Below are 57,671 nucleotides of genomic sequence, written 5' to 3'. Positions count from 1 at the left end.
AATCAAAATTATTCGCTTATCATGACAAAAAAATCTTAAAACTCAAGTTATTTTTTGCAATAGGCGTGATTTTTAGCAGAATTTTTTCCAAAAAATAAAAGATTACAAAAATTAACAATTAGGGTATAATGCACCGAATTTGGGCATAGCTTTATTCTCAAAAATAATCACGTCACAAAACAGCATGGGGGAAAAATGGCTGACCAATACACAACCCAACCAACCGCCGATACAGGCTGGTTTCCAAAATGGCAACCTTATAAAGGCGACCTAGACCAGCACCCTGTCGGTATTCACGAGTATTTGCCTGTGGATAAAAGTATTTTGCTTGGTTTACAGCACGCTTTTGCTATGTTTGGGGCGACTGTGTTAGCCCCTTTGTTAATGGGTTTTGATGCGAATTTAGCGATTTTAATGGCGGGGATTAGCACGATTGGCTTTTTCTTTTTGACAGGCGGGCGTGTGCCGAGTTATTTGGGCTCAAGTTTTGCGTTTATCGCCCCTGTGATTACCGCAACGGCGTATGCAGGATCGGGTTTTAATGTCAATTTATCGGTGGCGTTGGGCGGTATTGTGGCGTGTGGGGCGATTTATGCCATGATTGGATTATTGGTGATGAAAACAGGCGTGGCGTGGATTGAAAAGTTGATGCCACCGATTGTCACTGGGGCGATTGTGATGATTATTGGTTTAAATCTTGCACCTGTCACGATTAAGGGCGTATCAGGCAATCAATTTGACAGTTGGGTGGCGTTATTGACCGTGTTGTGTATTAGTGGCGTGGCGGTGTTCGCTCGTGGCATGCTCCGCCGTTTGTTGTTGCTAGTGGGGTTGGTGTTGGCGTATTTGGTGTATTTTGTGTTAACCAATGTCATGGGTTTAGGAACGCCCATTGATTTTGCTCCTGTTGCTAATGCACCGCTCTTTGGTTTGCCAAAATTTTATACACCAACTTTTGAGATGAATGCGATTGTTTTAATTGCCCCTGTGGCATTTATTTTGGTAGCGGAAAATTTGGGACATATTAAAGCGGTAGAAGCGATGACAGGGCAAAAAGTGTCGCCGTATATGGGGCGGGCGTTTTTTGCAGACGGTGCGTGCACCATGATGTCAGCAGGCGTGGGCGGAACAGGTGTTACCACCTATGCGGAAAATATCGGTGTCATGGCGGTAACAAAAGTGTATTCTACCACCATTTTTGTGGTGGCAGGGTTGGTCGCAGTTTTATTGGGTTTATCGCCAAAATTTGGGGCGATTATTCATAGCATTCCGCCTGCGTTGCTCGGTGGGGCGTCCATTGTGGTTTTTGGCTTGATTACCATTGCAGGGGCAAAAATTTGGATTGATGATAACATTGATTTTAGCAAAAATTCCAATCTAATCATTGGTGCAGTAACATTGATTATGGGGGCAGGGGACTTTAGTTTGCATATCGGTCAGTTTAATTTGGGTGGAATTGGCACGGCAACATTGACGGCAATTGTATTAAATTTGGTGTTAAATCGGCAAAAATAATCAAAAATTTTTGGTAAATTGTGAAAAAAAAGTTGGGTACAAATATACACCCAACTTTTTTTACAAAACTTTTAACTTACTTTCGCTATTTTTTTTGTGCAAAAATATAGCGAGCCACAACCAAGCAAACACCATCAACGAGCCACCAATCGGCGTAATCGCCCCAAGCCAACGGGGCATTCCTAACGCCATAAGATACAGTGACCCTGTAAAAATCAGGCTACCGATTTGCATGGTTAAAGCGATGTTTTTAATGGCGTATTTTTGCCGAATTAAAATAGATACCGCAAGTAGTCCTAACGCTTGATAAAATAAATAATCTGTGCCTGTGTGCCACCAAGCGAGCTGTTCAGCAGTCAGCGTTTTTTTTAAGCCGTGAGCCCCGAACGCTCCACAACCGATAGCCGTTGCCATATTGATACAGGCGATACTTGTCCAGTTTATTTTTTTCATTCTTTTTCCGAATTAATCCAACTGCAAATGCGTATTTGCCAACATGGCTTCTTTGATTTTATCCATGGCATTTTTCTCAATCTGACGCACTCGCTCTGCCGAAATGTTATACGCCGCCGCCAAGTCGTGTAGCGTGGCTTTTTGCTCATTTAACCAACGCTGTTGCACGATATCCCGAGAGCGGTCATCCAACGCTTCCATAGCTTCCGCCAACGCCGTATTGTTGCTTTCTTCCCAGTCGGCATCTTCCACCACATCGGCAGGATTAACGCCGTCTTCCAAGAAATATTGCGGTGCATAACGCCCGTCATCGTCATCATCGCTTTGGGCTTCAAAGGAGGCATCATACGATGTTAAACGGCTCTCCATTTCCAACACTTGTTTAACGGTAACATTCAAATCTTTGGCAATCGCTTCAGCTTCTTCTAAGGTCAGTTGATTGTTGGTTTTTTTTAACGACCGCAAATTAAAAAACAGTTTACGATGCGCCTTGGTCGTGGCAACTTTGACAATCCGCCAATTACGAATGACAAATTCATGAATTTCCGCCTTAATCCAATGCACGGCAAACGACACCAACCGCACGCCTTTATTGGGGTCAAAACGCTTTACCGCCTTCATCAAACCCACATTGCCTTCTTGGATTAAATCGCCCTGTGGCAAGCCATAACCCGAGTAACTGCGAGCGATGTGAATGACAAAACGTAAATGCGACATAACGAGTAACCGAGCTGCTTCCACATCGCCTTCATCATAATAACGGTGTGCCAAGTCTTGCTCTTGCTCAGGCGTTAAAATCGGAATTTGATGCACGGCATTGATATACGCACCCAAGTTCACACCGGGGGCGGTCAAAGCGGTCGGCATAGTAGCAATTAAGGCATTGGTATTTTTGACTTTCTTTGGTTTTCGGGGCGGACGTTCGCCAAATTCGTCTGTGTATTCATCGTCAAACTCATCCATCAACGCATCGGCATCATCTTGGCTAAAACCCTTATCCAATTGCTCTAGTTTTTCCAAATCAAAATCATCATTGCCAAACTCATCAAAATCAGGCTCAAGCTCCAATCCGTCATCGTCAAGTTCATCATCAAACTCATCCGTCAGATGGTCTGCGGTGTCAATTTTCGTGGGATTGGCTGTTTTTTTGCGACTCATAAAAAACCTACGATGATAAAGCGGTAAAAAGAATTGTTATCAAAAATAACTGACAAAACTCGTATAAAAATACGCCTATTATAAACCGAACTTTGATAAAAACCACAACAATTATACTGTAAATTTGTAACATTTATTGCTTATTTTAATTTAATAAAATATTTATTTATTTTTAATAATCAAAAAATGAAACATTTCGCTTTGAGTGTTGTTTTCGTTTATTGCTGCAGAATGACAATCAAGCCCTGCGTGTTGGCAAAATGCTTGGATATCATTGGTGCTATTGGGGTCAGTGGCAGTCAGATATACGCCGTTGCCGATTTCAGTCGTTCTTAACGCCATTTTGAGCTTTAACAAGGGCATGGGGCAGGCAAGATTTTTACCATTGACATAATTTTCAATGTATAAATTTTCATTATAAGTTTTTGATAATAGGGTAAGAAAAACTTGCCAATCGTGTTGAAAATCGGTTTGTTCTGTTAAATGTTGCGAAATGGTGAAATTCATTTTTTACTCTTTTGTTAAATTTTAACTTAAATTTCATTTAAAAATTACAAATCAATGCAATTTTGATAAACAGCCTTAAGCAAATTATGCTATGCTAGTTTTGCCTTATTTTACTTGATTTTGGGAAAAATAAAAAACCATGTTACCAATCTTATCCAAAAATCTGCCAAAAAAAATGCCAAAAAAACCAAATCGTCAATCGTTGTTAAAAATAAGTTTAGCATCAAGTTTAACCCCAATTTTAGCCTTGTTGCTTGGATTTAGTATGCCAGTTTTTGCCCATGATAATCATTTTTATCAATCAAATTTAAATAATCATTTAACCAATAATTCAAAAAATAATTTAAATAATAATTTACAAAGCATAAATTTGCCCACGATTAGCGATGGTGGTTTGATTGATAGTCAACAAAGTTTGATGCTTGGCGAATGGGCATTACGACAGTTGAACGGCTCTGCTCCTTTGTTACAAGATTATTGGTTACAGCAACAGTTGGAACAGGTGGTTTGGCAATTAAATGCCTTTGCCCGTGCCGATGCACCGCTTGCGTTGGTGTTGATTAACGATAGACAAATCAATGCTTTTGCCGTGCCAGCGGGGTTGATTGGGCTAAATATTGGCTTGATTGACAAAGCCCAAAGTCTTGACGAAGTGGTGAGCGTGATTGCCCACGAAATCGCTCACGTCAGCCAACGCCATTACCAACACCGCAGTGATGAAAAGGGGAAACAAATGTTAATCCAAATGGGCGGATTATTGGCGAGTATCGTAGCGGCAAAATCAGGCGAAGGCAACGCAGGCATGGCGGTAATGATGGGTTCGCAAGCGATGTCAGCCAATGCAGGGGCATCATTTAGCCGTAGCCAAGAGCGTGAAGCAGACCGAGTGGGGATGCAAATCATGTCGCAAGCAGGCTATGATGTCAATGCCATGCCCCAATTTTTTGCCACGTTAAACCAACAAAATCCTGTCAAAGCCAATGCCTTGATTCCAAGTTTTGTCATGAGCCATCCACTCACCGCTGAACGGCTCAGCGAAACCACCAACCGAGCCAGAAGTTATCCAAATCAAGCACTTAGCAACAGCCCAACCCATTTATACCGCAAACAATTATTTGAACAAATCCAATGGTGGGGACGGTATCAAGCCAAATTAACCAATAAAAACGAACTCACCCAAGCCAGTCGCACCAGCGATGGGGCAAAACTTGCCCTTGCCATGTTGCTCACGGACGAACACCAATACCAAGAAGCCCAAATCACGCTCAAACCCTTGCAAGCGTCCATTCAAGATAACAGCAATCCGTTAGCGGTTATCGTATCGGCAAAACTAGATGATGCCCAAGGACAAACCACCCAAGCCATTGAAAAACTCAATAATTTGTCAAATTTACTGCCTGAACGCCGAGATATCAAGCTATATTTAGCTGATTTACACCTGAAAAACAACCAAGTACAAGGGGCGAAAGCGATAATCTCATTACTGCAACCTTTGGCAAAAAAATACCCAAGAGATGTGATAATTTGGCAAAAACTACAACAAGCCAGTCAAATTTTATCCAAAAATACGCAAAACGATGAAAAAATCATACACCAAATCAACGTGTTACGTTACCGTGCCAACGCACAATTTTGGCAAAATCAACTGGAAGATGCCATTACTTCGTTGGAACAAGCGAAAAACTTAGCCCAAACTTTACCGAAAAATACCACCATTTTGGCAAATATTCGTGAGCAAAATGAACAAATTCAGTCGGTTCATGCCTTTAAAATTGATTAATAAACGAATTAGTTTTCCGCATTAATCTCGGCATTCGTAGGGTTATTTGGCTCAAATCGTAACCAATCGGCGAGTTTTAAGCGTAACTCATCAATACCTTGTTTATTTTGGGCAGAAAACAACTGTACGCTAACAGGTAATTTTAGTTTTGCTAATTGATTTCGTACTTGTTGCAAGCTATTTTTTGATGCTCCGTACTTGAGCTTATCCGATTTTGTTAACAAAACGTGTACAGGCAAATCCCCATCTTTTGCCCAATGAAGCATTTGTTCATCAAAAAATTTTAGCGGATGCCGAATATCGCTTAATAGCACCAATCCTGTTAAACTTTTACGAGAAACCAAGTATTTTTCCAACTCTTTTTGCCATTCTTGTTTCATACTTTCAGGTACGGCGGCGTAGCCATAGCCAGGTAAATCTACCAACCTTTGTTCGGTATTTCCCATGTGAAAAAAGTTAATCATTTGGGTACGCCCCGGTGTTTTGGACGAGCGAGCCAGTTGGCGTTGGTTGGTAATGGCATTGATACACGACGATTTTCCCGCATTGGAACGCCCTGCGAACGCCACTTCTAGCCCTGTATCGGCAGGGCACAGCTTAAAGGTTGGGGCAGATAGCAAAAATTCAGTCTGTTGTAACCAACGTTGGCAATCATCAGTGGTTGGAGCGTTAGTTGGATTTTGGTCGGCAAAAGTTGGTTGGTTCGTTGCTTGGTTCATGGGCTTTCACAATCTAAATTTAAAAAAATTAACCGTTTATTTTAACAGAAAAACCCCACCGACTGCGGATTTTTTGTTAAGTTTTGTCAAAAATAGGCTGAAAAATTTTAACCATTTTTGCTGAGAAAAAACAAAAAAATTGCATTTTTTGCAAGATTTTTCATTTATTTGCCAGTAAAATTGTGGCATAATACGCATCATATCAATGATGCAATTGGGGTTTTAGCGGGATTGATTGTGCAGGACTTTGTGAAAAGTTTAAAAAAATCAAACAAAACTGTCAAAATCTTGTTATAATAGCACAATTATAACCTATTTTTTTGTGTTTAACGATGGTGTATCTGAAATAAAATTGGCAAAATGTTGTATTGCAAATTTTAAAGATTGCCAGCAATCTTTTTTGTAGGAAGATGACCGATGAAGAAAATTATCACTGCCGCCAGCCTTTTGATTGCCAGCGTAAGCGGTTCTGCGGCTGTTGCTGTGCCAAAATACGATATTGAAAAAGGTAAAGTGATTGCCGAAACGGTGTGTGCTGCGTGTCATGGGGCGAATGGTGTAAGTGCCGTGCCTGCACAACCAAACTTGGGCGGTCAAAGTGTAAAGTATCTGTATAAGCAATTAGTTGCGTTCAAAAATGGCGACCGTGCCAATGCCATTATGAAGGCTTACGCATCGCAACTTAGCGACCAAGATATGGCGAATGTGGCGGGTTATTTTGCCAGTCAGCCACGCTGGAGCGTCGGTTATGCCAATCCTGCAACCGCAGAAAAAGCTCAAAAATTATACTTTGGTGGTGACAGCAAACGTGGTGTAATCCCGTGTTCTGGCTGTCATGGTGGCAAAGGTAATGGTAATCAATGGGCGGCGTTCCCACGTTTGGGCGGTCAGCATCCTGAATATATTGCAACGCAGTTAAAGCTGTTCCGTGCGGCGGGTCGTGAAGATGAAGGCTTGATGCCAGAGCAGATGCGTACCAATGATGCTGCCAAAAAAGGCGAAAAAGGCATGATGCAAGTAGTCGCTGCTAAGCTGTCTGATAATGATATTAAAATTTTGTCAGATTTTATTGGGGCGTTGCACTAATTGTAGGGTGATTGATATTGATAAAAAAGCCAAATTGTATGATTTGGCTTTTTTATTGCGTGGTTATTTCAGTCACTAATCCTTATTAAAATTTTGGGGCTGAACTAGATTAAGTTCAAATTTCACACCATCTTCTCAACACTCTAAGCTGATTACAGGCGAGCCATAGTTAAAACGAAACTCACATTCTTTAATAAAAAGATGAAAGTTTTTCTTATCAATGCCGTTGTATTTTCTCAGCATTCTCTTGGCTTGCGACCAGAAGTTTTCAATGCCATTAATGTGATTTAAGTGATTTTGTTTATCTATAAACTCTTGGCACGCCAAAATGGAAACTAGTGAGCCACGTTACTTTGCGTTCTGCTAAGGCAGGGATTTTAACAGGCGTGTTGTTGGCATTTGCACGGATTTCAGGCAAAACCGCCCCATTATTATTTACTGCCATGAATAACCAATATTTTAGTTTAGATATGAACGCACCGATGGCAAATTTACCCAATGCCATTTATCAATTAGCATCGCAACCCTATGAAAATATGCAACAATTAGCGTGGGCAGGGGCGTTGTTAATCACCTTGGCGGTGCTTGGGTTAAATATGTTGGCAAGATTGTTAAGTGGTAAAGAATCACGTAGTTAATCAAAAATATACATTTATTTAAATATTTTTAAAAAAGGTTATCCTATGCAAGACAAACTAAAAAGTAAAACCCAAGTCAACCAATTTGATTTTTATTATGGTAAATTTCATGCCCTAAAAAACATTCATCTTAATATTTATGATAAAAAAGTAACCGCCTTTATCGGACCGTCAGGCTGTGGCAAATCCACGCTGTTACGCACGTTTAACCGTATGTACGAGCTCTATCCTAATATGCACGCTCATTCCAATGTCAATCTATGATAATGTAGCGTTTGGCGTGCGGTTATACGAAAAATTAAGCAAAAGCGAACTAGACGAACGTGTGGAATGGGCATTAAAAAAATCAGCCCTGTGGACAGAAGTCAAAGACAAACTCAAGAAATCAGGGCTACCGCTGTTAGGCGGACAACAGCAATGCTTGTGTATCGCTCGTGCGGTCGCCACTCGCCCTGAAGTGTTGTTGTTAGATGAACTGACATCGGCACTTGACCCCATTTCTACTGGGGCGATTGAAGCGTTAATTGCGGATTTAAAACAGGATTATACCATTGTGATTGTCACTCACAATATGCAACAAGCGATGCGAGTTTCGGATTATACGGCGTATATGTATTTGGGCGAAATGATAGAAATGGACAAAACCGAATAAATCTTTAACAATCCCAAAAATCCACAAACCAAAGGCTATATCAGTGGGCATTTTGGTTAACATAACCATGTTGTTTTTACAAAAACTGCCAATCGGTGGTTTTTTATTTTGAAAAAATTACTAAACTTGTGTAAAATTCATTTTTAATTTATTTTTACCAACTTTATCCCACATTTTGAAACATTAAACGGTATGCCCACCACCATTCGCCGATTGCCCTATATGGCATACGAAGACCAACAACAAATCACCCGCCTATGCGTGCGGTGTGGTTTATTGTTGATGCAATATGGGGCGGAGTCTACCGTGGTGGTGGATTTGTGTAAACGACTTGGGGCGACACTCGGCGTGGCGAGCGTGGAATGTAGCCTTGCGTTTAACGGTATTACCATTACCACGATTTATAATAATCGCTGTATCACGACCTTGCGAGCGTCCACGACTCATGTGATTAATGTTAATATGATTATCCAAATTCAGCGTATTGTGTTAGATTTGGAGCGAATGCCCACTGCCAATGGTTTGATTGACGGTGTTAGTCCACTAGAACACGCCATTCAACGCTTTGATAATTTAGATAAACGCACTTATCCGTTTTGGCTAGTGGCGATGATGGTGGGGCTGTCGTGTGCGTGTTTTGCTCATTTGGCAGGTGGTGATTTGGTGGTCGTGGCAATGACGTATTTGTCGGCAATGGTTGGGCAATTAGTCCGCTATTTTTTAACAAAACACCATTTTAATCCCTTTGTGGTGGCAGGGACGACCGCTTTTTGTGCGTCTATCTTGAGTAGTATGGCACTGCTTGCCCATCTGGGCAATGACCCACACATTGCCATTGCGTCCAGCGTGTTATTACTTGTACCAAGTTTTCCTTTGATTAATTCGTTGTCTGATATGTTAAAAGGTTATATGAATATTGGGATTGGGCGTTTTATGTTTGTGGTGATTTTGACCTTATCATCAGGCGTGGGCATTAGTTTGGCATTGATTTTATTACAAATTCATGAGTGGGGCATCGCCTAATGATTGTTATGATTGATGTTGGTAGCTTGGCGGAAGCGGTATTTTTTGCATCGCTCATGACGCTTGGTTGGAGCATGATGGTTAATGTACCAAAAGAACATTTGTGGAAGTGCGTGCTGATAACGGTAGTGGGCTTTGGTTTAAGAAATATTTGGTTACAATTGGGGGCAAATTTAATCGTCAGCACTTTTATAACCGCAATGGTAACGGGTTTTTTGTCGGTGTATTTGGCAAAACGTTATCTAATCACCCCAAAAACCGTCCTTGTCCCTGCACTTTTGTGTATGATGCCCGGTGTGCCTGCGTACAAAGCAATGTTAAGTTTGGTTGAGCTTGGTTACGCAGGCTATAATCAGCCATTATTCGCCCAAATGATGGATTATGCGTTAAAGGCATTTTTCGTCGCCTTTGCATTGGTATTTGGCTTGTCGCTACCGTCCACCATTATCTATCGTAAAGAGCCGATTGTTTAAAAAATCGTTCGTGGTAAGCTTGTCAAGCTATAACGGTTTTTTAACATATCACTTAACTCATGGCGAACGGAACACCTTATTTTATTATTTAGATTAATCTAATTCAATCTTTGTCCCAACTTTAGAAAAATTCATCACGAATTGACTTTTAAAACGTCTCACATTATTTTCAAAGGTCAAATAATCACGAGTAAAACGGTGATAATCTTCCATATTTTTGGCATGAACCAACAATAAAAAATCAAAATCTCCTGAAATTTCGTAACAACTCATCACATTTGGCAAACGGTTCATCAACCGTTCAAAACCGTCTTGCAACGCCGTATTTTGCTTTTCCATTTCAATCAAGACAAATGTCGTCAAGCCAAAACCCAACTCCACAGGGTTAATAATCGCTACTTGTTTGGTAATCACGCCTGTATCCATCATGAACTGAATACGGCGTTGACAGGTGGCAACTGACGCATGGACTTGCTCGGAGATATTTTTGAGCGGTAGGGTCGCATCTTCTTGTAAAATATTTAAAATACGCTTATCAATATCATCAATTTCGTGTTGCATAACAGACCTATCATAGAGCTTAAAATCACTTTGTGCAAAAAAAGCATTTTTTTATAAAAAAAGAATGTGCTAATTTAGCATAATTTGTTAAAAAATGAAATATTTTTTCAAAAAAACCTTTTATAATATCGCAATATTTTTTGAAAAATGATTTGAAAAAACGGATTGTGGGTCACCATTGATATGCAAAATTTAACCGCTCAACCCAAACTTAACCCAACCGCGAGCTTTACCAATCTTTTGCAAAATAACAAAATTTTATCAGGTATTACGTTAGCATTGTTGTCCAATGTGCTGTTTGTGGTGCTGTATCTGTACAGTCATTGGCTATTGCCGTTGACAGGCACGCAGGTGTTTTTGTGGCGAATGGTAGCGATGTGGTTTGGTCTGCTCGCAATTATGCTGATGAGCGGTAGTTTTGCCAAATTACGCCGATTTTGGCAAGGTTTGACCACGTTAAAACAAAAGTTGCTGTTGGTGTTGCCCACGCCGATTTTGGCAAGTCAGTTGTGGTTATTTATGTGGGCACCTGTGAATGGGCAGGCGGTGAATGTAGCGATTGGTTATTTTTTATTCCCGCTTGCGATGGTTGTGGCGGGCTTATCGTATTCGGTGAACGGTTAAACCGCCTAAAAAGCATAGCGATTGTTCTAGCAGTGCGAGGGGTGGTGTTGCAGGTGTATTTGGCAGGTTCAGTGTCGTGGGCGACCGCGTGGGTTTGTTTAACTTATCCGATTTATTATACCGTTCGTCGTTGGCAGGGCGTGCCTGCGTTGTTGGGTTTATTTGTGGATTTGACGATAATTGCTCCGATTGCGTTGGCGGTGTTGTGCTGGCAAGGCGATAGTTTTGCGGTGATGAGTGGCTCATTGTCTATGGTGGCGTTGGTTGTAGGGCTTGGGGTGATTAGTGCGGTGGCGATGCAGAGTAATTTGCAGGCGAGTTCGCTGTTGCCTGTGAATTTGTTCGGGATGCTCAGTTATCTTGAGCCTGCGTTGATGTTTGTGCTGTCTATTGTGGTATTAAATGAAGTGGTGAGTACAGAAAAAATGCTGAGTTTTGGGTTGATTTGGGCGGGGATTTTGATGATGATTGGGCAGTAGGTTTGGCAAAACAAACGGTTGAAAAAGTGATTGTTGGTTGGGGGAAATGTGCTATTTTATTATAAATGTCTTGTGATAGGATACATAGAAGATTGGTTTGGTTAAGATTTTTAATTCTATTTTGACAGTTTTATATTTATAGATAATGTGTTATTTATATCTTAATTAAAAAATATATAGGTTGTTTTTGAGGAGAAGAAAATGGTTGCTGGTACAGAGTTAAAAATAACCCCTGAAGGGATTTTTATTACTACTGAAAATAAATTTGAGGTGAAAGCAGATAAACATATTTTTAAAGAAGGTGGCAGTGTTAATATTAATATTCCTAAGTTACCGATTATCCAATTAGGTGATTTTGGAGAAGGATTTATTTTAACCGAAAAAAGTACACAAAGTAAAATAACAAATCAGAGACTTTGGGTAAAAAGAGAAGATGGAGCTATTCAAGAGTTTCAAACAGATGACAAAGGTGAAACCAAACAAATTAAAGCTGTCTAATTAAACTTGACCACTACAGTCATTCTAAAACCTCTTTAACGGCTTCGAGTAGTTTTTTATTCTTTTTACTGCGTGAGCCATAAAACCGTGCCGAAAATACGGTGATAATTTCGAGTACGTCTTGGGCGAGTTCTTCTTCAAAAGATAGGTTTTTGCCTTGATTGATAATGATGATTTCCACGTTTCTTGCTTCACATAGGGCGAAGACAAGTTCTGCTCCAAAGCGTAATAAGCGGTCTTTGTGGGTAAGCACCAGTCGCCCTATTTGATTTTCAAGTATGCCGTCAAGTAATTGTTTTAATCCTTTTTTGTGGTAGTTCATGCCACTGCCTAAGTCGTTAATGATTTCATACGTCCAACCTTGTTTGGCACAGTACATTTCTAAGACTTGGATTTGACGGTGTAGGTCTTCTTTTTGGTCGTGGCTTGATACACGAGTATAAGCAATGGTTCTACGGTCTTTATCACCTATGCCGTGTAGTAAGTTAGGATTGATTCTGCTGATGTCGTAACGTCTATGCCCTTTTGGGGTGCGTTCTGCCACAAGCACGCCTGTTTCATCCCATCTGCGTAAGGTTGAGATAGAAACGCCTAACTGTTCGGATGCTTGATTGATAGTTATTAATCTGTTTATAATAGGTATTATTGCATAGATTTAGGTAGATTTCAATAAACAGTTATTAGCCCCGCTTGAATCCCTTCAAGACACCGCATTGCAAATAAATAACGGTCGTCAAAACTCGGCTTGCCCCATTCGGTATCGTGATAATGCTGATAGAGCGTGTCAAATGGTGGCTTGGTAATGCACCATGCACAGCGGATCGGGTGGGGATTTGGGTTTGGTATCATTTTTTATTTTTGTTAAAAGCTTAGTTGTATCAAAGGCGATATTTTAGCAGTTTTTCATCAACTCGCAAATTTTTGACAAAGTTTTAACAAAAAACCACCAAACTTTTGATAAGATTGGCGGTTGGTGATAATAAATTTTAAAAATAGCCTAAGCGGTTAAATCAATATTTTTGGTTTCTTTCATTGTCATCAACGCAAACAGCGACAAAATTGCATTGGCAAACATATAAATGCCCACGCCCATCATGCCAAAACGATTGTTAATCTCAATAGCGACTAAAGTTGCAATCGATGCACCGACAATTGCCGCTAAATTGTAGGATAATGACGCACCAGAATAGCGAACTTCTGTTGGGAATAATTCAGGCAGTAACGCCGCCATCGGACCAAAAGTCATACCCATAAACGCCATCCCAACCACCAAGAACGCCAACACGCTCACTGGCGTGCCATTTGTCAAAAATAATGGCAAGCATAAGCCAAAAATCATGATGCCGATGGTAACAAAGGTTAGCCATTTTTTGCGACCGATTTTATCAGCGATGATGCCAGACACGCTCGTGAATAAACCAAACACAATCGCACTTAACAACAAAAATCCTGTAAATGTATTCGGTTCAATACCAAGCCCCATCGGGTGTCCGTCTGGGGAAAGTTTCGCAGGGCTTTTTGAATACACTTGCACAAAGGCGGTCATGATATAAAATAGCACATAGGTCGCTGCCATGACGAACGTCCCTTGCAAAATCGGTCGCCAATATTCAGTTAAAACCTTGAACACAGGAGCATTGACCTTTTTACCTTCGGCTTCGGCGGTGCGGTACACATGGCTTTCGTGCAAAGTCATACGCACATACAGTCCCACCCCAACAAGTATCATTGAAATTAAAAATGGAATCCGCCATGCCCATTCCACCAACGCATCCTTGCCAAGCAAATAACTTAATACAAAGAATACGGCATTTGCTAAAAATAGCCCAATTGGTGCACCAAGTTGTGGAAACGTACCATACCACGCACGTTTGCCTTCAGGAGCGTTTTCGGTAGCGACCAACGCCGCACCGCCCCATTCACCACCAAGTCCGATGCCTTGACCGATGCGTAAAATACACAAAAGTAGGGGAGCTACTACGCCAATCTGGGCATAAGTTGGCAAAATTCCAATGGCAACGGTGGATAAGCCCATGGTCAAAAGTGACGCAACTAAGGTTTTTTTGCGTCCTAATTTATCACCAAAATGCCCAAACAACGCCGAACCGACAGGGCGAGCGATAAACGCCAACGCCAAAGTCGATAGCGAAAATAGGGTAGCGGCAGCAGGGTCAGATTTATCAAAAAACTGAGTATTAAATACCAAAACCGCAGCGGCAGCATAGATATAATAGTCATAAAACTCGATAGCAGTGCCAATCATCGATGCCATCGCGACTTTTTTGGGGTCATTGCGTAAAGGGATAGTTTGGGTCATGTTGCTTCCAATCATCTGAAATTATAAAAAGTTAGGATTTATGTGTATAATATAAATTATTGGAATGAATTAGAAAAGCAGAAGAATAGGAATAATTTTTATACAAATAATAAAAATTAGTTATAAAAATTTATAAAAAGAAAATAATTAGCGATATTTAAGAATGAGTTTAAAGCATGATTTTAAATATGGTCTTGAAACCGCATCGGTTTTGCTAACATGACACGGTTGCGCCCTGTGGTTTTGGCTTGGTACATGGCATCATCAGCACGGTTAATCAGCTTTTCAAATGCCATGGGTAATTCTAAACTTGGTGATGTTTGTTGGCGTAAATAGCTCAAAAAATGCGGTTTTTGCGGATTATCAACGCTTTCGCCGAGCCGATACATTGAGCCAACGCCAAGGCTTGCCGTTACTACAAGCTCATGTTGTCCTTGATTGGCTTTCACATGGGCGTTATCAGTTAACTTAACAGGATTGTTAGCAATCGCATGGCGGATTTTTTCGGCAAAAACTTGGGTTTCGTGTTGTTCACTATTGGGCAAAATGACCACAAACTCTTCACCGCCGAGCCGTCCTAATACTGCTCTTTTTGGCAAAATCGGCTTGACTGCTTGCACCGCATGGATAAGTACTTTATCGCCAATGGGATGCCCATAAGTGTCATTCACATTTTTAAATTTATCCAAATCAAAGTAAATCACACTCACCGCTTGCCAATCTCGGTATGTCCACAGATGATTAAAAAACGCATATACACTTCTGCGGTTGTATGCTCCTGTTAACGCATCTATTTCCGAGAGATGATAAATGGATTGCTCTTGTTTTTCTAAAACTCGCAATACTTGGGCGACTGCTAACACGGTTAAGGTTACTTTTGGTACCGCAAGATACAAATAGCTTAACTGCCAAATTTGCGTGCCATAGAGATTATCTGCTGGATAAAAACTTGGTACAGCGTGAAAATATTGAAAATGTTGATTAATCAAAAAAAACAGCAATACCGCCACGCATAACAGATAGGCGGTCAAAATAAACCGCCAACGCAACAAAAACAGCCCAAGCACCATACTGCCCAAAAACATAATGCCGACTGCGCTGGTATTTTCCCCAATTGCTAAGGTAAATAATAGTCCATAAAATAGGTACATCAGCACATATGAGCCTTGCACCCAAAACCAACGAGCCGTATTTTCAGGGATATTTAACACACCTGCAATCGCCAAAATTGATAAGCTAAACAAAGCTAATGCGAACATGGCGAGCGATAACATCACGTCATCCTCCACCACATTGCCAACGCCTGCAATATTTAGACGCTCAGACGATAGCATAAACGCATACCAACTGCCGTGTAATGCTAATTCAAGCATGGTTAACAAGATAAATAAGATAAACTTATCCGTTTCGGTAGCTTTTAGATTGTATTGGCCGACTTGATATTTATTAGGTAATAAATTAAACACCGTTGCCAAACGTCGCCAAAACCCTAAAGGCGTAGTAGTAGTATCGGAATAGCTAAGGTGTGTTTGACTGGCTAAGTTTGACATGATGTAACAGAATTATTAAAAAATTTTAACGTCAAATTATAATCATTTTTTAGTAAAAATACACCCATAAATGACCCTTTAAAAGATAAACGCATGAAAAAAGCAGACAAAAGTCTGCTTTAACACTGATACAACTTGTTAAAAATTAACCATTTAATACACGGCGAGCAGTGATATAACGTCCTGCCCAATATTTTGAATTTAAGCTAGTGATTTCTACAGTTTTGCCTGTTGAGGGTGAATGGATAAATTTGCCATCGCCCACATACATACCCACATGACTGATACGGCTGCCGCTATGGGCAAAAAACACCATATCGCCTACTTGTAACGCATCACGGCTAACTTGTTTGCCCACTGTTGCCATATCACGAGAAGTGCGTGGTAGGCTGATACCTGCATTTTTGAACACATATTGCATAAAGCCACTGCAATCAAATCCGCTTGGTGTTGTACCACCGAACCGATATGGTGTACCGATAAGGGTTTTGGCTTTACTAAGCAAGCCATCCGCTGTGTTTGAAGTTTGGCTTTGTAGCGTGGTGATTTTTTCTAACAAATTGTCCACCCCATCATTTGCTGTGGCGGTGGTTGGTAGGCTAAACATTACACAAGGAACAAGGGTTACCATAGCTTTTTGGATAAAATTCATGGCTAAAAACTCATATTCAAGTTTTTATGCGTATATTTGTTATGTTTTTGCAAATGTTGCTAAAAAACATACGCATAAAAATTTATCAATTAAACATATACAAAAGTGGCTTTTGGGTTACATAACCAACCAATTTGGTTACATAATGATAAAAGTGTGGCTATGATAACAGGAAATATTTTAAAATTTGGATATCTTTTTGGCTTAAAATGTTAACAAATATTACAATGTTAACAAGATCGGTAGAAGAAAGTTTACAGAAAGTACACAGAAAAATTACGGTAACAAAAAAATCTTAAAACCAAAATAATGTCGATAAATTACAAAATTATCCTAGAAAAAACATCAAATTTTTGGCAAAATTTTTGATTTAAAATTGTTTATTTTTTAACCAAATTATTGACTTGGGTTAAATTGAACAATTTTTATAAAGTTTTTATGTTTTTTATATAAAGCTGTTAGCGATTTATCTGTAATATTGTGAATGTTTATGTCAAAAAATATGTCAAAGAAAGCTTTTTATCCATCATTTTATTTGATATTGTATGTTGCGATTTTTTCATCTTGTTTGTGGACAAAGGCAAGTTTTGCATTAATCAGTGAAAATATACCAAATTATCAATTAGTTACTAAAAAGCTCGATAAAGATTTGTTACAACGCAGTCATTTGGATTTTGTCAATAAAAATTCGGTAACTTACCATTATGAACAAGTTCAAATCGGCGAACGTGCTTATCGGCTTGGCGTGTTTGAGCATTCGCCTGTCGGTAATTTGCGGTATTTGGTGGTACATGACTCGGAAGATGCCAGTTTTGACAGTGGGTTGCAAACTTTAGTGAATCACGGTGGACGCATGGTGGTGCTAGAAAATGCAGAACAACGAGGGCTATTTGACCAAATTTCACAAAAGAATACCGAAATTGACCCCAATCGGATTTTTGGTTATCAAGATAGCAAAACCTTAGAAGCACAATCTAGTTACTTATTTTCACAATATATTTTAGAAAAATTAAATTTAAATCGTGATAGTATCGTGTTGGCATTGCATAATAATAGCCGTTATGGGCGATTTGGCATGAATAATTTGGCAGAGCTGGGCGATATGACGGTAAATTGTCGCCATGATGCAGAGCAAAAAAATCTGTTTTGGTTTACCCAAAGTAATACGAAGAATTTTGATAAAAATCAGCTAGTTAACAATTTGTGTGCAGCGCAACAATTTAACGTGGTAACCGAAAATGTTGGTGAAGTGAGCGATAAATCGTTGTCAAATTTTAGCCATTTTTATGGAATTGATTATATCAATATTGAAATAAAAATGGCTAAAAATGGCAATGCCAAGAGCGAATATGACGCAAAAATGGCTCAAATCCGCTATATTAATGCTTTGTTAAAACAATTAAAAACGCTCAAGCAACCTTAACCAAAACGGCGTTTTAACCCTGTCATTTGTAAAATACGGGTAGCGATTTCTTCAATGGACATGGTAGAAACATCAATATTGGGAATGCCTTGCGAAATGTAAATGCCTTGAATGGCTTGTAATTCTTGTTGGCATTGGTGATAGCTGGCATAGCGACTGCCTGCTTTGCGTTCTTGGCGGATTTTTACCAAACGGTCGGTATCAATCACCAAGCCAAATAGCTTGTCTTTGTAGGGTTGCAGGGCTTTTGGTAACGTGTTTTCGTATAAGTCATCTTCGGTTAACGGATAGTTTGCGGCCCGAATACCAAATTGTAACGCCAAATATAGCGATGTCGGCGTTTTGCCCGAACGTGATACCCCAATCAAAATAATGTCCGCCACCGAGTAATGGTTGGTTCTTGCCCCGTCATCATTATCAAGGGCAAAATGTACTGCGTCAATCCGCTCTTTATAAATTTCTGAGTCTACATCACCGTGAGCATTTACCGTATGTGGAGCAGGGGATACACCTAATTCATCAGAAATTTTACCGATTAAACCTTCATAAATATCCAAATTAAACGCTTCGGCTTGGTTAATGCGTTCACGGATTTTATCATCAACAATCGTGTCAAATACCAATGGCTTTACCCCATCTTTTTGGTAGGCTTGGTTAATGTGTTCGACCGCATTGTCGGCTTTTTCCATGCTGTCCACGTACGGAATAACGTACACCTGAAATGGCACGTTGGGAAAACGGGTTAACATTGAGCGTCCAATGGTCTCGGAGGTAATTGCCGTGCCGTCAGACACATAAAACACCGTACGTAAATTATCGCCATTTTCATTCAGAGCATTTTTGTTTTGCATGGTGGCTTTGATAGTATCCATAAGATATCCTTGCTAAAAGTGTGCCTTTTTATTATACCTAATTTAGCGGTAAAATTGGACAAATTTGCAAAAATAATCGCAAACTTAACAAATTTTTTTTGTGAAAAGGACTTTTTTAGTGTAAAATATATGGCATAATTTTGCAAAATACCCCTATTTTAAAAATTTATTTCATCAAACAGCACGGAGTTGTTATGAACCCACAAGTAATCCCGTTTGAAAAACTTGGTAAAAACGATATTAACAAAGTCGGTGGCAAAAATGCGTCATTGGGCGAGATGATTAGCCATTTGACTGACCTTGGTGTGAGCGTACCGACAGGTTTTGCCACTACATCAGATGCCTTTAACAAGTTTTTGCATGACACAGGTTTAAATGACAAAATCAATGACGCGTTAAAAGGCTTAAATGTCGATGACGTTCATGCCCTTGCCGAAACGGGTAAAAAAATCCGTGACATGATTATTGCCCAACAGTTGCCAAAAGATTTGGAACAAGAAATTCGTGATGCCTTTGCCACATTGAGCGAAGGACAAGACATTGCGGTGGCGGTGCGTTCATCAGCAACCGCAGAAGATTTGCCTGATGCGTCATTTGCAGGTCAGCAGGAAACGTTTTTAAATATTCGTGGTATTGACAATATTTTGGTGGCAATTAAAGAAGTGTTTGCATCGCTTTACAACGACCGTGCGATTGCCTATCGTGTACATAAAGGTTTTGAACACGCAGGCGTGGCGTTGTCAGCAGGTGTTCAGCGTATGGTGCGTTCAGAGACTGGCACGTCAGGCGTGATGTTTACCATTGATACCGAAAGTGGTTTTGATGATGTGGTGTTTATCACTGCAAGTTATGGTTTGGGTGAAATGGTGGTACAAGGGGCGGTAAACCCTGATGAATACTATCTTTCAAAAACCTTGTTAAATAATAATAAACCCGCGATTATCCGCCGAAATCTTGGCTCAAAACAACAAAAAATGGTGTATGCTGACAGTTTTTCAGCAGGAAAATCGGTAAAAGTCGTGCCTGTTGACAAAGAAGAACGCCAACAATTTGCTTTAAGCAATGACGAGCTGACCGAACTTGCCAAACAAGCGTTGATTATTGAAAAACATTATGGTCATGCCATGGATATTGAGTGGGCAAAAGATGGCGATAGCGGAAAATTATTTATCGTCCAAGCTCGTCCAGAAACGGTCAAAAGCCGTGAAGGTAGCAATGTCATGGAACGCTATTTGTTAAAAGAAAAAGGCGACGTGATTTGTGAAGGACGTTCAATCGGTCAACGTATCGGGGCAGGTACGGTGCGTATCGTCAATGCAATCAGCGAAATGGACAAAGTCCAAGACGGCGATGTACTCGTCTCTGATATGACTGATCCAGATTGGGAACCTGTGATGAAACGTGCGTCAGCGATTATTACCAACCGTGGCGGACGTACTTGCCATGCGGCGATTATCGCTCGTGAATTGGGCGTGCCTGCGATTGTCGGTTGTGGCAATGCCACTGAATTGTTAACAGACGGTCAATCTGTTACCGTATCGTGTGCCGAAGGGGATACAGGCTTTATTTATGAAGGTAAACTGGACTTTGAAATCCAAAATAATTCTATTGACAGTATGCCAGAGCTTGCGTTTAAAGTGATGATGAATGTCGGCAATCCTGACCGTGCCTTTGGGTTTGCCCAAATTCCAAATAAAGGGGTTGGGTTGGCACGTTTGGAATTTATTATTAACCGTATGATTGGCGTGCATCCAAAAGCCTTGCTTAACATGAACACGCTACCACGAGAAATCGTCCAAGCCATTCAAGACCGCATTGCAGGTTATGCAAGTCCTGTTGATTTTTATGTGGACAAATTGGTTGAAGGTATTTCAACCTTAGCTGTTGCGTTCAAAGATAAACCCGTCATCGTAAGGATGTCTGACTTTAAATCGAACGAATATGCCAACCTTATCGGCGGTAAATTATACGAACCTTCTGAAGAAAATCCAATGCTTGGTTTCCGTGGGGCGAGCCGTTATGTATCGGATAATTTCCGTGATTGTTTTGAACTGGAATGCCGTGCTTTAAAACGTGTGCGTGATGACATGGGCTTGACCAATGTGGAAATCATGATACCATTCGTGCGTACCACAGGTGAAGCCAAACGTGTGATTGAGCTATTAGCAGAAAATGGCTTAAAACGTGGTGAAAATGGCTTACGTATCATCATGATGTGCGAATTGCCAACCAATGCGTTGCTTGCCGATGAGTTTTTGGAATACTTTGATGGTTTTTCAATCGGTTCAAATGATTTGACGCAATTAACGCTTGGTCTTGACCGTGATAGCGGTATCGTGTCGCATTTGTTTGATGAACGAGACCCAGCCGTGAAAAAAGTGTTAAAAATGGCGATTGATGCTTGCAACAAAGCAGGTAAATACATCGGTATTTGTGGACAAGGTCCGTCTGACCACCCAGATTTAGCCCATTGGCTTATGGAACAAGGCATCAGCTCGGTATCATTAAACCCTGATAGCGTGCTAGACACTTGGTTCTTTTTATCAAAGGACAAATAACTGTTTAATCATAATCAACAAAAAAGGCATATTTTCGGATATGCCTTTTTCTTTGTTTAAATCATGGTGGGGTTAAATTTATTTAACCAATTATTGTCTTCCATTTCTAAATAATTCTAACAGTTCAGCTGGGATTTCATGTTCTTTGGCGTCTTGTTCGGCAAATGGATCAACCGATTGGCGTTGTTGTTGATTTTGCGAATTTTGATTTTGTTGTTGTTGGAATTGTTGCACATTATTTTGGGCTTCTCGTTCGCCAAGCGTTACCACGATATCTTGTTGCTCATTGCCACGTTTGACCGTCATCGTGACTTGGCTAGCGGGTGATTTTCTCGCTACCATTTGGATTAACGCATTGGCATCGCTGACGGCTTTTTTATCCATTGCCAAAATAATATCACCACGTTGCAACCCTGCTTTGCCAGCAGGACTGTCAGGCACCACGCTCATCACCATAACACCTGACGTATCGTCAAGGTTGGTTGGGTTTTTTTCACGCCCTTGTAATTCAATACCAAGCCAGCCACGGCGGACTTTGCCATCTTTGATAAGGCTATTCATGACGTGCGACACGATTTCGGTCGGAATGGCAAAACCAATCCCCATAGAACCGCCCGAACGAGAAAAAATCGCCGTGTTAATCCCAACCAACTGCCCATACGCATCTACCAACGCACCGCCAGAATTACCAGGATTAATCGCCGCATCGGTTTGGATAAAATCTTCTACCGTATTGATGCCAAGCCCTGTGCGACCTGTTGCTGAGATAATCCCTTGGGTGACGGTTTGCCCCACGCCAAAAGGATTCCCAATCGCCAACACCACATCACCGACTTCAGTGGCTTTTTCTTTAAAACCAAGCGGTTTTAGCCCTGTTAAACTGACTTTAATGACGGCTAAATCACTCTCTGGGTCGCTTCCCACCAAAGTCGCACTGGCTTTACGTCCATCACTTAGCATTACCACGATATTGTCCGCTTTGGCAATCACATGGGCGTTGGTGACGATATAGCCGTCTGGTGAAACAATCACTCCTGAGCCAAGATTGGTGCTTTCTGAGTCTTGGGGCATGCCGTGAAACTCGTAAAACCGTCGTAATACAGGGTCGTTCATGTACGGATTATCCACTTTTTGTGTGGTATAAATATTCACTACTGACTGTGAAGCGGTCGCCACTGCATTGTGATAGCTAGCAACAGGGGCGTTTTTATCATTATTGACCGTTTGGCTTGGCACAGGTTCGGCTTTCGGTGGTTGCCAATTTGTCGTATTGGTTACGGCAGGCGTGTTATTGTTAAAAGACATTTTACCATGGATTAATAAATAAAATCCTGCTAACATGAGTAACAACAATAACACCCACGGTAAAAATAATAAAAATTTACTTGGTTGTTGATAGGAGGGCGGTAAGTTTTGGTTTTCCTGTGTTGGCTTGTTCATATTTTATGGCTCAGATTTATTTTGTAAAAAATGAATGGTTAAAGATACGCTAAAATTTTGGCTATTTTAACACCAAAATATTTTTGTTTTTTAACATTTTTTTCATAAAAATGTATCCAACTTAACCTAAATGTTAAGCAAAATGCTTGGTATTTTTCATGTCAGGTTGACTGCTTAAATTTTTTAGCAAAATGAATGTCTAAACACCCCATATTTAATAAAAATATGCTATAATCGGTGTTTTTTTAACCCTTTTTTCACTAAAATTAGAAGGAAAGCCAATGCAAAATCCTATCTTAGTTTTGAACTGCGGTTCATCATCATTAAAATACGCCTTAATCTCTGAAAACGCTGAAAACCGTATTGAGGGCTTGGCAGAGGCGTTGGGCAACGCTGATGCACGTATCAAGCACAAAGATATTGATGGCAACAAAACCGAAATCCAAATCGGTGGTGGTGCTCACGCTGAAGCGCTAAAAATCATTTTGGGCGAGCTTATCAAAGACTACAAACCCGTGGCGGTCGGTCATCGTGTTGTGCATGGTGGTGAGCAGTTTAAAACCGCAACAATCATTACGCCTGAAGTGCTTGCGACCATTGAAGAGCTGTCCTATTTAGCACCACTACATAACCCTGCCAATGTGGAAGGGATTAAAGCGATTAGCAGTATCTATCCAGAACTTGCCCAGGTCGCGATTTTTGACACCGCTTTTCACCAAACCATGCCTGCCCATGCTTACCGCTATGCTGTGCCAAAAGAGCTATACACCGAGCATCACATTCGCCGTTATGGTTTCCACGGTTCGTCGCACGCCTATGTGTCAAACCGTGCGAGTGAATTAACACAAAAAGATGGTAAACACGGTTGGATTGTTGCTCACCTTGGCAATGGCTGTTCAGCCAGTGCAGTGTATGACGGCAAAAGCCTTGATACGTCAATGGGCGTAACGCCGTTAGAGGGTCTTATGATGGGTACTCGCAGTGGCGATGTGGACCCAAGTCTGCATGCTCTACTTAACCGCATTGCAGGTATGTCAGTCACTGATGTGGATACTATGCTAAACAAAAAGAGTGGTCTACTTGGTGTATCAGGCATTTCAAACGATATGCGTTTGCTTGAAGATGCTGAAAAAGACGGCAACGAGGACGCTATCTTAGCCCTTGATATGTTCGCTTACCGTGTCGCCAAATACATTCTAGCGTATACTGCTGCCTTGCCAGAGGTCACAGGCGTGGCATTCACAGGTGGTGTGGGTGAGAATGGGGCAGATATGCGTGCCAAAATCGTTGAAAAATTAAAACATTTAGGGGCAAAATTTGATGCTGATAAAAACCAAGCATTATTCCGTGGTGCAGAAGGCTCATTCCACACCGCCGATTCTAGCATTGAATTATGGGTAATCCCAACCGATGAAGAACACCAAATCGCCACCGAAACCAAGGCAATTTTGGGTTTGTGATTTTTAAAAATTTATAAATTATAGGGTGGGTTTTACTCACCTTGTCAAGAATTTAAAAGGTAATATTATGACCACAATTTTATTAGTTCCTGTAAGTCACAATGCCGACCTTGATGGTGCGATTGCTAAAACAGGCAAAACTGCTTTTTCACCATTTGACGTGATTGGTCAAAACGCATTTGAAACCGCTTTGGCAAATGGTAAATTTGATGATTTATTAGAAGTGATTTACGAAAAAGCCCAGAACTCTGACGATGTGAAAGTTGTCAAAGGTGTGGCTTTAACACACGGTTATGCAAGCTCTGTAAACGAGCAAATCGCCAATGCTCTCGATGCTGATGTGATTTTGGTTGGTTCTGACAATGATGAGGCATTATTTGCCATCGCCAAACAAGTCCATGGCGAGCGTGTCATTGGTCAAGTTACCTCAAATGATGAGGTCGCAAGCCTAATCAAGTCAAGCGGTCGTCCAAGCCGTCTGTCACCCTCAGCGTTTCGAAATGCCTTGGTTAAAAAAGCCCAATCAGCCAAAAAACGCATTGTCCTACCTGAAGGTGCTGAGCCACGCACGGTAGAAGCAGCGATTAACTGCCAAACCCGTGGTATTGCCCACTGTGTGCTATTAGCCACCAAAGATGAAGTACAAGCAGTAGCAGATGCTAAGGGGTTAATCATTCCTGCCGACTTAGAAATCATCGACCCAGCTACCATTATCGAACAATATGTTGCCCCAATGGTTGAACGCCGTAAAGGCAAAATTGACGAAGCTAAAGCCCGTGAAGAGCTAAAAGACACGGTCGTACTTGGCACGATGATGTTATACATGGGGGATGTGGACGGCTTGGTGTCGGGTGCGGTGCATACGACTGCCAACACCATTCGCCCTGCGTTTCAGCTGATTAAAACTGCACCACAATACAGCCTAGTCTCATCAATTTTCTTTATGTTACTCCCTGAGCAAGTGGTTGTGTATGGCGACTGTGCGGTCAATCCGAACCCAACTGCTGAACAACTCGCCGAAATCGCTATCCAATCAGCCCAATCTGCCAAAGCGTTTGGCATTGAGCCAAAAGTTGCCATGATTAGCTACTCAACGATTGACTCAGGTGCGGGTCCTGATGTAGATTTAGTGGTGGAAGCGACCAAATTAGTGCATGAAAAAGCCCCAGAATTGGCAGTTGATGGGCCACTACAATATGATGCAGCGGTGGTGGCAAGCGTAGCCAAATCAAAAGCCCCAAATTCACCTGTGGCTGGTCAAGCCAACGTGTTTATATTTCCAAGCTTGTCGGTGGGTAATGCCCTGTATAAGGCGGTTCAGCGTAACGCTAACGTCCTATCGGTCGGTCCTATGCTCCAAGGCTTAAATAAACCTGTTAATGATTTGTCTCGTGGTTGTTTGGTTGATGACATTATTTATACCATTGCTCTAACTGCCGTGCAAGCGATGAGTGATGACATTTAATTTGTAGTTAACTTTTGGTGAAGTTTGCCAAAAATCCCTAAACCACAAAACGACTCACTGGTTTGGGGATTTTTTATTGTGTTGATTAGTGTATTGATAATGATTGAAAAAACTTCTGAAAATGATGAATTTGTGTTAAACTATGCCTAATTTTTAGGCTTTATATTGTTTGCCATGCCACAAGAAATCCGACTTGCCGTGCTAATTGATGCGGATAATGCATCAGTTAACCACCTTGATAAACTGTTGTCCGAAATTGCCACACTTGGCAAGGCAAGCGTTCGCCGTGCCTATGGTGATTGGACTCGCCCACAGCTCAACAGTTGGAAAAACGTGCTACTATCACATTCCATTCAGCCCATTCAGCAGTTTAGCTACACCACGGGTAAAAACGCCACGGATGCTAGCCTGATTATTGACGCGATGGATTTGTTATACACTGAGCGGTTTGAAGGTTTTTGTTTGGTGTCATCCGACAGTGATTTTACTCGTTTGGCACAACGTATTCGTGAGCAAGGGTTATTGGTTTATGGCTTTGGACGTAGCAACACGCCAAAACCATTTGTCCAAGCCTGCGACCGTTTTACTTATTTAGAGTTTTTTGACGATGAAAAACGCCCAACCGTGGACTTTTACGACTCGGCGGATATGTTATTTTCCATTGACCGCAACCAAATGAAACCTGTGGACGTGGCGATTACGCTCGTGCGAGTGGCGATTGCAAATATGGCAAACGACCAAGGCTGGGCAAATATTGCCCCTGTCAAAAATTATATTCTCAAAGTTGAGCCTGATTTTGACGCACGTCTGTTTAATTTTGATAAATTTAGCGACTTTTTGCGAGCGTATCCCCGGTATTTTGAGTTACAAGAACGTTTTCCCAATGATAAAAATCACAAAGTCGTTTTTGTGCGAAACCGTAATTTGGCAGAGGTGCCATCTGATACCAATCAAGACTAATTTTTTTTAATACTTTCTAAAAATACGTATTAGATTTTCAAAAATAGGAACAAACATGAGTTTAACATTATCCCCACAACGTCCTGTATTTACCGATGATCAATTAGCACAATGTTTAGCAGTGGTTAATAGTGCTTTAGAAGACTTAAAAGCCAAAAATATTACTGTGCTTGATGTAGCAGAATTGACCGATGTTATGGAGCGTATCGTGATTGCCGAAGGTACGTCAAACCGTCATCTAAAAGCGGTGGTGGACAACGTGGCATTTGAAGCCAAACAAGCAGGTTTCGCACCGATTGGCACAGAAGGACAAGGGACGTCTGATTGGGTGTTGATCGACTTAGGAGCGGTTGTAGTACACGTTATGATGCCACAGGCTCGTGAGTTCTATAATCTTGAAGGACTGTGGGGTGCAGAACGTGAGAATGCCAATCTCTAAAATTTGTGTTTTATTTTTGCTAAAAGTTACCTTTATCAACAGTTGCCATTGTCAAGAGCCGTTTCTTTAAACGGTTTTTTATGCTTTTAACGGTGGTTTTTGCCAAAATTTCTAAAAAATTTTTAACAATTTTTTGCCGAAATTGTGATAAAAAATAGGTGAAAATTTTAAAAAATTATGCTTTAATAAAATGCTAATAGTTTTGGTAACAAGCAAAAAAAATTTGTCAAAATATTATCAGTAAAAGGAAAATTATGCAACGTACCGCCGTGATTATTGGGGCAACTGGGTTGGTTGGGCAGGCGTTATTGCTTCAATTGGCCAGTCTTTATCAACATGTCATCATTATCGCTCGCAGTCAGCCAAAAGGTTTGAGCGAGAATATGCACTTTTATCAATTAAAAGATTTTAATCAATTAGAAAATTTTATCAAAAGTTTGAATTTTTCTGAACCTGTGGATGCGTTTAGCTGTTTGGGAACGACCAAAAAACAGGCAGGTAGTGAACAAATGTTTTATCAAATTGATTTTGGTTTTAATTACGCTTTTGCCCGAACCTGTAAAGATAAAGGTGTAGAACGCTTTTTTCTGCTTTCAGCCATGGGTGCGGATAAAAATAGCCGTTTTTTTTACAACCGTGTCAAAGGCGAGTTAGAACAGGCGGTACTAGCGTTAGATTTTGTGCAGTTGGGGATTTTTCGTCCGTCATTATTGCTTGGCAAACATGACAATCGGCGGTTGGAAAACCTTGCTCAGACTGCTTTTGGTGTGTTAAAACCGATTATTCCCAAAAAACTACCCCTCCGTCCGATTGAAGCAGAACGGGTGGCAATGGCAATGGCGTTGACTGCCAATAATTGGCATATTGCCAATGTGTACCGCAAAAATAGTCAACAATGTTTGGCTAGTCATCAACATCAAATTTTTAGCAATGCTGAAATGTTGGCAATGACCCGTTTTCCCGATTAATTTTTTTAATGGATTTTATCAAAAATTTTAATAATTTTTTATAACATTTTTTATCATACAAGGGGTAAACGATGAAAACTCAAATAGTGAGCAATTTTGTCACTTGCGATTTATTGGACGACAACCCAAATTGTCAAGTGTGTAGCCCAAATATGGAAGGCAAACGCTTTTTTGGTTACGGCGGTTTGTCCAGTTTTGGCGGTGAAGTTGTTACCATAAAATGTTTTGAGGATAACAGCCGGGTAAAAGAAACCCTTGCCACCGCAGGGAACGGCAAAGTGTTGGTGATGGACGGTGGGGCGTCGATGCGGTGTGCATTGCTTGGCGATATGATTGCCAAAAGTGCGGTGGATAAGGGCTGGGCAGGCGTGGTGGTGTACGGCTGTGTGCGAGATGTGGACGAAATGGCAAAAATGTCGCTCGGTGTGCAAGCCTTGGGTAGTATTCCTAGAAAATCTAACCGTCAAGGTGTGGGTGAAGTGGGGGTAACTTTACAATTTGGGGGCATGACGATTGAGCAAGGGCAGTTTATTTATGCGGATAATAATGGGATTATTGTGAGTGATAAACCGTTGATTTAAAATTGATTTAACAAATGTTTGATTATTATCTAACCGATTTGCAGTCCACTTGTGGATAAAACAAATCTCGGACAAATGCCAGTAATTCATAACTGGCACGCCGAGAGTGTTTCAGATTTTGCCCAAGCCGATGCCAGTCGGTAGGTTCGCTTAGCTCGGCAATATGCGGTGTGGTGCTGATGCCATATAGGGAGAACTGACGGCGTGAGCGGTTCATGTGATAGGCGTCCGTTACCAAAATTACGCTGTTGACGTTGACGGTTTCGGCGGTAAATTTGGCGTTTTCACAGGTGTTAAAGCTGTTTTTTTCGGGAATAACCCACCAAATATTTTGGCTTTGTAGCCATGCCATCATCCAAGGCGCTTCTTTGCCGCTTACGACAATGGGTAGGGGTTGCTGTTGATAAATTTGCACCGCAGTTTTTAGGCGTTGTTCGGTGTATTGGTTGATGACGTTATTATTTTGACGGTCATTGGTTAAGCCACCACCGAGTACCACGATTGCGGTAGTTGGTTGTGTCGGCTCGGCATTGTCAGGTAGTGAAATTTGATTGAGTAAATATAGTACCGCTTTGGAATATAACGGCGTAAACACGCTTAGCACAAGGCTTACGCCAATCACGACCGATACGGTAAATAACGCCCCCAAAGTTTCTACTAACGCATTTAAGGCATCAATGACTTTAATGAGTTTGGCGGACTGTGCCATCACTTTGTATCCAAACAGGTTCGGGTTCAAGCCGAATGCCAAACTTTTCTGCAACTGTATCTTGAATTAACTGCATGGCTTTTACCACATCGCTTTGTGTGGCTTGTTGTGGTGCGTGGTTGGTGAGTACAAGGGCTTGATTGACATGGGTTACAATTGGAAAAACCCCTTTACCTTTTAAACCTGCTTCATCAATCAGCCAACCTGATGCCAATTTGGTTAATTCAGGCTGTACGACATCGTGGATTTTAACAGGATATTCCACCAATGCAGGGTAAGTTTCTCGCAGTTTATCAGCAATCGCTTTGTCAATAATCGGATTTTTAAAAAAACTGCCACAATTTGCTAAGACTTTAGTATCAGGAATTTTGCTTTCACGGATTTGGATAATGGCGTGCATGACGTCCGTTGGTGTTGGCATTGCTCGGTTGGCATTTTTGGCAAACTCTTGTGCTACTAATGCCACATCACCGTATTGGGTGTTGACCGTTGGGTCTTTGAGTAGTTTAAACGTGACGCTAACAATCAACCAATCGCCTGCTTCACGTTTAAAAATACTATCTCGGTAGCCAAATTCACATTCGGCTTTGCTCAAGGTTTTAAAGCTTAAGGTTGGAATATGAAAGGCGGTTACCGAGCGGATAAGGTCTTCTACTTGTACACCATACGCACCGATATTTTGTACAGGACACGCCCCAACCCAGCTTGGAATAAGTGCCAAATTTTGTAGTCCGTACCAGCCTTTTGCCACTGTATCTACTACCAAATCATGCCAAACTTCCCCTGCCATGACTTCTAAATGCACGCATTTTTCACATTCATGCACCACGCTTTTGCCTTTTAACGTTGGCGAAATCACGGTCGCATCAAGCGTGCTTGGCAACAAAATATTACTGCCATTAGAGATGACGATAAAGCGTTGATTTTGTTGGGTTAATCGTTGAAATAATGGCAAAATTTCATCAAGCTGTTGCAAACAAACCAACTCACGAGCCTGACACGCCAACGCCATAGTATTTAAATGGCTAATATCGGTAGGGTAGGTCGTAGCAGTATTTTGGGTTGACATGGGAAACTCTTTTTTTGTTTTTAATTTTTGGTAATACAATTGATTATTAATCGCTTTTAGAAAGAAAGATAGCTAAATAGTGTAACATTTTTTGCCAAAATTTACCACCAATCGGCAATTTTGGCTTTGGATATTTTGTCAAGACGGTTTGCAAAAATTTTAATAAAAATTAATTGTCATTTAATATATTTTGCAAAGTTTCGGTAACATTTTTGGATTGAATGTCGTTTTGACGCTTGGCTAAAATTTGTTTGATGTCAGATTTTAACGGTTCAATCAAAGTGTTATAGTTAGACAAACCTTGTAGCAAACGAGATGCCAATAGCGGATTGCGTTTGTCCAAACTCACGATTAAATCCATAAATTTCTCAATGCTTGTCGTTTGCCAAAGTTTGGTTGGTTGTGACAACAAGCCACCAATCACTGCTCGCACACGGTTTGGCGTGTTGATGTCAAAGTCCGGATGTTCAAGTAAGGCAAAAATCTGTGCTACGCTAGTTTTTTCGCTGTTGGATTGCACGCTAAACCATAAATCCATTGCCAATTCATCGTTGCCAAAACGTTGGTAAAAGTCCGTAAGCAAGGCATCTTTTTCAGGCAAATCATGGTTTAACACCGCCACCAATCCACCCAATCGCTCGGTCATACAGTTGGCGTGATGATATTGATTGACCGCCCATTGTTTGGCATCTGCAAGGTTGGTATACAACGCCATATCTAGTACGATGTTTCGCCATGCACGTTCGCCCATGGCTTCGGCTGTGTCTTGATACGCCTTGATTGGGACGTTTTGGTAGGCTTGTTGCCAAAAATCGGCAAGTTTGGTTGCAATGGTTTGGATAACGTTATCACGGCGGTATTTTACCGTTGAAGGGTCATAATCTTGGCTAATTGTACTGCCTAATTCTCGCTCGGCAGGAATGTCTAGCAGTCGGCTGGCAAGCATCAAATCCTGCTGACTTGGATCGTTGTTATTGGTAATTTTTGGTAAACATTGTTGTAAGGATTGAAAATAAATTTCACTATCATCAAAATTGGCTAAAACCCGATTAACCAAGGTTTGCGAGGCTTGCCAACGGTTAAAGCCATTGGTTTCATACTGCATCAGAAACGCCAAATCCACATTACTTTGTTCAAATTGTAAATTAACAGGGGCAGAAAAATCTCGCAATAACGAAATCACAGGCTCAAAGTTAATATTGTCAAAGTTAAAGGTTTGTTCAAAAGTATTTAGCAATAACAAGTCTTCAAGTACCAATTCGCCTGTTGCACGGTTAAAAATTGCCATTTTAACAGGAATTGGCAAAGGTTTTGGCGTTGGATAATTGGTAACTTTGCGAATGCTTTGTGATAAAGTAATACTTAACATTTGTCCGTTTTTGTGAAAACGACCCGATAAAGTAGGGGTTGCAGGTTGCGTGTACCAGTCCAAAAATGGGGTAACGTCCGTGCCTGCCACGCTCAAGGCAGCTAGCAAATCTTCTACCGTAACCGCTTGACCGTCATAACGGCGAAAATATTCGTCCGTGCCTTGGCGGAATTTTTCCTTGCCAAGCGTATTGGCAATCATCCGTACGATTTCTGCCCCTTTTTCATAAACGGTTGCGGTGTAAAAATTGTTAATTTCGACAAAATGGTCTGGGCGTGGTGGATGGGCGAGTGGTCCAGCATCTTCTGGGAATTGGTGGGCTTTTAACACCGCCACATCGTCAATACGTTGCACGGCAGGCGAGTGCAATGTTGCCGAAAATGACTGGTCTCGGAACACAGTAAAGCCTTCTTTTAAACACAGCTGAAACCAATCTCGGCAAGTGATGCGGTTGCCTGTCCAGTTGTGAAAATATTCGTGTGCGATGACGGCTTTTACGGTAAAATTGCGTCTATCCGTGGTGGTTTCTGGGCTTGACAGTACGCAGGATGTATTAAAAATATTCAAGCCTTTATTTTCCATTGCCCCCATGTTAAACTGGCTTACCGCCACAATCATATAACGGTCAAGGTCGTACGCACGTCCATACTCATCTTCGTCCCATTTCATCGCATCTTTTAACGCTTGCATACCGACATGGCATTGGGCGATATTTTGCGGTTTGGCGTACACTTCTAGTAACACTTCACGCCCTTCAATCGTGGTATAATGGTCGGTCAACACCGCCAAATCTGCCACCACACAAGCGAACAAATAACTTGGTTTTTTGGTGGGGTCTTCCCAAATCGCATAATGACGGTTATCAGGCAAATCGCCTGTTTCCACCAAGTTGCCATTGGCGAGTAAAGTCGGAAATTTTTTATCCGCTTCAAGGCGAGTGCGGTAAGTCGTGAGCACGTCTGGACGGTCTGGAAAATAGGTAATCTTGCGAAAACCTTCAGGCTCGCATTGGGTAACAAACATCCGCTCATCGCCTTCGCCTGCACCGTATAAACCTTCCAAGCTTGTGTTGATTTCTGGGTGGATTTTGACTTGACTGCTGATGGTAAAATTATCACCAAATTGGGCGGTATTTTTAAGCAATAATTGCTCATTATCAAGTTCATAATCTTGATTAGTCAAATTTTGTCCATTAATTTGTAATGCCAATAATTCAAGCTCACGCCCAAATAACACCAAATCGCCCTCATCTTGGCGACTGACGTTTAACGTGCTATTTACCAAAGTTTTATCGTCAAATACTTGGATAGTCAAGTCAATTTGATTGATGATAAAATTTGGGCGTTGGTAATCTTTTAGGTAAATTTTTTGTGGTTGTTGATTCATGGTTTTTCCATTGGTTTTGTTGGTTAATTTGTTGGCTAAAAAGTGAAAAATAGCGATATTGTAGCATAATTTTGGCAAACTGTGTTAAAATAGCCGATTTGATAAATCACTTTTGCAATAAAATAAAGAGGCATGTCATGTCAATCAAATCTGACCGCTGGATAAGAAAAATGGCAACCGAATACGGTATGATTGAGCCATTTGAACCCAGTCAAGTGCGTTTTAACGAAAACGGACAAAAGTTGGTAAGTTATGGTACATCAAGCTATGGCTACGATGTACGCTGTGCCAGAGAGTTTAAAGTGTTTACCAATGTGCATTCAGCGATTGTGGACCCAAAAAACTTTGACGAAAAAAGTTTTATTGATATTGTCGGCGATGAGTGTATCATTCCGCCAAACTCGTTTGCATTGGCTCGTACGGTAGAATATTTTCGCATTCCACGAGATGTTTTGACGATTTGTTTGGGCAAATCCACCTACGCACGTTGTGGCATTATTGTCAATGTCACACCGCTTGAGCCAGAGTGGGAAGGTCATGTAACGTTGGAATTTAGCAATACCACCAATCTGCCTGCTCGGATTTATGCAGGTGAAGGCGTGGCACAGATGCTGTTTTTCCAAAGCGATGCCGATGATGTTTGCGAAACATCTTACAAAGACCGTGGTGGTAAATATCAAGGGCAAACAGGCGTTACCTTGCCAAGGGCTTAACTAAATATTAGCGATTTAAAATCATCTTTTATTTGACTAATGTTTGTATAAAATATTGTTTTTTTTGTTGCAAATTTTAAATAGCTTATTTATACTAATAAATATTAGCTAAACTCACACTTCTATGGATTTTTGATCATTATAGGAAGCTTCTCATGAAACAGATTACCCCAAAAGCAAAATACCTTACTATGTTTACATTGGCTGTGGCAGGTTTAATGAGCAATTCATTAAGCCATGCAGGTACTTATTATAACTGTGCCAATGCCACAGGCTGTATCCCAGTCAGCGATTTAAAAACCATTTCTAACTATAGCGAAACAAAATATCCGATTGTTCTGGCACATGGTTTGGGTGGTTGGACACGTTTATTTGGTTTGGTGGATTATTTTAATGGTATTCCGCAAGATTTGGCAAAAAACGGGGCAACAGTCTTTGCAACTAAGACATCGGCTATCAATGACACAGAGTTACGTGGCGAGCAGTTACTGCAACAAGTCAAAACCATATCGGCGATTACAGGTAGTCCAAAAGTAAACTTGATTGGACATAGTCATGGGGGGATCGATATCCGTTATGTTGCCGCAGTCGCTCCTGAATATGTTGCTAGTGTTACGGCTGTTTCTAGCCCAGAGCAAGGCTCTAAAATGGCGGACTGGGTTATCAAAATGGTTACTGAGGGTAGTAAAAAAGAAGGTTATGGTGATAACGAATTTAATCAAAGCTCAAAAATTGCCATGCGGTTTTTTGAATTTATCGGTAAAACGATGGATTTTGGTTCTGGAATTGGTGTTGATAAGTTACAAGCCCAAGACGGTTGGTCTGCAGTTAACGCTTTAAGCTCCAACTATGCCATAAAATTTAATCAAAAATATCCCAATGCAATGCCAAGTTTTTATTGTGGTTATCCTACTAAAACAGAGGTTAATGGGGTAAAATATTATTCTTTTAGTGGGGTTGGTACAATGACAAGCGTGATTGACCCTAGTGATGCCATGTTAGCATTAACATCATTACCATTTAAGCAAGATGCCAATGATGGACTTGTGTCAAAATGCTCAAGCCGTCTTGGGCAAGTTATCCGTGATGATTATAAAATGAACCATTTGGACTCGGTGAATCAGCTCTTTGGTTTGACCAGTATTTTAGAAAATAATCCTGTGTCTATTTATCGCAAGCATGTCAATCTATTAAAAAATGAAGGATTATAGATAAATTTATGAAAAAAACCAAAAGTAGCAAAGTATGGCTGATGATTGCCTGTGGTGTCTTTGTGGTGATGATACTATGCTTTATACTTTGGTTAAAACCCTCAAAACCCTTAACAGTAGATAACAACCAATCCGTCGTTAGGGCGAGTGATAACGCTATACCACCCAATCATTCACAAACGACGGCCACAGGGACACAGCCCATAGACACCCTACCAAAAACTGACCAAAAAACAACCAAAAGCTCTTTGGATGGTACACAAGTAGATGGTGAAATCATCATTGATGAACATAAAAGCCTTGTGGTGACCTACGGTCTAAGACGATTGTTTGATTATTTTTTAACCACACAAGGTGAATTGTCGCTTGAACAAATTCATAGCAAGGTTACAAAATACATTGAATCGCACACACCAGAACCTGCCAGTAGTCAGGCAATTAAAATATATTATCAATATGTTGATTATTTACAACAAATCGCTGATTTTGAAAAAAATATTGCCAGCCTTCAATTAAATCAAATACAAGAAGGCAAGATAGATTTGTCTATTGTTGAGCAACGACAACGTCAAGCCTATGCCATCCGCCAAAAAATTTTTGACAAGCTAACTCAGCAAGCATTTTTTTCGCAAGAAGACAATCTAAACAATTATAATATGGCGGTGATAAAAACAAATCAGAACAATCATCTAACCCCAAGTGAACGCCAAAAAACGTTAAATGAGCTAAGACAGCAATATTTACAAAATGTCGCAGATGACAATGAGCAGTTACAACAAAGGCTTAATAATCAGCAAAATATTAATGAACTTATCGCAGAAACCGAGCGTCTAAAGCAACAAGGTGCGACAGCAGAACAAATCAGAGCGTTACGTAGAAAATATGTGAGCGAAGATGCAGTGAGTCGCTTGGACGAAATGGATCGGCAGGAAAATGACTTTTTGGCAAGAATTCAAGCGTTTGAACAACAAAAACAACAAATTGTAACACAATATGGTGATACGGCTCAATCAAAAATGATGATAGATGAATTAAAGCAAGCACAATTTAGCCAGACTGAGCAGTTACGAGTAGACGTATTCACAAAAAATAAAACCTCATTGAGTTATTAAGGATAGGTTTTCAAGTTTTAATTGACCCAGTGTAAATAGTTAATTTAGGATTTGGGTTAGAAAAAGTTGTTTTATCTCAAAAAATACTTGTAAAAATAACATAAATCCTTATATTAAGTGTTATATTTTATTTGACCGTTCATTTTAGTAAAAAAAAGGAAAAAATATGGCACGTTTAGCCGTTAATACCGTTGAAACCGCCCCTGAAAAAGCCAAAGAGCGTGTTGAAGCGGTACAAAAAGCCAATGGTTTTATCCCAAATTTGATTGGGGTATTGGCAAATTCACCCCAAGCCCTTGAAATGTATCAAGAAGTCGGCAAAATGAATAGCCGTAATAGCTTGACCCCAGAAGAAATTGAAGTCGTGCAAATCACTGCCGCCGCTCATAATGGCTGTGATTTCTGCGTGGCAGGTCATACCAAAGTTGGCACAAAATTAAAAATGCCTGAAAACGTGCTAAATGCGTTGCGTGAGCGTACTAGCATTGATGACAACGCCAAATATCAAGCATTAGCACAATTTACCATGCAGTTGATTGACAAACGTGGTCAAGTCAGCGATGATGAATTGCAGGCGGTGAAAGATGCAGGTTATAGCGACCAAAATATCCTTGATGTGGTGATGGGCGTGGCGCTGGCGACTTTGTGTAACTACGTAAATAATGTGGCAAAAACTGATATTAATCCAGAATTACAACTATTTGCCCCAAAAAAGGCTTAATATTTTAAAACTTTATCTAATGAGGCAATGTAATAAATCCGTCAAATTTGGCGGATTTTTTTTGTTTAAAAATGGTTAGTGAAAATTGCCTACATTGCAAAAATGTTGGTTTTGTTTTATCATACGCCCACACACTTTTATCACCGTTAAACCCTATGCAAAACCAAACCTTAGCGAAAGCGAATTAACCACCCATCTTAATACATGGTTGTTTTATAGCAAAAACCTAAAGGATTTACAGATGATACCACAAGTTTTTCAAGGTAATGGAGTCTTTAAACAAGCCTTTAAAACCGCCCACATCGCCAAGATGAACCGTGAAGAACGGCAAAGTTATGAGTATAGTAACTAATACGGTGACTGAATTATTAATAAACTTAATAAACTAATATTTATTTTTAATAAAAGTAAATTGATAGGACTTTATGAACGAGCTATTAATTAAAATTAAAAAATTACCCATCATGCAACACACTTGGGTGCAGTTTTTGATTTATTTAGTCAAAAACTTTTTGGCGGATAATTGCACGCAAAAATCCGCATCGCTCACTTACACGACATTGTTGTCTATCGTGCCTGTGCTGACTTTGGTATTGGTCGTGCTGTCGTCTGTACCACAATTGGCAGGGGCGAGAGAGAGCATTCAAGCGATGATTTATGATAATCTGTTGCCGTCATCAGGCTTTCAAGTTACCCAGTATTTTAATGATTTTGCGGATAAATCATCTAATTTGACCATTGTCGGTTTGGGGGCGTTGTTTGTTACCACGATTATGACGCTCATTACCATTGAAACGGCGTTTAACGAAATCTGGAAAGTGGAAAAAAAAGAAACCACGCTGGTGAGTTTGTTACGTTATTGGGCGATTATTACCCTTGCACCGTTGGTGTTAGGCACGGCGTTTATCGTGTCAAGTACCGTACAAAGTTTGAGTTTTTTAAACCAAAAAATTGGCGGTTACGGTATTAACTGGGCGGTGTGGATACAGCTTGCGTCCATTGGTGTGATGACGCTCGGTTTTGTGTTGATGTATTGGTTTATCCCACGTTGCCAAGTGCGATTTAAATTTGCGTTGATTGCAGGTGTGATTACAGGTACTATTTTTGAGTTGTTAAAGCAAACGTTTGGCTTTGTGGTGGAAAATTTTACCAGTTATGAAAAAGTTTACGGTGCGTTTGCGGTGTTGCCTGTGTTTTTATTATGGGTGTATTTGTCATGGAATATTATTTTGCTTGGCGTGCAAATTAGTTATTGTTTGACAATTTTTAGCACCAAAGAAGTCAATCCACGCCATGCGTTATTTAGCATTATGGATATGTTAAACGTGCTGTATCGTGAGCATAAACTTGGCAATGCGGTAAACGAAGCGGGTTTGCGAGATGTGCTAGGTCGCCAAGAAATGCCTCATTGGTATCGGTATGTCAGTTTTTTGGAAGACAACAATTTGATTACCATGTCGGAAAATGATGAATATATTTTAAAACGTTCGCTCAATGATTACACGTTTTGGGATTTTTACAAAAACCTGCCTTATCCATTGCCCCATTCGCAAGATTTGGCAAAACTCAAAACCCACGCACCGTGGGCGACTGAGTGGATCGAAACGCTTGCGGCGAGTGAAGCCATGTTAAAACAACAATTTTCCATACCTATGTCGGCAATTTTTGACAATATGCCCCCACGCAAAATGCCTAATCCCGAAGACGTCAGCCATGCCGATAATGCAGGCGAAATTGAAAATGAATATATGGCAAACCGTGAAAAAACAGGGCTATCAGGCGGTCAAGTTAGCGATGTGAATAACGATGATAAACGCATTAAACAAACAGACAAAGAACGTTTGTTAAATGGTGAAATGCCAAAACCGACTGAAGATAGAGTGAATAATCAAACCCTTGAAAACCAACGCCCGATCAAAGACACCACGGGTGTTACAGGCAAAATTCGCCGTATGCAACAACAATTTAGCAAAAATATCTTAGCCGATGATTTGTCTAAATCAGCATTGTTAACTACCGCAAGCAAACTGCCAATTATCGGTAAATTGGCAAAACGTTATCAAAAGTTTAAGCGAAAAACGCCAAAAGATATGACCATTATTACGGATGCGGATAAACCTGATATATAAAATATTTACCAAAATTTGAAAAGATTGTATAAAAAGGTGGATTTTGTTTAAGTCCACTTTTTCATTTGCATCTAGTCAGTTTATTTATCAACTTTTTTTAATAAATGATTTTCCAAATAGTGAATATTTTGAGCTTGTTCACAAAACGCTTTATCTTGTAAAATCACGTCACGGTGTAACGGCACATTGGTTTTAATGCCTGTAACAATTAGTTCATCAAGGGCTTGATGTAGTTTGGCAATCGCTTGTCCACGGGTTTGAGCGTGGCAAATTAATTTACCAATTAACGAATCGTAAAAGGTCGGAATGGCGTAACTTGGGTATAAATGCGAGTCAAAACGCACGCCACAGCCATTTGGGGCAAATAAATGCGTGACTGTACCGGGCGATGGCATAAATGTCATCGGGTCTTCGGCATTAATACGGCATTCGATAGCGTGTCCACGCACGTTGATTTCGTCTTGGTGGTAGGATAGTCCGTAGCCTGATGCGATTTTGAGTTGTTCCACCACGATGTCAATGCCGGTGATCATTTCGGTAACAGGGTGTTCCACTTGGACACGGGTGTTCATTTCAATGAAGAAAAACTGTTCATCTTCATACAAAAATTCAAACGTGCCTGCACCACGGTACTTGATTTGTTCACAGGCACGTACGCACGCTTGTAAAATTGGGGCTTTGATATCATCAGCGATATCAGGGGCAGGGGCTTCTTCCAGTACTTTTTGATGACGGCGTTGCAATGAACAATCTCGGTCAAATAAATGCAACGCATTGCCGTTGCCATCGCCTAATACTTGTACTTCCACATGGCGTGGGTTTTTTAGATAGCGTTCCATATACACACTATCGTCACCGAACCAGAGTTCCGCTTCTTGTTTTGCGGCTTGTACTTGGGGTAATAAATGCTCAATACGTTCTACCACTCGCATTCCACGTCCGCCACCGCCTGCTGCTGCTTTGATAAGTAAGGGAAAGCCGATAGTTTTGGCTTGGGCTTCTGCATTGGCAAGGGTAACGCTTCCCACCGAACCAGGGACGGTCGGTACACCTGCTTTTTTCATGGCATTAATTGCCGAAATTTTGTTGCCCATTAGGCGAATATGCTCGGCTTCTGGACCAACAAACGTCAGTCCGGCTTCTTCTACTCGTTCGGCAAATTCGGCATTTTCCGACAAAAATCCATAACCAGGATGAATGGCATCCGCCCCTGTAATCTCGGCAGCGGTCAAAATCGTATCAATATTTAAATAACTTTGATTGGCGTTGGGTTTGCCAATGCACACCGCCTCGTCGACAAAACGCAAGTGCATCAGATTTTCATCAGCAGTTGAATACACGCCAACGGTTTGAATACCAAGCTGTTTACAGGCTCGCACGATACGCAGGGCAATTTCACCACGGTTGGCAATCAAAAGTTTTTTTATCATCATTTTCCCTTAATGATTATTTTAATTAACATTAAAAATAAGTTAAAAAGCAAACAACGCTTTAGGCTTGGTATCGTACAATTGGTTGCCCAAACTGCACCACATCACCATTATTCACCAAAATTTCAGCGATAATGCCACTTTGTGTCGCTTCTAATGGGTTCATGATTTTCATCGCTTCCACAATACCGAGCGTGTCCCCCGCTTGGACTTGTTGTCCGACTTTGACAAATGGCGGGTCATTTGGGCTTGGGGCGACATAAAACACGCCAACCATTGGCGAGTCTTCGGTTGCTCCTTTTGGCGTGGCAGGTACAGGCGTAATCGGAGCGGTCGCAACTGGGGCAACATCAGGAGAGGTCGTGGTAAGATGACGTTTGATGACAACTCGTTTTTCGCCGTCTTGTACTTCTAAATCGGCAAGCGAGCGTTCTTCCATTAAATCAATCAGTTGTTTGATTTGGTTAATGTCCATGTATCACCTATACTTATGCTAAAATTTGCAAAAAATTGAAAAAATAACCGCTATTGTAACAAGATTTTTCAAAAATAAACAGTACTCTGCCTAAAAATATGTTTACATTTGTAAACTTAAATAATGATTTTTGCAAAAATTTTGTTATCCAAATGGATTATTTTAGCCTAATTAAAAAAAAATTATGTGTTATCGTGTAAAAAGTCATGTTTTTTGCTTGCATTTGTGTTATTTTATGTTAACTTTAAGCAACAAATAATGTTGTACCTTACTTTATTAAGTTTTTATGTTTATTTTTAGGAAAGGAATTTGTAATGCAAACTTTGAATATGACAAAACAATCATTGGTCTTGGCAGGTTTTTGTGCGAGCATCGGCTTAACTGCTTGCAATCAACAACCAACCGAAACAGCACGAAAAACCGAAGCCACCCCAGCGAGTAATACGGCACCGACCACCGCGGGTGGGCAAAAAATCCGTATCGCGACCGAGGGGGCATATCGTCCGTTTAATTTTACCAATACAGATGGTAGTCTTGGCGGTTATGACGTGGACGTGGCAAAAGCCGTATGTGCCGAGCTAAAAGCTGACTGTGAAATCGTGGCTCAAGACTGGGAAGGGATTTTACCAGGGCTACTTGCCAAAAAATATGACGTGGTAGCGTCAGGAATGTCAATCAGCCCTGAGCGTTCGGCACAGGTAGATTTTAGCACACCATATTTTAAAAATACCATGGTTTGGCTTGCCACCACGGACGGCAAATTTAATCCAAAAGTGGTAAAAGGCTATCAGCTTGGGGGACAACGCTCAACCACCCTTGCTCAATATTTGCAAGACACTTATGGTAAAGACAACGAAGTAAAACTGTATGACACCTATGATAACGCCTATATGGAAGTTAAAGCTGGGCGTGTTAATGCCGTCTTGTCGGAAAAGGTAACCGCAACCGAATGGCTCAAACAAAACGCCGAAGGCAAATTTGGCATTGTGGGCGATGAAATGGACAATGGCGACAACATTGCGATGGCAGTGCGTAAAGGTGATCCATTAAAAGGCGACATTGACAAAGCTCTAGCTACATTGCAACAAAATGGCACATTGGCGAATTTGCAAAAACAGCATTTTGGTCAATAATTTTTTTTTGTAAAAATTAATTTTTTAAAATAAATTGTTAAATAATATCAAACAAACATTGGATAAAATGATGAAAAAAAACTCTTTTGCTATAACCGCCTTAGCGATGCTTGTTGGTTTAACCGCTTGTAACCAAAAACCTGCTGAGCCTGCCAGCCAAAACACCAACCTAAGTACGGCAAATACTGATAATGCTGACTCGCCCCAAATCCGCATTGCCACCGAGTCAAGTTTTGTACCGTTTAGTTTTAAAGATGCAGATGGTAAACTAATCGGTTTTGAGGTTGATTTAGCCGATGCCTTGTGCCAAGAAGCCAACGTCAAATGTGACGTGATTTCCCAAGATTGGGACGGTTTAATCCCTGGTTTACAAGCCCAAAAATACCACGCTATCATGGCAGGAATGTCAGACAATGAAGAACGCCGTAAAGTTGTGGCATTTAGTGAGCCATACTTTATTAATAATTTAGTCATTATTGGTAAAAAAGGCGTGGACAAAGGGGCTGATGATTTGGCGGGTAAAAATGTTGCAGTACAACGTGCGACAACTGCCTTAGAATATTTGGAAAAACATTTTCCAAAAGCCGTTACAAAATCGTATGATACCCAAGAAAATGCCTATCTTGACCTAGAAGCCGGGCGTGCGGATTTGATGATTTCGGACTCTGCCCCTGCGTTGGCATGGCTAAAAACGCCAAAAGGTACGAATTATGAAGTGAAAGGCGAGCCGATTAATATTGATGATAAAATTGCGATTGCGTTTCGTCAAAATGACCCATTGATTGGCCAGTTTAATACCGCTTTGGCAACCTTAAAAGCCAACGGAACATATGACAAAATTAGCCAAAAATATTTTGCTGAGACGACGTTAAATAATATGGCAAGCACCGTTAGCCCAACTACCGCCACCGCTCAAGCAACAGGCAACGCTAGTCAAGTGGCGAGTGTGGCAGTTGCATCGGCAACCAACTAATTTTTTAAATAGGATAAAAATTATGTTTAAAAAATTGTTATTATCAGTTTTGGCAATTTCGGCATTTGGGTTAACCGCTTGCCAAAATTCCGAACAAAAACCTGCTGATGCCACTGCAAATTCAGCAACGGGCAAAACGCCAAGCGTGTTTCGTGTCGGTACAGAAGGGGCGTATAAACCGTTTAACTACAAAAATGAAAAAGGCGAATTGGTCGGTTTTGATGTAGATATTGCCAATGCGTTGTGCGAAGACATGAAAGTCAAATGCGAAATCGTGGCTCAAGATTGGGAAGGCAGTATCCCAAGCCTAAATGCCAATAAGTTTGATGCCTTGATTTCTGCGATGTCAATCACGCCAGAACGCCAAACCCAAGTGGACTTTACCGAGCCGTATTTTACCAATAGTTTGGTATTCGTGGCAAAAAAAGACAGCCCATTTGACCCAAGTCGTCCTGAACAAATTAACGGTCACACCGTATCGGCACAGCGTTCTACCATTTCATCACAGTGGCTAGAAAAAACCTACCCTGATGCCGAAGACAAGCTATATGACACGCTTGATAATGCGTTTTTGGATTTGGGGGCAGGGCGTGTAGAAGCGATGATTGCAGATAAAGCCCCTGCGTTAGTATGGTTAAATTCACCTGAAGGGGCAAATTTTAGCGTAAAAGGTCAAGAAATTGACATTCATGATAAATTGGCGATTGCGGTACGCAAAAACGATATTTGGTTAGCCAAAGTAAATACCTCGTTAAGCAATATTCGCCAAAATGGAACGTATGACAAAATCATGGCAAAACATTTTGGACAAGCAAGCATCAATAGCGTAACTGCAAGTACAACGGCATCAACTGTAACGGCATCTGCTTCGGTAACGGCAAGTGTTAGTCAATAATCAAGAGCGTTGATTTTACTTTTACTGACAAAAACTGGATAAATCTGATGATTTTATCCAGTTTTTTTGTGTTTTTGCAAAATTTTAGTAGTTTTTAACCACTGAATAACGTAAAATTACGCATTTAAATTTTTTGGTCATTTTTTGTTATCTTCGTTTGATTATGTAAAAAAAGGTAAACCGTTGTGTTAGATTTGCAGGGTTATGGGCATTTGTTGTTAAGTGGGTCTGTCGTTACCATGAAACTTGCGTTAACAAGTTTGGTGATTGGGCTGATACTTGGCTTGTTTGGGGCGATTGCCAAATTATCACGCTTTAAGGTTTTACAAGCGATTGCCACCGCTTATACCACGTTTGTTCGGGGTATTCCTGAACTTTTGTCGGTTTTGTTCATTTATTTTGGTGGAACGATGTTGCTTGGGGCGATTTTATCAAAATTTGGCTATACCAAATATGTGGAAATCAGCCAATTTTGGGCAGGGGTCATGGCGTTATCTTTTGCGTTTGGGGCGTATGCTACCGAAACGTTTCGCATGGCATTCCAAGAAATCCCCAAAGGACAAGATGAAGCAGGGCAAGCGATTGGGCTAAACCGCCGTCAGATTTTTTGGCGGATAAAAATGCCCCAAATGTGGCGGTTGGCTTTACCTGGATTGGGCAATTTGTTTTTGGTATTGTTAAAAGATACCGCTTTGGTGTCGGTGGTTGGGCTGGAAGATATCATGCGTCAAGCGGTGGTCGCTACCACATCCACACAAAAACCATTTACCTTTTATATGACGGCAGCTTTGATGTATTTAGCGATGACGGTGGTGGTGACAGGTATTATCATGTGGTTAGAATGGCTCAATAACCCTGCTGAACGCTACGCCAAACGCCTACAAAAACAAGCGAGATTGACACAAGGGGCATCATCATGAATTGGAATTGGCAAGTAATTATTGACAGTCTGCCAACGCTGATGACCGCATCGCTGACAACGATTGGCTTGGTGGTGATTTCGGGGATTTTGGGATTAATGTTGGCAGTCCCACTCGGGTTGGCTCGGGTTTCCAAAAAATGGTGGGTGCAAGCCTTGCCGTTTGGTTTTATTTTCTTTTTTCGTGGCACGCCGTTATTGGTACAGATTTTCTTGATTTATTATGGGTTGGGGCAGTTTATTCCTGATAGCTTAAAAGATGGTTGGCTTTGGACAAAAGTGTTGTCAAAACCGTATTTTTGGGCGATTGTGGCTTTTACCCTAAACACTGCCGCTTATACCGCCGAAATCGTGCGTGGGGCAATCAAAGCCATTCCCAAAGGCGAAAATGAAGCCGCCGATGCGATAGGTATGAGTTATGCCCAAAAATTTAAACGCATCATCATGCCACGAGCCTTTGGCATTATGCTCCCTGCTTATAGTAATGAGGTCATTTTTATGCTAAAAGGCAGTGCGTTGGCATCTACGATTTCTATCATGGATTTGACAGGACAAGCCAAAACCTTGATTGCTAAAACTTATGCAACCCTTGAATTATACTTTGCTGCAGGGGTGATTTATTTGGTGTTATCTTGGGTTTTTATCGCTTTGTTTAGAGTGGCTGAAAAAAAATTTAATCGTCATTTAAACTATCAACCGGTCAGTACTGTCAATGTTACCGCTTAAATCAAATAGATGATTGATTTTGTACAAATTAATCATCTTTGTAAAATCAATCATTTATCACAACTCCCACCCCTTTTTAAACCCTAGCAAAGAATGCCAAAACCGTCTCATTGATGATAAATTGACGTACATCGGTGAGCATGGTGACGTCATAATTATGCACAAATGCCACCGCCAGCTCACGGCTCGGGTCGCACCATGCCATTGAGCCGTTGTAGCCTATATGTCCAAAACCCTCCGCGGTCTCATGACACACACTAAAGATGCGATGATAGCCCAAACGCCAATTCATCTGTGCGGGCATAACCTTGTCAAGTTGTTGATTTTGCACGGTTTTTAATTTATTAAAAATCATCGGTGAAATTAAACTTGTGTCGGCTTTTTTGCTTGCAACTAGCATATTATAAATCGTTGCCATGGCAAAACTACTGGCAGTTACGTTCGCTGCAGGGACTTTGGACTGTAAAATATGTGGTTGATAATAGTCAAATGTTCGACTATTTCTTGGCACAAGTGATGCTTTATAATCCGTCATATCCACGTTACGAATATTAAAATAAAGTTGATTAATTTCTTGGCTAGTTAGGCGTTTTTCGGCTCGAGTGGCTAAATTGGCTTTGTTTTGCTGTTGTTGCCAGTGGTTTTGCCAACAAGGATAACAGTCCAAGCTTGTCAAAAAATCTAAAGTTTGTTCATTATCAGGTATTAAGGTCGGCTTGGTACGTGTGAGTTTTTCAAGATTATCACCATTTTGCTGTTGTAGGGCAACCCGTTCAGGAATAGCAATTTCGTGGTTTTTTTCGGTAGGTAAGGCAAAAAATACTTCACCTTTAATCCCAAGCGGTTCCGCCAAAAACGTATCTAATGCCTGTTGTAACGGCATTTTTGTGACGATTTCAATCAAACCGCCCAATACCCAGCCTGACACCAACGCACTATACGCCACGAATTTTTCGCTCGGATTGGCAAATTTTTTGGCGTACACGGTCATATTGGCGACTTTTTGTAGCATGGCTTGCCAATCTTGCACATCATCGGCGGTATCGGTGATGCTGTTAATGTCAATCAGCCCTGCTTCGTGGCTTAGCACTTGGCGAAGAGTGATGTTTTCTTTACCATGACTGGCAAACGCCGTCCAATATTGGCTAATTGGTGTGTCATAATTTAGCAAACCTTTGTTGACTAGAATATGGATAAGTGTTACTAACACGCCTTTGCCTGTTGAATAATTGAGTGATAAAGTGTGACTCGTCCACTGTGCTTGTAAGGTTTGGTGCGTTGTGCCAAATGCCAAATCCGTTACCAATTTCCCTTGATGAAAAATCGTTAAACTACCACCGCCTTGTTGTTGATTTAGGTCAAAATTTGTCAAAATCTCACGCAGTGTTGCGTTAATCCGTTGATAATCCATGCGTTTCCTTTTATATTTTTGCCATGATTTTGTGATAATTAAGCTGTAAAATAGGGCGTCATTTCACGCCCTGTTTTTATGTTTTTAAGCCAATTTATTAAATTAATTTGTTAAAAAAATTAATCTTTTACTTTCGCCGTGTCAAAATCAGTTACGCTACCGATAACGTGCGGTTTTGGGCTGTTGACATCATACACGCCAAATTGAATATGGCGGTCGGCGTTGTCATACTGGGCGATAAATTCGACTTCGGAAGGTAAAAAAATCGGCAATTTAAAATCCACATCACAAGAAAACGCCTTTGGTAATTCGCCTAATTGTGCCAAACATTTTGCTTTTGTCCACATTCCGTGGGCGATTGCTTTAGGAAAACCGAAGGCTTTGGCGGATAATGGGTGCAAGTGGATTAGATTGAAATCGCCCGAAATAAAAGCATAACGTCTGCCAATATCTTCGGCTATTTGCCAAAATTGATGCACATTATTTTCATCTAAAATTGGTTTTACGGTCGGCTCGCTCGGTTTTTTGGTAGTTTTGGCTTTTTTCTGACGCGATAAATAGGTCGAAGTCCCTTGCCAAACCAACTCGTCATTTTCATACACATGGGTGACAAAATCAAACTGTTTGCCCTTGCCATGTTCTTGTAAATTGGCAAAGCTCACGGTCATTTTAAATATGCCTGTATCTTGAATAGGGCGGTGTTGGGTGACATTGTTGTGAATATGCACCAGCCCAAGCATTGCAAACGGAAATGGCTCTTTTACCATCATATTCATTTGCAAACTTTGTGATAACACGGCAAAATAAGTTGGCGGAATGTAGCTATTATTGCTAAACCCGCAAATTTTGCGGTAATCGGTCAAATTATCATGGTCAATTTGTAAACTATCCACGCTATAAGTGGCGGTCGGTAAGGTCGATTTGTCACCTTTGTCATGCTCGCCAATCGGCAATAAGCTTTTGATAATATTGGCATAAGTGGTATGGGGCTTGGGTAATTGGCTAAAATTTTGGTCTGGCATTGTCGTTCCCTAATGAATCGTGATGCGAATTAAAAATGACCTTATTATAATCTATCTTGGCAAAATTGTTAGCAAAAATATGTTAATTTTTTGTCAAAAGCTAATTTTTTCAATGATAAAAATTTATTAAACCAATCAAAGAAAGTGCTAAGATAACCGTTTATCTCGCCATTTTTTGCCAAAAATCTAAAATCTAATGTTAGGAACGATTATGTCTGACAACTCTGCCAACTCTTCCACCAATAGCATGCCACCGATTAGCCTATTGTTAAAGGTGAGTATTTTTATTGTGGGAATGTTTGCGTTTTTGCAAGTGTATGCCATTCAGGCGATTTTGCCTGTATTGATGCAAACTTTTTTGGCAAATGAAACCCAAGTTGGTTTGACGGTTGGGGCGACGGTGTTGGCGATTGCGTTGATGTCGCCATTTATGGGGATGTTGTCCGATGCGTATGGACGCAAGCCGTTTATCGTGGTGGCGATGTTGGCGTTGGCAGTGCCGACAGCCTTGATTGGCTTTGCGGATAATTTGCAGTCAGTGATTGTGTGGCGGTTTTTGCAAGGCTTGGCAGTGCCTGCGATTACGGTGGTAACCATTGCTTACGTTGCCGAAGAGTTTGTAGGTAAAGCGGTGGCAAAACTCATGGCATTTTATGTGGCTGGCACGGTGTTGGGTGGGTTTTTGGGGCGGTTTTTGCTTGGGCATTTGGAGCAGATAATTGGCTGGCAACAGGGCTTTTGGTGTATGGCGATGCTGACTTTCATTGGGGCGATATGGGTGGCGTGGCAACTGCCAACATCTCGGCATTTTTTACCAAATCCAAACTTTCGTTCATCATTACAAATTTTACAACGCCATGCGACTAATCGCTATGTGGTAACGGCATGTTTGCTAGGGTTTTGTGTGTTGTTTTCGCTCGTGGGTTGTTTTACTTTTATCAATTTGCATTTGGCAGATAGGCCATATTTGTTAGACAGTGGTGATTTGGCAAACATTTTTTCGGTATATTTGTTGGGTGTGGTGATTACGCCGATTGCCAGTAATTTGATTGCCCATTTTGGTTCGGCTCGTATGGTGAGAGTGGCGGTGGTGGTGTCTATGGTGGGTGTGTTGATTACCTTGGCACAGCCGTTGTGGGCGGTGATTTTGGGTTTGACGGTGATGTCAAGTGGCGTATTTATTACCCAATCGGCGACCATTACTTATATTGCGGTAAATGTCAAAGAAGGGCGTTCGCTAGCGTCAGGGCTGTATTATTTGTGTTATTATTTGGGCGGTACGGCAGGGGCGTGGTTGTGCGGTTTGGCATATGCTTATGGCAAATGGACAAGCACGGTTTGGTTGTTGTTGGCGGTGCAATGTTTGGCATTACTGATGGCGATGTTTGGCATGGTAAAAATGCAAAAAGGCAAATTGCAATAATTCATTTAATAGCGTTAATTTGAGATATATTTTATTCAAAACCGTTTGTGGTGAGCCTGTCAAACCATAACGGTTTTTGCAAAACGGTATTTTTTACCTTTCGACAAGTTCAGGGCGAACGGAAAACGTTGAGAAGTATTTTAGAACCTGTATTCACAACCTTACGCAAATTAGAATTTGTGGTAGGATTATTGGATAAAAGTCTGCTTTTGCATGAAAACTGGCTAAATTTTGCTTTTCTGCGTCAAAAACTTGTTTGATAGAATGACTATCAACCTGCGTTTTTTCCTTGAAAAGCGGGCGATTTACCGCATTTTTCATTGCAAAAATGTTATGAATACAGGTTCTTATACTTAATAATGAATTATAATAAATTCTGTTGTTTTTTTAAATTAACAAACACCCACGCACCAACCACCAAATTTAACCCACCCACCACTGCAAACAACATCGGTAAGCTGATTTTTAACACGTTTAAACACACAATCGCAAACACCGCTGAACTGACCATAAACAACGCATTAAAAATATTATTCGCCCCAATCACCCGAGCTCTGTGGCTTTTTGGGGCGTAGGCTTGCATAAAGGCGTATAACGGCACAATATAAATCCCACCACTAAAGCCTAACAAAAATAAATCCAAAAATATCCGCCACATACCATCAATTGCCAACAGTTGACTGATGCTAAAAAAATTGGTTTTTTCACCCATTGATAAGTTTAAATTAGACAACGCCAAAAACAAATCAATGGCAAAAATCGTTAAACCTGCTATGCCAAAGGGTAATAATTTTAGGCTGACTTGGTTTTTGGTGAAAGTTTTGCACAACACCGAGCCTAACGCCGTTCCCACCGAAAACAGGGTTAACAAAAAAATAATCACACTTTCCCCACCGTACAAAATCGTTTTGGCAAATTCAGGCACTTGCACGGTCAGCGTCGCCCCATAAAACCAAAACCAACTATTGCCCATGATGGTAAACCACATAATTGGCAAGCTAAACAGGTATTTTATCGTTTGCCAACTGGTGCGAAAAATATGCCAATCTACCACCAAGTCAGGTTGTGGGGCAGGCATATTTGGTACAAAACGACTGCTAAAATAGCCTAAGCAAGCGACTACCAGCACAAACCCTGATAACCACCACAAGGCGTTTTCCTGCTGAGTGAGTATCCCTGCGGTCATCATGCCTGTTAAAATCGCCAGTGAGGTTCCCATTTGAAATAGTCCATTCGCCCCAACCAGTTCGTCTTGATGCATGGCTTGAGGTAGGTAGGCGTATTTCACAGGCCCAAAAAACGTAGAATGCGTTCCCATTAAAAACAACGCCAAAAATAACAACGTATAAATTTCAAATACAAATCCGAATGTCGCCAACGCCATGATACCGATTTCGCTGATTTTAACAATGCGAGTAAGTTTGGCTTTGTCGTATTTGTCTGCCAACTGTCCTGCCAACGCTGAAAACAAAAAAAACGGCAACACAAACAGCATCGCCGCCAAATTATTTAACAAACTGACGCTCATGCTAAGTTTGGCAGATGCCATAAAAGTCAGCACTAAAATCAAGCCTTGCTTAAATACATTGTCATTAAACGCCCCCAAAAACTGGGTAAAAAACATCGGCGTAAAACGCTTGCTCCCAAATAACACAAATTGGCTACTCATAATTTTCCTGCTTTGTGTGGAATAATTTGCCTATATTAACAAAAAAAAGCCAAAGGTGCGAAAACTTTTTGGCAAATTTATTTTGGTAAATCAAAGCGGTGTGTTAAAATTAGTAAAATTCTTGGTTGTCAAAATTTATTTACGCATTAATTGTTGTCAAAATTTATGAAAAAAATCTGTCATAATCCTTTCTACCGTACTTCATTAAGTCTTGCGATTTTAAGTGTGAGTAGTCTTGTCTCACAAAGCGTTTTTGCTGATGAAAAACCAAACACGCCAAAAGCCACCATTGAGCTAAATGAAAATTTGCAACGCAATCAACAAATTTTTGATAGTGAAAATTATGTGTATCAAGTTGATAATCCAATCCAAAATTTGCCAAACAGCCCAAATAGTAATGACAGTCTATCTAACGATGTGACAAAGATCGATAATAATACAAAACAAAATTTTACCAATAAAATTAATCAACGTATCGAAAATCAAACGTTAACTGATTTTGATAATTTTGACCAACCGATTTCTACTTTTGAAAATAAACATTTGTTAAATAATAGCGATATTCAAGCAGGGGATTTGCCAAGTTTGGCGACTAAAAATACAGCACCAATGCCCCAAGAAATCGTTAATTCTACCAAAAGTTTAAACCGATCCGAACAACTAAGCGACAACGCAATCCAACCTGACGCTGATGCTCAAGCCAAAAATCTCACCAATCAAACCGATGACGTCGATGCCAATGATATCATTAATCCTGATGATTATCTGCCTGAATATCAACAAAAAACGGCAGCATTGGCAGTGGCAAAAACCGATAGCAAAGTGGTCGCTGATAAGCCAAATTTGTTAAGTAAACTTAAAAACAGGGTGTTAAATACCGTTGAAGGCGTGAATTATATTGATGTTAAGATTGTCAATGCCGATGAAGAACAGCAACCCGCCAAAAATATCAAGGCCATGCTAGAACAAGTGACGGTGGCGTCGGTGGAAGACTTTAATGCCAGTATTAACCGCTTGCGTCAAATCGCGGTGGAAGCTAGCGAAGCGGTGGGCTATTATGACGTGAAGACTAGTTTTAAGCACGTTGGTGGTGATAATATTGAAGTGAGTTTGGAAATCGGTGAGCCTGTTATCGTACAACATCAGTTGCTGGATATTTGGGGTGAAGGGGCAGAAGGTGAAAAAGCGTTACCTGTTTATACTAGCATTGAGCAAGACGGCTTGCCGACGACGGGTGATGTGTTTAACCATGGGGTGTATGAAAGCACCAAAGCTATGATAGAAGGTATTTCGCAAACCAATGGTTTTTTTGATGGGCGTTGGCTCAATCATTCGGTGGATGTGATTTTGCCTGATAACGTGGCGGATGTGGATTTGGTGTATGACACCAAAAATCGTTATCAATTTGGTGATATCAAAATATATAGCATTGATAAACAGGGCAATCTTACCGATGAACCAGATAAATTACCACTAAAACCTGAATTATTACAACAGCTTATCCCTTATCAAAAAGGTGACCCTTATTATCAGCCATTTGTTACTGAGCTTACTAATAATTTGTCAGTGAGTCGCTATTTTAACGGCTTAAATGTGGATGTGATTTTACCTGCCAAAGACAACGCAGGCGTGGATTTTCAAAACCAAACCAACGGTGAAAATGTAGAAAATAATGAAAAAACGGACAATCAAACCGAAAACCAAACACAAGCCAAAAATGTACAAAATCCCGATGATTACGCCCCATTGACTTTTAACATTGAAGATACTGTGCAACAACGCCTTGATGTAATACAAGCCAAATCTAAGATTTTATTACAAGCCCCTGAAGATATTGAGCTTGCCCCTGACGAAGTCAATAAAAGTAAAAATCCACTCGTGATTGTCGCCAATGCGGTGAGCGATATTGCCAAAAAAATTGACCGTAACAACCATGGCGATGCTAATCAAACTAAACTTCAGCAAGCGATGGCAGGCGACCCTGTGCCAAAACTATCACCAACCCAAGTCGCAGAACAAAAAGCCGTGCCGACCTATATCGTGCTAGATGCGACCAAACCACATGAAGCCCAATTTGGTCTGGGTTATGAAACCGATGTCGGTGTGCGCGCCGTAGGTAAAATTAATAACAATCTCGTTAATCGGCATGGCTACCAAGCAGGGATTAGCACTGCTGTCTCCAAAGTAGAGCAAGCGATTGAAGTGACAGGTAGTCTGCCCTATAAACATCCGCTCCATGATAAATTGACAGGTTCACTCGGTTATCAACATAAAAACTCGGACGACCTTGCGAATACCTTTAAAGTCGATACACTATATGCGAATGTTGCACGCAATATTCATAGCGATACAGGCTGGAATCGTACGATGTCGTTACGCTATCGGGGGGATAAATTAGTGTTAAATGGCGGTAATTATGATACCGAAGATTTGCCCTATCCATTTAACAATTATGCCTCCGATTTTACTCAAGAAGCCTTGCTACTCGGCTATGCCATGCACAAAACTACCGCTGATAATTTGGTTAATCCAACCCAAGGTTATAGCCAACGTTATTCCATTGAAGTCGGCGGTGACGGCTTGTTAACTGATACCAACCTTGCGATTTTGCGAGCGGGAGCGACGGGGCTATATAGTTTCGGCGATGCGAAAAAACACCAACTTTTGGGGCGATTAGATTTAGGGTATATTTATAGTGATAATTTTTATGATGTGCCGTATCGCTTACGGTTTTTCGCAGGAGGTGACCAGAGTATTCGTGGCTTTAACACAGACACTTTAGCACCAACTTATGGCAATCAAGCCTTTTTGGTAGGCGGTGATGCGTTAGCAGTTGGCTCTTTAGAATATAATTATGAATTTAAAGACGGCTTTCGTTTGGCACTATTTGGCGATGTTGGCAATGCGTTTGACACCACAGGCGAAGCGGATAACAGCACCGAAGTCGGTCTAGGGGCTGGCGTGCGGTGGTCATCGCCGATTGGCTTGGTGCGACTTGACGTAGCGACAGGTGTCACAGATAAAGACAATCCTATTCGTATTCACTTTTTTATTGGTTCACCGCTCTGATAACTTCTACAAAATTGCATAAGGTAATAAAATAATGATAAATAATCTAATAACCAACAATAATTTTGAAAATGATGTGGTTTTTATCAAAGGTCTAAAAGTAGATGCGGTGATTGGCGTGTATGAATGGGAACAAAAAATCGCTCAACCGCTGATTTATGACATTGAGATGTATGGCAGTCAACAGCAGGCATCGCAAACCGATAATATCAATGATGCGTTAAACTATAAAACGGTGTGCGAACGCATTGCCGAAGTGAGTTTGGCAAATAAAGTGGCGTTGCTAGAACGCTTGGCAGAGCTTGTGGCACAAATGATTTTGAGCGAATTTGCCACCCAAAAAGTAAGCGTCACTATCCATAAACCCACCGCCATTAAAGAAGCCGATAGTGTGGGGGTGAAGGTTACACGTTTTGCCTAAATATAATAGTTTTTGTAGTAAAAAATAAGTAGATGTTTATGCTTAATTGAAAATAAAGCCTGATTAAAGTATAATAAAGTCAAACATACATAAGCTAAGTTGGTGTAAAAATCAGCGGTTGCTGATGTAACTGAAGATTTATAACTAATAATACTTAAAACCTATATTAATTCAACATCACATTTGAAGATTTTACGAATAGTATCCTTAGGTTTTTTATAGAGTTGGCATTATTTTTGCATATTCAAAAGCCTTTAAAACTTAACCTTGGAGTAATTATGAGATACACTCATTTAATTATCGCACTTTCACTAGTAGCGAGTACCTTTGGTATGCAAGCTCAAGCAGCTCGCATCATCAATACTGAAAACGTTAAAGCCGTAAATGGTGTCAAATGGACAAAAGAAAAAGCCATTGACGCTAAGGATTTAGTCAACCAAAATATCCCAACAGGAGCGACGAGCGTATTTTTTATCCGCCCACAAGACAATGACGGCTTTCAACAAAGTGCCAATATTGCGATTAATGACCGTTTTCAAACGAGCTTACAACCGGGTAATTATAGCCAAGTCTATTCATGCTCAGGTGTGAATGAAATTAGTGGTGAAATCACAGGGCACAAAAATAATGATTTATTAAAAAATGCCTTGACCTTTAACTTAACATCACAAGATAACTATTTCTTTTTTGTTGATGTCAATGAAGCAGGTGAAACTACTATCAAGCATATTACCAAAGAAAGTGCTTTAAAAGCCATGGAAAATATGCCACATCAAGCCCATCAAATCAGCCGTGTTGTACCGAACTGCCCTGTTGAACCTGTTACCCGTCCAATGCCAGTCGCACCAGTCACACCGCCACCACCTGTAGCACAACAAAAATATAGCATTGATTTGCAAGTGTTATTTGATACAGACAAACACGATGTTAAACCAAAATATATGAACCGTATCGCAGAAGTGGCAGACTTTATGAAAGCTCATCCAACGGCAACTGCTAATATTGAAGGTCATACTGACAGCCGTCAAACCGATGAGTATAACCAAGCCTTGTCACAACGTCGTGTGAATGCAGTACGTAAAATTTTGATTGAACAATTCGGTATTGCTCCAGACCGTCTAAATGCGGTTGGTTATGGTGAAAGTCGTCCAATTGCGACCAATGATACAGCAGAAGGTCGTCAACAAAACCGCCGTGTTGTGGCAGTATTTGACAATTACTAATAATATTTTGATATATTGACTTTAAACTTTAGAAAAAGAGACAAATTATGAAAGCAATTATGACAAAAAAAGTCACAATCAAAGTTCACGGTGTGAATAAAACTATCAAAGAATTACAATTAACCACCAATGACGGCAAGCCAGATTTTATCAAAGCCGACCGTCATGTGAATTATGAATTTTTTGACCACTCAATTGGCAAAGCACCTAACCATATTATTACCAAACGTCATGGTAAAAATTTACACGTTTCATTTGAGCGTGAAGGGCAAAATGACGACCTGATTATTGAAGATTTTTTTGAAAGTGAAGACCACGCGTTAATCGGTATCGCTGAGGATGGGTACTATTATTATTACATTCCTGACACAGGTGAGGTGACAGATTATGTCACTCAATTACAAGATACTGACGTAGAGGGTCAAGCCTTAGGTGGTGAACATATCGTAGTGCCATTATGGATTGATTTACCACATGGTTTTCCATGGTGGATTGCAGGTGGTTTAATTCCATTTATTATTGACAAAGACAATGATCCCGCACCACAACCACAAACTGGTAAAACTGACTCAGACATTGGATTCGGTGAAGTAGGTACTTCGGTCTCTATAAATCTCTCAACCAATGACACCAATATTAATGTAAGCACAATTAAATTGATTGACCCAGTAACCAATCAACCAACCAGCAAAGTGGATGTAGCAGGTCAAGGTACTTGGGAACAAGATCCAAATGATCCAGCGAAAGTAACTTTTACACCAGAAGCAGGTTTTAATGCCAATCCAACACCGATTAACTATACCGTAACGGATAAAGGTGGTCATCAATTAGCACCAACCCCAGTGGCTGTGATTTATAACCAAAATCTAACCCCAGATATCAAAATCGGTGAAACAGGTCAACCTGCTACCGTAAATGTGACTAAAAATGATAATGGCGTTGACCCAAAAACGGTTAAACTAATTGACCCAACTACCAAACAACCTGTTGATGGCGATGTTGTCGTACCAGGTCAAGGGACTTGGTCAACGGTAAAAGACAGTGATGGCAATCCTACTGGTGAAGTAACTTTTACCCCTGAAAAAGGTTTTATAGGTAATCCAACACCTGTTCATTACGAAGCAAAAGGTGCAAATGGTACTGAGCAAACAACGGTTACCGTTATTTATCCGCAACAAACTTCTACTAGCACACCAGACAGCAAAGTTGCTAAACCAGGTGAAACAGTTACCCAAAAAGTAACCGACAATGATAGCAATGTTGACCCTAAAACAGTTAAACTGATTGACCCAAAAACTGGTAACCCAACTGACAAAGTTGAAGTGCCAAATGAAGGGACTTGGACGACGGATGGTAATGGCAATGTTACCTTTACGCCTGCGACAGGTTTTAAAGGCGACCCTACCCCAATTACTTATACAGGTAGTGACAAGAACGGAAACCCAATTTCACCGACTACCGTAGATGTGANTGTACCAACNGTACTAANACCAGATAGCAAAGTTGGTAAATCAGGTGAACCTGTTACCCAAAAAGTAACCGATAATGACGGTAATGTTGACCCATCAACCGTTAAACTGATTGATCCTAAAAACCCAGGAACTCCTGTGGA

The 57,671-nt window shown here is 40.7% G+C and carries 51 protein-coding genes and 5 pseudogenes; 35 read left to right on the top strand and 21 right to left on the bottom strand.

Annotated features, from left to right (window positions below):
- The first annotated feature begins 195 nt into the window (after positions 1–195).
- Complete coding sequence (locus A3G3_RS0105895; protein ID WP_019519619.1) at positions 196–1,515, top strand: solute carrier family 23 protein; 1,320 nt, start codon at positions 196–198, stop codon at positions 1,513–1,515.
- Positions 1,516–1,575: 60 nt separating this feature from the next.
- Here the strand turns inward: A3G3_RS0105895 and A3G3_RS0105890 are convergent, their stop codons facing one another.
- From A3G3_RS0105890 to A3G3_RS0105880, 3 genes are all read right to left on the bottom strand, one after another.
- Entirely contained in the window at positions 1,576–1,968 is a 393-nt protein-coding gene (locus A3G3_RS0105890) for a DUF423 domain-containing protein (RefSeq protein WP_019519618.1), read from the bottom strand.
- A gap of 12 nt (positions 1,969–1,980) precedes the next feature.
- A complete protein-coding gene (rpoH, locus tag A3G3_RS0105885) occupies positions 1,981–2,835 on the bottom strand; it encodes an RNA polymerase sigma factor RpoH (protein WP_211207553.1) in 855 nt (284 codons plus the stop codon).
- Between the two features lie 453 nt (positions 2,836–3,288).
- Entirely contained in the window at positions 3,289–3,633 is a 345-nt protein-coding gene (locus A3G3_RS0105880; protein WP_019519616.1) for a sulfurtransferase TusA family protein, read from the bottom strand.
- A 175-nt stretch (positions 3,634–3,808) separates the two neighbouring features.
- Here A3G3_RS0105880 and A3G3_RS0105875 point away from each other — a divergent pair, with 175 nt between their 5' ends.
- Positions 3,809–5,413, top strand: a complete 1,605-nt coding sequence (locus A3G3_RS0105875) for a M48 family metalloprotease (RefSeq protein WP_169333198.1) — start codon at positions 3,809–3,811, stop codon at positions 5,411–5,413.
- A gap of 8 nt (positions 5,414–5,421) precedes the next feature.
- Here A3G3_RS0105875 and yihA read toward each other — a convergent pair whose 3' ends face one another.
- The gene (gene yihA / locus A3G3_RS13265; RefSeq protein ID WP_019519614.1) at positions 5,422–6,132 is read right to left on the bottom strand and encodes a ribosome biogenesis GTP-binding protein YihA/YsxC; all 711 of its coding nucleotides are present in this window, start codon (positions 6,130–6,132) and stop codon (positions 5,422–5,424) included.
- 417 nt (positions 6,133–6,549) lie between these two features.
- Here yihA and A3G3_RS0105855 point away from each other — a divergent pair, with 417 nt between their 5' ends.
- Positions 6,550–7,218, top strand: a complete 669-nt coding sequence (locus A3G3_RS0105855) for a c-type cytochrome (protein WP_019519611.1) — start codon at positions 6,550–6,552, stop codon at positions 7,216–7,218.
- Positions 7,219–7,333: 115 nt separating this feature from the next.
- On the opposite strand, the pseudogene A3G3_RS14250 reads toward A3G3_RS0105855, so the two are convergent.
- A pseudogene (locus A3G3_RS14250) lies at positions 7,334–7,515 on the bottom strand (transposase); the annotation flags it as partial.
- Between the two features lie 17 nt (positions 7,516–7,532).
- Between A3G3_RS14250 and A3G3_RS13260 the strand changes: the two are divergent.
- From A3G3_RS13260 to A3G3_RS0105835, 4 genes and pseudogenes are all read left to right on the top strand, one after another.
- A pseudogene (locus tag A3G3_RS13260) lies at positions 7,533–7,856 on the top strand (ABC transporter permease subunit); the annotation flags it as partial.
- A 45-nt stretch (positions 7,857–7,901) separates the two neighbouring features.
- Positions 7,902–8,508: pseudogene (locus tag A3G3_RS13255) on the top strand (phosphate ABC transporter ATP-binding protein).
- 192 nt (positions 8,509–8,700) lie between these two features.
- Entirely contained in the window at positions 8,701–9,531 is an 831-nt protein-coding gene (locus tag A3G3_RS0105840; RefSeq protein WP_019519607.1) for a threonine/serine exporter family protein, read from the top strand.
- On the top strand, positions 9,531–10,004 hold the full coding sequence (locus A3G3_RS0105835) for a threonine/serine exporter family protein (protein ID WP_019519606.1): 474 nt from the start codon (positions 9,531–9,533) through the stop codon (positions 10,002–10,004). Before A3G3_RS0105840 ends, A3G3_RS0105835 begins: the two co-directional genes overlap by 1 nt.
- A 93-nt stretch (positions 10,005–10,097) precedes the next feature.
- Here A3G3_RS0105835 and A3G3_RS0105830 read toward each other — a convergent pair whose 3' ends face one another.
- Positions 10,098–10,565 carry an Lrp/AsnC family transcriptional regulator gene (locus A3G3_RS0105830; protein ID WP_019519605.1) on the bottom strand — a complete coding sequence of 156 codons (468 nt, stop codon included), beginning with the start codon at positions 10,563–10,565 and terminating at the stop codon, positions 10,098–10,100.
- A gap of 183 nt (positions 10,566–10,748) precedes the next feature.
- On the opposite strand from A3G3_RS0105830, the gene A3G3_RS14670 reads away from it, so the two are divergent.
- From A3G3_RS14670 to A3G3_RS0105820, 3 genes are all read left to right on the top strand, one after another.
- Positions 10,749–11,189: an EamA family transporter gene (locus A3G3_RS14670; RefSeq protein ID WP_211207551.1), complete on the top strand. Its 441-nt coding sequence runs from the start codon at positions 10,749–10,751 to the stop codon at positions 11,187–11,189.
- Entirely contained in the window at positions 11,087–11,668 is a 582-nt protein-coding gene (locus A3G3_RS13250) for an EamA family transporter (protein ID WP_211207550.1), read from the top strand. Before A3G3_RS14670 ends, A3G3_RS13250 begins: the two co-directional genes overlap by 103 nt.
- 201 nt (positions 11,669–11,869) lie before the next feature.
- Positions 11,870–12,166 (top strand): hypothetical protein, encoded by a 297-nt coding sequence (locus A3G3_RS0105820; RefSeq protein WP_019519604.1) that lies wholly within the window; start codon positions 11,870–11,872, stop codon positions 12,164–12,166.
- A gap of 19 nt (positions 12,167–12,185) precedes the next feature.
- On the opposite strand, the gene A3G3_RS0105815 is transcribed toward A3G3_RS0105820, so the two are convergent.
- The 5 genes from A3G3_RS0105815 to A3G3_RS0105800 all read right to left on the bottom strand — a co-directional run bounded on the left by A3G3_RS0105815 (position 12,186) and on the right by A3G3_RS0105800 (position 16,685).
- On the bottom strand, positions 12,186–12,800 hold the full coding sequence (locus A3G3_RS0105815) for an IS607 family transposase (RefSeq protein ID WP_026212877.1): 615 nt from the start codon (positions 12,798–12,800) through the stop codon (positions 12,186–12,188).
- A 32-nt stretch (positions 12,801–12,832) separates the two neighbouring features.
- Positions 12,833–13,015 carry a DNA-3-methyladenine glycosylase I gene (locus tag A3G3_RS14245; protein WP_083908846.1) on the bottom strand — a complete coding sequence of 61 codons (183 nt, stop codon included), beginning with the start codon at positions 13,013–13,015 and terminating at the stop codon, positions 12,833–12,835.
- A 148-nt stretch (positions 13,016–13,163) separates the two neighbouring features.
- The gene (locus tag A3G3_RS0105810; RefSeq protein WP_019519602.1) at positions 13,164–14,483 is read right to left on the bottom strand and encodes an MFS transporter; all 1,320 of its coding nucleotides are present in this window, start codon (positions 14,481–14,483) and stop codon (positions 13,164–13,166) included.
- 182 nt (positions 14,484–14,665) lie between these two features.
- Entirely contained in the window at positions 14,666–16,033 is a 1,368-nt protein-coding gene (locus A3G3_RS0105805) for a GGDEF domain-containing protein (protein WP_083908845.1), read from the bottom strand.
- Between the two features lie 145 nt (positions 16,034–16,178).
- A complete protein-coding gene (locus A3G3_RS0105800; protein ID WP_019519600.1) occupies positions 16,179–16,685 on the bottom strand; it encodes a C40 family peptidase in 507 nt (168 codons plus the stop codon).
- Between the two features lie 502 nt (positions 16,686–17,187).
- On the opposite strand from A3G3_RS0105800, the gene A3G3_RS0105790 reads away from it, so the two are divergent.
- On the top strand, positions 17,188–18,108 hold the full coding sequence (locus tag A3G3_RS0105790; protein WP_156802111.1) for a hypothetical protein: 921 nt from the start codon (positions 17,188–17,190) through the stop codon (positions 18,106–18,108).
- On the opposite strand, the gene ppsR is transcribed toward A3G3_RS0105790, so the two are convergent.
- Entirely contained in the window at positions 18,105–18,980 is an 876-nt protein-coding gene (gene ppsR / locus A3G3_RS0105785; protein ID WP_019519597.1) for a posphoenolpyruvate synthetase regulatory kinase/phosphorylase PpsR, read from the bottom strand. The two genes, A3G3_RS0105790 and ppsR, sit on opposite strands and share 4 nt — an antisense overlap.
- A 194-nt stretch (positions 18,981–19,174) precedes the next feature.
- Here ppsR and ppsA point away from each other — a divergent pair, with 194 nt between their 5' ends.
- Complete coding sequence (gene ppsA / locus A3G3_RS0105780; RefSeq protein ID WP_019519596.1) at positions 19,175–21,538, top strand: phosphoenolpyruvate synthase; 2,364 nt, start codon at positions 19,175–19,177, stop codon at positions 21,536–21,538.
- Positions 21,539–21,628: 90 nt separating this feature from the next.
- Here the strand turns inward: ppsA and A3G3_RS0105775 are convergent, their stop codons facing one another.
- Entirely contained in the window at positions 21,629–22,978 is a 1,350-nt protein-coding gene (locus A3G3_RS0105775; protein WP_019519595.1) for a S1C family serine protease, read from the bottom strand.
- A 281-nt stretch (positions 22,979–23,259) separates the two neighbouring features.
- Between A3G3_RS0105775 and A3G3_RS0105770 the strand changes: the two genes are divergently transcribed.
- From A3G3_RS0105770 to rraA, 7 genes and pseudogenes are all read left to right on the top strand, one after another.
- Entirely contained in the window at positions 23,260–24,438 is a 1,179-nt protein-coding gene (locus A3G3_RS0105770) for an acetate/propionate family kinase (RefSeq protein ID WP_019519594.1), read from the top strand.
- A 403-nt stretch (positions 24,439–24,841) separates the two neighbouring features.
- A pseudogene (gene pta / locus A3G3_RS0105765) lies at positions 24,842–25,903 on the top strand (phosphate acetyltransferase); the annotation flags it as partial.
- Between the two features lie 24 nt (positions 25,904–25,927).
- Positions 25,928–26,053 carry a hypothetical protein gene (locus A3G3_RS14825; protein ID WP_019519592.1) on the top strand — a complete coding sequence of 42 codons (126 nt, stop codon included), beginning with the start codon at positions 25,928–25,930 and terminating at the stop codon, positions 26,051–26,053.
- 24 nt (positions 26,054–26,077) lie between these two features.
- Entirely contained in the window at positions 26,078–26,863 is a 786-nt protein-coding gene (locus A3G3_RS0105755; RefSeq protein ID WP_040631359.1) for an NYN domain-containing protein, read from the top strand.
- 55 nt (positions 26,864–26,918) lie between these two features.
- Entirely contained in the window at positions 26,919–27,302 is a 384-nt protein-coding gene (gene rsfS / locus A3G3_RS0105750) for a ribosome silencing factor (protein WP_019519590.1), read from the top strand.
- A gap of 254 nt (positions 27,303–27,556) precedes the next feature.
- The gene (locus tag A3G3_RS0105745; protein ID WP_019519589.1) at positions 27,557–28,270 is read left to right on the top strand and encodes an NAD-dependent epimerase/dehydratase family protein; all 714 of its coding nucleotides are present in this window, start codon (positions 27,557–27,559) and stop codon (positions 28,268–28,270) included.
- A gap of 71 nt (positions 28,271–28,341) precedes the next feature.
- Positions 28,342–28,851: a ribonuclease E activity regulator RraA gene (gene rraA / locus A3G3_RS0105740; RefSeq protein WP_019519588.1), complete on the top strand. Its 510-nt coding sequence runs from the start codon at positions 28,342–28,344 to the stop codon at positions 28,849–28,851.
- 25 nt (positions 28,852–28,876) lie between these two features.
- Here the strand turns inward: rraA and A3G3_RS0105735 are convergent, their stop codons facing one another.
- The 3 genes from A3G3_RS0105735 to pepN form a co-directional block, all read right to left on the bottom strand.
- Entirely contained in the window at positions 28,877–29,560 is a 684-nt protein-coding gene (locus A3G3_RS0105735) for a YdcF family protein (RefSeq protein WP_019519587.1), read from the bottom strand.
- The gene (gene murB, locus A3G3_RS0105730) at positions 29,535–30,629 is read right to left on the bottom strand and encodes a UDP-N-acetylmuramate dehydrogenase (protein ID WP_019519586.1); all 1,095 of its coding nucleotides are present in this window, start codon (positions 30,627–30,629) and stop codon (positions 29,535–29,537) included. The genes A3G3_RS0105735 and murB overlap by 26 nt, the downstream gene beginning before the upstream one ends.
- A gap of 169 nt (positions 30,630–30,798) precedes the next feature.
- Positions 30,799–33,384, bottom strand: coding sequence for an aminopeptidase N (gene pepN, locus A3G3_RS0105725; protein ID WP_019519585.1), 2,586 nt, complete (start codon positions 33,382–33,384; stop codon positions 30,799–30,801).
- A 137-nt stretch (positions 33,385–33,521) separates the two neighbouring features.
- Between pepN and dcd the strand changes: the two genes are divergently transcribed.
- The 6 genes and pseudogenes from dcd (at position 33,522) to A3G3_RS0105695 (ending at position 39,270) form a co-directional block, all read left to right on the top strand.
- Complete coding sequence (gene dcd, locus A3G3_RS0105720; protein ID WP_026212874.1) at positions 33,522–34,097, top strand: dCTP deaminase; 576 nt, start codon at positions 33,522–33,524, stop codon at positions 34,095–34,097.
- A 155-nt stretch (positions 34,098–34,252) separates the two neighbouring features.
- Complete coding sequence (locus A3G3_RS0105715; RefSeq protein ID WP_019519583.1) at positions 34,253–35,308, top strand: esterase/lipase family protein; 1,056 nt, start codon at positions 34,253–34,255, stop codon at positions 35,306–35,308.
- An 8-nt stretch (positions 35,309–35,316) separates the two neighbouring features.
- Complete coding sequence (locus A3G3_RS13245) at positions 35,317–36,420, top strand: lipase secretion chaperone (RefSeq protein WP_019519582.1); 1,104 nt, start codon at positions 35,317–35,319, stop codon at positions 36,418–36,420.
- A gap of 166 nt (positions 36,421–36,586) precedes the next feature.
- Positions 36,587–37,141, top strand: coding sequence for a carboxymuconolactone decarboxylase family protein (locus A3G3_RS0105705; RefSeq protein ID WP_019519581.1), 555 nt, complete (start codon positions 36,587–36,589; stop codon positions 37,139–37,141).
- Positions 37,142–37,316: 175 nt separating this feature from the next.
- Positions 37,317–37,487, top strand: a pseudogene (locus tag A3G3_RS14970) (Rpn family recombination-promoting nuclease/putative transposase); the annotation flags it as partial.
- Positions 37,488–37,566: 79 nt separating this feature from the next.
- Entirely contained in the window at positions 37,567–39,270 is a 1,704-nt protein-coding gene (locus A3G3_RS0105695; protein WP_019519579.1) for a YhjD/YihY/BrkB family envelope integrity protein, read from the top strand.
- An 80-nt stretch (positions 39,271–39,350) separates the two neighbouring features.
- Here A3G3_RS0105695 and accC read toward each other — a convergent pair whose 3' ends face one another.
- Both accC and accB read right to left on the bottom strand, forming a co-directional pair.
- Complete coding sequence (gene accC / locus A3G3_RS0105690) at positions 39,351–40,700, bottom strand: acetyl-CoA carboxylase biotin carboxylase subunit (RefSeq protein ID WP_019519578.1); 1,350 nt, start codon at positions 40,698–40,700, stop codon at positions 39,351–39,353.
- Between the two features lie 61 nt (positions 40,701–40,761).
- Positions 40,762–41,175: an acetyl-CoA carboxylase biotin carboxyl carrier protein gene (gene accB, locus A3G3_RS0105685; protein WP_019519577.1), complete on the bottom strand. Its 414-nt coding sequence runs from the start codon at positions 41,173–41,175 to the stop codon at positions 40,762–40,764.
- 314 nt (positions 41,176–41,489) lie between these two features.
- Here accB and A3G3_RS0105675 point away from each other — a divergent pair, with 314 nt between their 5' ends.
- The 5 genes from A3G3_RS0105675 (at position 41,490) to A3G3_RS0105655 (ending at position 45,821) form a co-directional block, all read left to right on the top strand.
- Positions 41,490–42,308 (top strand): transporter substrate-binding domain-containing protein, encoded by an 819-nt coding sequence (locus A3G3_RS0105675; RefSeq protein ID WP_019519575.1) that lies wholly within the window; start codon positions 41,490–41,492, stop codon positions 42,306–42,308.
- Positions 42,309–42,378: 70 nt separating this feature from the next.
- A complete protein-coding gene (locus A3G3_RS0105670) occupies positions 42,379–43,281 on the top strand; it encodes a transporter substrate-binding domain-containing protein (protein ID WP_019519574.1) in 903 nt (300 codons plus the stop codon).
- Positions 43,282–43,303: 22 nt separating this feature from the next.
- Positions 43,304–44,176, top strand: a complete 873-nt coding sequence (locus A3G3_RS0105665) for an ABC transporter substrate-binding protein (protein ID WP_019519573.1) — start codon at positions 43,304–43,306, stop codon at positions 44,174–44,176.
- Between the two features lie 185 nt (positions 44,177–44,361).
- Positions 44,362–45,096, top strand: coding sequence for an ABC transporter permease (locus A3G3_RS0105660; RefSeq protein ID WP_019519572.1), 735 nt, complete (start codon positions 44,362–44,364; stop codon positions 45,094–45,096).
- Entirely contained in the window at positions 45,093–45,821 is a 729-nt protein-coding gene (locus tag A3G3_RS0105655; protein ID WP_019519571.1) for an ABC transporter permease, read from the top strand. The genes A3G3_RS0105660 and A3G3_RS0105655 overlap by 4 nt, the downstream gene beginning before the upstream one ends.
- Before the next feature lie 76 nt (positions 45,822–45,897).
- Here A3G3_RS0105655 and A3G3_RS0105650 read toward each other — a convergent pair whose 3' ends face one another.
- Together A3G3_RS0105650 and A3G3_RS0105645 are read right to left on the bottom strand one after the other, a co-directional pair.
- The gene (locus A3G3_RS0105650; protein ID WP_019519570.1) at positions 45,898–47,232 is read right to left on the bottom strand and encodes a serine hydrolase domain-containing protein; all 1,335 of its coding nucleotides are present in this window, start codon (positions 47,230–47,232) and stop codon (positions 45,898–45,900) included.
- A gap of 119 nt (positions 47,233–47,351) precedes the next feature.
- Positions 47,352–48,254, bottom strand: a complete 903-nt coding sequence (locus A3G3_RS0105645) for a MaoC family dehydratase (protein ID WP_019519569.1) — start codon at positions 48,252–48,254, stop codon at positions 47,352–47,354.
- Positions 48,255–48,465: 211 nt separating this feature from the next.
- Between A3G3_RS0105645 and A3G3_RS0105640 the strand changes: the two genes are divergently transcribed.
- A complete protein-coding gene (locus tag A3G3_RS0105640; RefSeq protein WP_019519568.1) occupies positions 48,466–49,677 on the top strand; it encodes an MFS transporter in 1,212 nt (403 codons plus the stop codon).
- A 364-nt stretch (positions 49,678–50,041) separates the two neighbouring features.
- Here the strand turns inward: A3G3_RS0105640 and A3G3_RS0105630 are convergent, their stop codons facing one another.
- On the bottom strand, positions 50,042–51,346 hold the full coding sequence (locus A3G3_RS0105630; protein ID WP_019519566.1) for an MFS transporter: 1,305 nt from the start codon (positions 51,344–51,346) through the stop codon (positions 50,042–50,044).
- A gap of 165 nt (positions 51,347–51,511) precedes the next feature.
- Here A3G3_RS0105630 and A3G3_RS0105620 point away from each other — a divergent pair, with 165 nt between their 5' ends.
- From A3G3_RS0105620 to A3G3_RS0105605, 4 genes are all read left to right on the top strand, one after another.
- Positions 51,512–54,415, top strand: a complete 2,904-nt coding sequence (locus A3G3_RS0105620) for an autotransporter assembly complex protein TamA (protein ID WP_019519564.1) — start codon at positions 51,512–51,514, stop codon at positions 54,413–54,415.
- 34 nt (positions 54,416–54,449) lie between these two features.
- Positions 54,450–54,836, top strand: a complete 387-nt coding sequence (gene folB, locus A3G3_RS0105615; protein WP_019519563.1) for a dihydroneopterin aldolase — start codon at positions 54,450–54,452, stop codon at positions 54,834–54,836.
- 278 nt (positions 54,837–55,114) lie between these two features.
- Positions 55,115–56,059: an OmpA family protein gene (locus tag A3G3_RS0105610; protein WP_019519562.1), complete on the top strand. Its 945-nt coding sequence runs from the start codon at positions 55,115–55,117 to the stop codon at positions 56,057–56,059.
- 47 nt (positions 56,060–56,106) lie between these two features.
- Positions 56,107–57,671, top strand: a 1,565-nt coding sequence (locus tag A3G3_RS0105605) for an Ig-like domain-containing protein (protein ID WP_026212871.1), incomplete at its 3' end; no start/stop codon positions are given.

The sequence above is a fragment of the Moraxella boevrei DSM 14165 genome, assembly GCF_000379845.1.
GTDB classification, from domain to species: Bacteria; Pseudomonadota; Gammaproteobacteria; order Pseudomonadales; family Moraxellaceae; genus Faucicola; species Faucicola boevrei.
The sequence above is the reverse complement of the archived record's forward strand: the minus strand, read 5'-3'. Positions and strand labels throughout refer to the sequence as shown.

What these genes read in the sequence shown, in the direction of transcription:
- A3G3_RS0105895 (WP_019519619.1), top strand. Translation starts at nt 196, where the DNA reads ATGGCTGACCAATACACAACCCAACCAACCGCCGATACAGGCTGGTTT.
- A3G3_RS0105890 (WP_019519618.1), bottom strand. Translation starts at nt 1,968, where the DNA reads ATGAAAAAAATAAACTGGACAAGTATCGCCTGTATCAATATGGCAACG.
- rpoH (WP_211207553.1), bottom strand. Translation starts at nt 2,835, where the DNA reads ATGCCGACCGCTTTGACCGCCCCCGGTGTGAACTTGGGTGCGTATATC.
- A3G3_RS0105880 (WP_019519616.1), bottom strand. Translation starts at nt 3,633, where the DNA reads ATGAATTTCACCATTTCGCAACATTTAACAGAACAAACCGATTTTCAA.
- A3G3_RS0105875 (WP_169333198.1), top strand. Translation starts at nt 3,809, where the DNA reads ATGCCAAAAAAACCAAATCGTCAATCGTTGTTAAAAATAAGTTTAGCA.
- yihA (WP_019519614.1), bottom strand. Translation starts at nt 6,132, where the DNA reads ATGAACCAAGCAACGAACCAACCAACTTTTGCCGACCAAAATCCAACT.
- A3G3_RS0105855 (WP_019519611.1), top strand. Translation starts at nt 6,550, where the DNA reads ATGAAGAAAATTATCACTGCCGCCAGCCTTTTGATTGCCAGCGTAAGC.
- A3G3_RS0105840 (WP_019519607.1), top strand. Translation starts at nt 8,701, where the DNA reads ATGCCCACCACCATTCGCCGATTGCCCTATATGGCATACGAAGACCAA.
- A3G3_RS0105835 (WP_019519606.1), top strand. Translation starts at nt 9,531, where the DNA reads ATGATTGTTATGATTGATGTTGGTAGCTTGGCGGAAGCGGTATTTTTT.
- A3G3_RS0105830 (WP_019519605.1), bottom strand. Translation starts at nt 10,565, where the DNA reads ATGCAACACGAAATTGATGATATTGATAAGCGTATTTTAAATATTTTA.
- A3G3_RS14670 (WP_211207551.1), top strand. Translation starts at nt 10,749, where the DNA reads ATGCAAAATTTAACCGCTCAACCCAAACTTAACCCAACCGCGAGCTTT.
- A3G3_RS0105820 (WP_019519604.1), top strand. Translation starts at nt 11,870, where the DNA reads ATGGTTGCTGGTACAGAGTTAAAAATAACCCCTGAAGGGATTTTTATT.
- A3G3_RS14245 (WP_083908846.1), bottom strand. Translation starts at nt 13,015, where the DNA reads ATGATACCAAACCCAAATCCCCACCCGATCCGCTGTGCATGGTGCATT.
- A3G3_RS0105810 (WP_019519602.1), bottom strand. Translation starts at nt 14,483, where the DNA reads ATGACCCAAACTATCCCTTTACGCAATGACCCCAAAAAAGTCGCGATG.
- A3G3_RS0105805 (WP_083908845.1), bottom strand. Translation starts at nt 16,033, where the DNA reads ATGTCAAACTTAGCCAGTCAAACACACCTTAGCTATTCCGATACTACT.
- A3G3_RS0105800 (WP_019519600.1), bottom strand. Translation starts at nt 16,685, where the DNA reads ATGAATTTTATCCAAAAAGCTATGGTAACCCTTGTTCCTTGTGTAATG.
- A3G3_RS0105790 (WP_156802111.1), top strand. Translation starts at nt 17,188, where the DNA reads ATGTCAAAGAAAGCTTTTTATCCATCATTTTATTTGATATTGTATGTT.
- ppsR (WP_019519597.1), bottom strand. Translation starts at nt 18,980, where the DNA reads ATGGATACTATCAAAGCCACCATGCAAAACAAAAATGCTCTGAATGAA.
- ppsA (WP_019519596.1), top strand. Translation starts at nt 19,175, where the DNA reads ATGAACCCACAAGTAATCCCGTTTGAAAAACTTGGTAAAAACGATATT.
- A3G3_RS0105775 (WP_019519595.1), bottom strand. Translation starts at nt 22,978, where the DNA reads ATGAACAAGCCAACACAGGAAAACCAAAACTTACCGCCCTCCTATCAA.
- A3G3_RS0105770 (WP_019519594.1), top strand. Translation starts at nt 23,260, where the DNA reads ATGCAAAATCCTATCTTAGTTTTGAACTGCGGTTCATCATCATTAAAA.
- A3G3_RS0105755 (WP_040631359.1), top strand. Translation starts at nt 26,078, where the DNA reads ATGCCACAAGAAATCCGACTTGCCGTGCTAATTGATGCGGATAATGCA.
- rsfS (WP_019519590.1), top strand. Translation starts at nt 26,919, where the DNA reads ATGAGTTTAACATTATCCCCACAACGTCCTGTATTTACCGATGATCAA.
- A3G3_RS0105745 (WP_019519589.1), top strand. Translation starts at nt 27,557, where the DNA reads ATGCAACGTACCGCCGTGATTATTGGGGCAACTGGGTTGGTTGGGCAG.
- rraA (WP_019519588.1), top strand. Translation starts at nt 28,342, where the DNA reads ATGAAAACTCAAATAGTGAGCAATTTTGTCACTTGCGATTTATTGGAC.
- A3G3_RS0105735 (WP_019519587.1), bottom strand. Translation starts at nt 29,560, where the DNA reads ATGGCACAGTCCGCCAAACTCATTAAAGTCATTGATGCCTTAAATGCG.
- murB (WP_019519586.1), bottom strand. Translation starts at nt 30,629, where the DNA reads ATGTCAACCCAAAATACTGCTACGACCTACCCTACCGATATTAGCCAT.
- pepN (WP_019519585.1), bottom strand. Translation starts at nt 33,384, where the DNA reads ATGAATCAACAACCACAAAAAATTTACCTAAAAGATTACCAACGCCCA.
- dcd (WP_026212874.1), top strand. Translation starts at nt 33,522, where the DNA reads ATGTCAATCAAATCTGACCGCTGGATAAGAAAAATGGCAACCGAATAC.
- A3G3_RS0105715 (WP_019519583.1), top strand. Translation starts at nt 34,253, where the DNA reads ATGAAACAGATTACCCCAAAAGCAAAATACCTTACTATGTTTACATTG.
- A3G3_RS13245 (WP_019519582.1), top strand. Translation starts at nt 35,317, where the DNA reads ATGAAAAAAACCAAAAGTAGCAAAGTATGGCTGATGATTGCCTGTGGT.
- A3G3_RS0105705 (WP_019519581.1), top strand. Translation starts at nt 36,587, where the DNA reads ATGGCACGTTTAGCCGTTAATACCGTTGAAACCGCCCCTGAAAAAGCC.
- A3G3_RS0105695 (WP_019519579.1), top strand. Translation starts at nt 37,567, where the DNA reads ATGAACGAGCTATTAATTAAAATTAAAAAATTACCCATCATGCAACAC.
- accC (WP_019519578.1), bottom strand. Translation starts at nt 40,700, where the DNA reads ATGATAAAAAAACTTTTGATTGCCAACCGTGGTGAAATTGCCCTGCGT.
- accB (WP_019519577.1), bottom strand. Translation starts at nt 41,175, where the DNA reads ATGGACATTAACCAAATCAAACAACTGATTGATTTAATGGAAGAACGC.
- A3G3_RS0105675 (WP_019519575.1), top strand. Translation starts at nt 41,490, where the DNA reads ATGCAAACTTTGAATATGACAAAACAATCATTGGTCTTGGCAGGTTTT.
- A3G3_RS0105670 (WP_019519574.1), top strand. Translation starts at nt 42,379, where the DNA reads ATGAAAAAAAACTCTTTTGCTATAACCGCCTTAGCGATGCTTGTTGGT.
- A3G3_RS0105665 (WP_019519573.1), top strand. Translation starts at nt 43,304, where the DNA reads ATGTTTAAAAAATTGTTATTATCAGTTTTGGCAATTTCGGCATTTGGG.
- A3G3_RS0105655 (WP_019519571.1), top strand. Translation starts at nt 45,093, where the DNA reads ATGAATTGGAATTGGCAAGTAATTATTGACAGTCTGCCAACGCTGATG.
- A3G3_RS0105650 (WP_019519570.1), bottom strand. Translation starts at nt 47,232, where the DNA reads ATGGATTATCAACGGATTAACGCAACACTGCGTGAGATTTTGACAAAT.
- A3G3_RS0105645 (WP_019519569.1), bottom strand. Translation starts at nt 48,254, where the DNA reads ATGCCAGACCAAAATTTTAGCCAATTACCCAAGCCCCATACCACTTAT.
- A3G3_RS0105640 (WP_019519568.1), top strand. Translation starts at nt 48,466, where the DNA reads ATGTCTGACAACTCTGCCAACTCTTCCACCAATAGCATGCCACCGATT.
- A3G3_RS0105630 (WP_019519566.1), bottom strand. Translation starts at nt 51,346, where the DNA reads ATGAGTAGCCAATTTGTGTTATTTGGGAGCAAGCGTTTTACGCCGATG.
- A3G3_RS0105620 (WP_019519564.1), top strand. Translation starts at nt 51,512, where the DNA reads ATGAAAAAAATCTGTCATAATCCTTTCTACCGTACTTCATTAAGTCTT.
- folB (WP_019519563.1), top strand. Translation starts at nt 54,450, where the DNA reads ATGATAAATAATCTAATAACCAACAATAATTTTGAAAATGATGTGGTT.
- A3G3_RS0105610 (WP_019519562.1), top strand. Translation starts at nt 55,115, where the DNA reads ATGAGATACACTCATTTAATTATCGCACTTTCACTAGTAGCGAGTACC.